Source organism: Mesorhizobium sp. Pch-S (assembly GCF_004136315.1).
Taxonomy (GTDB): Bacteria; Pseudomonadota; Alphaproteobacteria; order Rhizobiales; family Rhizobiaceae; genus Mesorhizobium.
On record NZ_CP029562.1, the window covers coordinates 1818036 to 1875706 of the forward strand.

50 protein-coding genes and 2 pseudogenes (1 of these 52 only partly in view) are annotated in these 57671 nt (G+C 63.5%); 19 read left to right on the plus strand and 33 right to left on the minus strand.

Features of this window, described 5'->3' with window-relative positions; all coding sequences use genetic code 11:
- The 6 genes from C1M53_RS08390 to C1M53_RS08415 form a co-directional block, all read left to right on the plus strand.
- A protein-coding gene (locus C1M53_RS08390) for a hypothetical protein (RefSeq protein ID WP_129411833.1) crosses the window boundary here: on the plus strand, nt 1-3895 show its end. 9599 nt of this gene lie to the left of the window's left edge; the window shows 3895 of its 13494 coding nt (coding positions 9600-13494); its start codon lies off the left edge, out of view; its stop codon occupies nt 3893-3895.
- Between the two features lie 145 nt (nt 3896-4040).
- On the plus strand, nt 4041-4559 hold the full coding sequence (locus C1M53_RS08395) for a tail fiber protein (RefSeq protein ID WP_129411834.1): 519 nt from the start codon (nt 4041-4043) through the stop codon (nt 4557-4559).
- 9 nt (nt 4560-4568) lie between these two features.
- Nucleotides 4569-5072: a tail fiber protein gene (locus tag C1M53_RS08400; RefSeq protein WP_129411835.1), complete on the plus strand. Its 504-nt coding sequence runs from the start codon at nt 4569-4571 to the stop codon at nt 5070-5072.
- Nucleotides 5073-5081: 9 nt separating this feature from the next.
- Nucleotides 5082-5612 carry a tail fiber protein gene (locus C1M53_RS08405; protein ID WP_129411836.1) on the plus strand — a complete coding sequence of 177 codons (531 nt, stop codon included), beginning with the start codon at nt 5082-5084 and terminating at the stop codon, nt 5610-5612.
- 27 nt (nt 5613-5639) lie between these two features.
- Nucleotides 5640-6893, plus strand: a complete 1254-nt coding sequence (locus C1M53_RS08410) for a hypothetical protein (protein WP_129411837.1) — start codon at nt 5640-5642, stop codon at nt 6891-6893.
- A 5-nt stretch (nt 6894-6898) separates the two neighbouring features.
- Nucleotides 6899-7441, plus strand: coding sequence for a GNAT family N-acetyltransferase (locus C1M53_RS08415; protein ID WP_245488486.1), 543 nt, complete (start codon nt 6899-6901; stop codon nt 7439-7441).
- Between the two features lie 50 nt (nt 7442-7491).
- Here C1M53_RS08415 and C1M53_RS08420 read toward each other — a convergent pair whose 3' ends face one another.
- From C1M53_RS08420 to C1M53_RS08460, 9 genes and pseudogenes are all read right to left on the minus strand, one after another.
- Nucleotides 7492-7779, minus strand: a complete 288-nt coding sequence (locus C1M53_RS08420) for a hypothetical protein (protein WP_129411838.1) — start codon at nt 7777-7779, stop codon at nt 7492-7494.
- A 277-nt stretch (nt 7780-8056) separates the two neighbouring features.
- The gene (locus C1M53_RS08425; RefSeq protein WP_245488487.1) at nt 8057-9349 is read right to left on the minus strand and encodes a c-type cytochrome; all 1293 of its coding nucleotides are present in this window, start codon (nt 9347-9349) and stop codon (nt 8057-8059) included.
- A gap of 11 nt (nt 9350-9360) precedes the next feature.
- Nucleotides 9361-9906, minus strand: a complete 546-nt coding sequence (locus C1M53_RS08430) for a (2Fe-2S)-binding protein (RefSeq protein WP_129411840.1) — start codon at nt 9904-9906, stop codon at nt 9361-9363.
- Nucleotides 9903-12734, minus strand: a complete 2832-nt coding sequence (locus tag C1M53_RS08435) for a molybdopterin cofactor-binding domain-containing protein (RefSeq protein WP_207213079.1) — start codon at nt 12732-12734, stop codon at nt 9903-9905. The genes C1M53_RS08430 and C1M53_RS08435 overlap by 4 nt, the downstream gene beginning before the upstream one ends.
- Nucleotides 12735-12953: 219 nt before the next feature.
- Nucleotides 12954-14426 (minus strand): M81 family metallopeptidase, encoded by a 1473-nt coding sequence (locus C1M53_RS08440; RefSeq protein ID WP_129411841.1) that lies wholly within the window; start codon nt 14424-14426, stop codon nt 12954-12956.
- Nucleotides 14427-14490: 64 nt separating this feature from the next.
- Nucleotides 14491-14862 carry a RidA family protein gene (locus tag C1M53_RS08445; protein ID WP_129411842.1) on the minus strand — a complete coding sequence of 124 codons (372 nt, stop codon included), beginning with the start codon at nt 14860-14862 and terminating at the stop codon, nt 14491-14493.
- Between the two features lie 17 nt (nt 14863-14879).
- Entirely contained in the window at nt 14880-15707 is an 828-nt protein-coding gene (locus tag C1M53_RS08450) for a carbohydrate ABC transporter permease (protein WP_129411843.1), read from the minus strand.
- Nucleotides 15704-16572 (minus strand): annotated as a pseudogene (locus C1M53_RS08455) (sugar ABC transporter permease). The gene C1M53_RS08450 and the pseudogene C1M53_RS08455 overlap by 4 nt, the downstream one beginning before the upstream one ends.
- A gap of 99 nt (nt 16573-16671) precedes the next feature.
- Nucleotides 16672-17901: a sugar ABC transporter substrate-binding protein gene (locus C1M53_RS08460; RefSeq protein WP_129411844.1), complete on the minus strand. Its 1230-nt coding sequence runs from the start codon at nt 17899-17901 to the stop codon at nt 16672-16674.
- A 197-nt stretch (nt 17902-18098) separates the two neighbouring features.
- On the opposite strand from C1M53_RS08460, the gene C1M53_RS08465 reads away from it, so the two are divergent.
- From C1M53_RS08465 to C1M53_RS08495, 7 genes are all read left to right on the plus strand, one after another.
- Entirely contained in the window at nt 18099-18866 is a 768-nt protein-coding gene (locus C1M53_RS08465) for an SDR family oxidoreductase (RefSeq protein ID WP_129411845.1), read from the plus strand.
- Nucleotides 18867-18868: 2 nt separating this feature from the next.
- Nucleotides 18869-19930, plus strand: coding sequence for a sn-glycerol-3-phosphate ABC transporter ATP-binding protein UgpC (gene ugpC / locus C1M53_RS08470; protein ID WP_129411846.1), 1062 nt, complete (start codon nt 18869-18871; stop codon nt 19928-19930).
- Nucleotides 19927-20808 (plus strand): MurR/RpiR family transcriptional regulator, encoded by an 882-nt coding sequence (locus C1M53_RS08475; RefSeq protein ID WP_129411847.1) that lies wholly within the window; start codon nt 19927-19929, stop codon nt 20806-20808. Before ugpC ends, C1M53_RS08475 begins: the two co-directional genes overlap by 4 nt.
- 59 nt (nt 20809-20867) lie before the next feature.
- Entirely contained in the window at nt 20868-22244 is a 1377-nt protein-coding gene (locus C1M53_RS08480; RefSeq protein ID WP_129411848.1) for a GH1 family beta-glucosidase, read from the plus strand.
- A 2-nt stretch (nt 22245-22246) separates the two neighbouring features.
- Nucleotides 22247-23317: a D-TA family PLP-dependent enzyme gene (locus C1M53_RS08485; protein ID WP_129411849.1), complete on the plus strand. Its 1071-nt coding sequence runs from the start codon at nt 22247-22249 to the stop codon at nt 23315-23317.
- Nucleotides 23318-23344: 27 nt separating this feature from the next.
- Entirely contained in the window at nt 23345-23818 is a 474-nt protein-coding gene (locus tag C1M53_RS08490; protein ID WP_129411850.1) for a hypothetical protein, read from the plus strand.
- A gap of 294 nt (nt 23819-24112) precedes the next feature.
- Nucleotides 24113-25159 carry a polysaccharide deacetylase family protein gene (locus tag C1M53_RS08495; RefSeq protein ID WP_129411851.1) on the plus strand — a complete coding sequence of 349 codons (1047 nt, stop codon included), beginning with the start codon at nt 24113-24115 and terminating at the stop codon, nt 25157-25159.
- A 22-nt stretch (nt 25160-25181) separates the two neighbouring features.
- Here C1M53_RS08495 and C1M53_RS08500 read toward each other — a convergent pair whose 3' ends face one another.
- The gene (locus C1M53_RS08500; protein WP_129411852.1) at nt 25182-26423 is read right to left on the minus strand and encodes a citrate synthase; all 1242 of its coding nucleotides are present in this window, start codon (nt 26421-26423) and stop codon (nt 25182-25184) included.
- Between the two features lie 93 nt (nt 26424-26516).
- On the opposite strand from C1M53_RS08500, the gene C1M53_RS08505 reads away from it, so the two are divergent.
- Nucleotides 26517-27605, plus strand: coding sequence for a citrate synthase/methylcitrate synthase (locus C1M53_RS08505; RefSeq protein WP_129416078.1), 1089 nt, complete (start codon nt 26517-26519; stop codon nt 27603-27605).
- A gap of 8 nt (nt 27606-27613) precedes the next feature.
- Here the strand turns inward: C1M53_RS08505 and C1M53_RS08510 are convergent, their stop codons facing one another.
- The 8 genes from C1M53_RS08510 to dnaK form a co-directional block, all read right to left on the minus strand.
- Nucleotides 27614-27901: a DUF1330 domain-containing protein gene (locus tag C1M53_RS08510; RefSeq protein ID WP_129411853.1), complete on the minus strand. Its 288-nt coding sequence runs from the start codon at nt 27899-27901 to the stop codon at nt 27614-27616.
- A 23-nt stretch (nt 27902-27924) separates the two neighbouring features.
- Nucleotides 27925-28617, minus strand: a complete 693-nt coding sequence (pyrF, locus tag C1M53_RS08515) for an orotidine-5'-phosphate decarboxylase (RefSeq protein WP_129416079.1) — start codon at nt 28615-28617, stop codon at nt 27925-27927.
- Between the two features lie 5 nt (nt 28618-28622).
- Complete coding sequence (locus C1M53_RS08520) at nt 28623-29207, minus strand: NAD(P)H-dependent oxidoreductase (RefSeq protein WP_129411854.1); 585 nt, start codon at nt 29205-29207, stop codon at nt 28623-28625.
- Between the two features lie 100 nt (nt 29208-29307).
- Entirely contained in the window at nt 29308-30186 is an 879-nt protein-coding gene (locus C1M53_RS08525) for a DMT family transporter (protein ID WP_129411855.1), read from the minus strand.
- Entirely contained in the window at nt 30183-30743 is a 561-nt protein-coding gene (locus C1M53_RS08530; protein ID WP_129411856.1) for a TetR/AcrR family transcriptional regulator, read from the minus strand. The genes C1M53_RS08525 and C1M53_RS08530 overlap by 4 nt, the downstream gene beginning before the upstream one ends.
- A gap of 353 nt (nt 30744-31096) precedes the next feature.
- Nucleotides 31097-31702, minus strand: coding sequence for a phospholipid N-methyltransferase PmtA (gene pmtA, locus C1M53_RS08535; RefSeq protein ID WP_129411857.1), 606 nt, complete (start codon nt 31700-31702; stop codon nt 31097-31099).
- 117 nt (nt 31703-31819) lie between these two features.
- Nucleotides 31820-32950, minus strand: coding sequence for a molecular chaperone DnaJ (dnaJ, locus tag C1M53_RS08540; RefSeq protein WP_129411858.1), 1131 nt, complete (start codon nt 32948-32950; stop codon nt 31820-31822).
- Nucleotides 32951-33169: 219 nt separating this feature from the next.
- The gene (gene dnaK / locus C1M53_RS08545) at nt 33170-35086 is read right to left on the minus strand and encodes a molecular chaperone DnaK (protein ID WP_129411859.1); all 1917 of its coding nucleotides are present in this window, start codon (nt 35084-35086) and stop codon (nt 33170-33172) included.
- 507 nt (nt 35087-35593) lie between these two features.
- On the opposite strand from dnaK, the gene C1M53_RS08550 reads away from it, so the two are divergent.
- The gene (locus tag C1M53_RS08550) at nt 35594-36490 is read left to right on the plus strand and encodes a D-alanyl-D-alanine carboxypeptidase family protein (protein ID WP_129411860.1); all 897 of its coding nucleotides are present in this window, start codon (nt 35594-35596) and stop codon (nt 36488-36490) included.
- 38 nt (nt 36491-36528) lie between these two features.
- On the opposite strand, the gene C1M53_RS08555 is transcribed toward C1M53_RS08550, so the two are convergent.
- Nucleotides 36529-37368, minus strand: coding sequence for an alpha/beta hydrolase (locus tag C1M53_RS08555; protein WP_129411861.1), 840 nt, complete (start codon nt 37366-37368; stop codon nt 36529-36531).
- A gap of 431 nt (nt 37369-37799) precedes the next feature.
- Nucleotides 37800-38765: a helix-turn-helix transcriptional regulator gene (locus C1M53_RS08565; RefSeq protein WP_129411862.1), complete on the minus strand. Its 966-nt coding sequence runs from the start codon at nt 38763-38765 to the stop codon at nt 37800-37802.
- A gap of 198 nt (nt 38766-38963) precedes the next feature.
- On the opposite strand from C1M53_RS08565, the gene C1M53_RS08570 reads away from it, so the two are divergent.
- From C1M53_RS08570 to C1M53_RS08580, 3 genes are read left to right on the plus strand one after another with little or no spacing between them, the layout of a single operon-like run.
- Entirely contained in the window at nt 38964-40061 is a 1098-nt protein-coding gene (locus C1M53_RS08570) for a class II histone deacetylase (protein ID WP_129411863.1), read from the plus strand.
- 53 nt (nt 40062-40114) lie between these two features.
- Nucleotides 40115-40315 (plus strand): hypothetical protein, encoded by a 201-nt coding sequence (locus C1M53_RS08575; RefSeq protein WP_129411864.1) that lies wholly within the window; start codon nt 40115-40117, stop codon nt 40313-40315.
- A 5-nt stretch (nt 40316-40320) separates the two neighbouring features.
- Nucleotides 40321-41832: a sodium:solute symporter family protein gene (locus tag C1M53_RS08580; protein ID WP_165358096.1), complete on the plus strand. Its 1512-nt coding sequence runs from the start codon at nt 40321-40323 to the stop codon at nt 41830-41832.
- Nucleotides 41833-42170: 338 nt separating this feature from the next.
- On the opposite strand, the gene C1M53_RS08585 is transcribed toward C1M53_RS08580, so the two are convergent.
- The 12 genes and pseudogenes from C1M53_RS08585 to C1M53_RS08635 form a co-directional block, all read right to left on the minus strand.
- A complete protein-coding gene (locus tag C1M53_RS08585) occupies nt 42171-42863 on the minus strand; it encodes a class II aldolase/adducin family protein (protein ID WP_129411865.1) in 693 nt (230 codons plus the stop codon).
- A gap of 103 nt (nt 42864-42966) precedes the next feature.
- Complete coding sequence (gene rhaI / locus C1M53_RS08590) at nt 42967-44256, minus strand: L-rhamnose catabolism isomerase (RefSeq protein ID WP_129411866.1); 1290 nt, start codon at nt 44254-44256, stop codon at nt 42967-42969.
- Nucleotides 44257-44266: 10 nt separating this feature from the next.
- Nucleotides 44267-45100, minus strand: a complete 834-nt coding sequence (locus C1M53_RS08595; protein ID WP_129411867.1) for a TIGR01459 family HAD-type hydrolase — start codon at nt 45098-45100, stop codon at nt 44267-44269.
- Nucleotides 45100-46317 carry an FGGY-family carbohydrate kinase gene (locus tag C1M53_RS08600; protein ID WP_245488579.1) on the minus strand — a complete coding sequence of 406 codons (1218 nt, stop codon included), beginning with the start codon at nt 46315-46317 and terminating at the stop codon, nt 45100-45102. Before C1M53_RS08600 ends, C1M53_RS08595 begins: the two co-directional genes overlap by 1 nt.
- A 119-nt stretch (nt 46318-46436) precedes the next feature.
- Nucleotides 46437-47492 carry a class II aldolase/adducin family protein gene (locus tag C1M53_RS08605; protein ID WP_129411869.1) on the minus strand — a complete coding sequence of 352 codons (1056 nt, stop codon included), beginning with the start codon at nt 47490-47492 and terminating at the stop codon, nt 46437-46439.
- Nucleotides 47493-47588: 96 nt separating this feature from the next.
- Nucleotides 47589-48698 carry a substrate-binding domain-containing protein gene (locus C1M53_RS08610; protein WP_129411870.1) on the minus strand — a complete coding sequence of 370 codons (1110 nt, stop codon included), beginning with the start codon at nt 48696-48698 and terminating at the stop codon, nt 47589-47591.
- A gap of 63 nt (nt 48699-48761) precedes the next feature.
- On the minus strand, nt 48762-49265 hold the full coding sequence (locus C1M53_RS32460; protein WP_348630049.1) for an ABC transporter permease: 504 nt from the start codon (nt 49263-49265) through the stop codon (nt 48762-48764).
- Nucleotides 49266-49363: 98 nt separating this feature from the next.
- A pseudogene (locus C1M53_RS32465) lies at nt 49364-49717 on the minus strand (ABC transporter permease); the annotation flags it as partial.
- A 10-nt stretch (nt 49718-49727) separates the two neighbouring features.
- Nucleotides 49728-50684: an ABC transporter permease gene (locus C1M53_RS08620; RefSeq protein WP_129416081.1), complete on the minus strand. Its 957-nt coding sequence runs from the start codon at nt 50682-50684 to the stop codon at nt 49728-49730.
- Nucleotides 50685-50728: 44 nt separating this feature from the next.
- Nucleotides 50729-52240, minus strand: coding sequence for a sugar ABC transporter ATP-binding protein (locus C1M53_RS08625; protein WP_348630033.1), 1512 nt, complete (start codon nt 52238-52240; stop codon nt 50729-50731).
- Nucleotides 52237-53643 carry a carbohydrate kinase gene (locus C1M53_RS08630; protein ID WP_129411871.1) on the minus strand — a complete coding sequence of 469 codons (1407 nt, stop codon included), beginning with the start codon at nt 53641-53643 and terminating at the stop codon, nt 52237-52239. The genes C1M53_RS08625 and C1M53_RS08630 overlap by 4 nt, the downstream gene beginning before the upstream one ends.
- Nucleotides 53640-54434, minus strand: coding sequence for a DeoR/GlpR family DNA-binding transcription regulator (locus C1M53_RS08635; protein ID WP_129411872.1), 795 nt, complete (start codon nt 54432-54434; stop codon nt 53640-53642). Before C1M53_RS08635 ends, C1M53_RS08630 begins: the two co-directional genes overlap by 4 nt.
- Nucleotides 54435-54663: 229 nt before the next feature.
- Between C1M53_RS08635 and C1M53_RS08640 the strand changes: the two genes are divergently transcribed.
- A complete protein-coding gene (locus C1M53_RS08640) occupies nt 54664-56766 on the plus strand; it encodes a bifunctional rhamnulose-1-phosphate aldolase/short-chain dehydrogenase (RefSeq protein WP_129411873.1) in 2103 nt (700 codons plus the stop codon).
- 99 nt (nt 56767-56865) lie between these two features.
- Here the strand turns inward: C1M53_RS08640 and C1M53_RS08645 are convergent, their stop codons facing one another.
- The gene (locus C1M53_RS08645) at nt 56866-57519 is read right to left on the minus strand and encodes a TerC family protein (RefSeq protein ID WP_129411874.1); all 654 of its coding nucleotides are present in this window, start codon (nt 57517-57519) and stop codon (nt 56866-56868) included.
- Between the last annotated feature and the right edge of the window lie 152 nt (nt 57520-57671).

Genomic DNA, 57671 nt, shown 5'->3' on the forward strand with positions numbered 1-57671 from the left:
AGTCGTGCTGAACACGGTAACCGGCGGCAGCATCGATCTGGGCGGCGGCACGCTGAACGGCGGCTCGGGCGCGGTGGTCCGCATCGGCGATGGAGCCGGCGGTGCCAACACCGGCGGCACGGCGGGGTTTGCCTATGGCGGCAACATCATCAGCGGCACCGGCCAGGCGGTCAACATCCAGGACCGCGCGGCCACGGCACAGAACATCACGCTGTCGGGCAACATCACGCACGGCGTCAGCGGCCAGACCGGCATACTGCTGGATGACAACGCAGCCGGAACAATCACCTTCTCTGGTGCATCGAAGTCGATTTCGTCGGGATCGGCAACAGCCGTCAGCCTCACCGACAATGGCGGTGCCACCATCAGTTTCCTGAATGGCGGGCTGAATGTCACCGCCACCGGTACCGGTTTCCTCGCCACGGGCGGCGGCACGATCAACGTGGTCTCCGGAGCCGGAACCGACATCATCACCACAACAACGGCCACCGGGACGGGCGTCGACCTGAATGGAATCGTGATCGGCGCCGGCAACATCGGCTTCACGACGGTCAATGTCGACGGCGCGGCCACCGGCATCCGGGCGACCAACGTGACGGGCGGCAGCCTCTCCATCGGCGGCGGCACGATCCAGAACACCACGACGGCAGCGATCGACATCAGTGGCGGCAGCAGCGGCGTCACCATATCCAACATGACGATCAACAATTCCGCCGGCCGATCCGTGTCGGTCGCGAGCCGCGGCGGCGGCAGCGGCGCGATCAGCTTCAGTGGCATCAATCTCACCGATACCGGCCTGGGCATGCTGTTCCAGAACAACAGCGGCGGTTCGACCACCTTCTCCGGCGGCGGCACCCGCAGCGTCAACGTCGCAGGCGCGAACAACGCGCTGACCGTCATCAACAGCGCCAGCCATACGGTGAGCTTCGGCGGCACGACGACGCTCCAGGCCACAGGCACCGGCAATGCCGTCGACATTTCCAACGGCGCGACGCTTGCCTTCACCGGCACCGCCATCAACGCCAATGGCACCGGCGCGGCGCTGCAGGCCGATGGCGGCGGCACGGTTGTCATCACTGGAACGGGCGCCATCAATGCCGGAGCGACCGCGACGGCGATCAGCCTGGACACCGTGGCTGTTGGCGCGGGCGGCATCACCTTCGCCTCCACCAGCAAGACCGCGGGCGGCACGAACGCCGTTGTGATGAACAACGTCACTGGCACCGGCGTGGTCAATCTCGGCACCGGGACGCTGAACGCCACGACAGGCGCCGTAATCGGCATAACCGGCGGTACGGCCGGCCTCCTCTACAGCGGCAACGTCAACCAGACCAACAACGCCGCCCTGCTCAGCATCGCCAACCACACGACAGGGACCGTCACGTTCCAGACAGGCACGCTCAACGCCACCAACGGCAGCGGTCTGCAGTTCGACAATGCCGACGGCATCTACAATTTCAACGCAACAACGACGCTGAATGGCGGCGATGCCGGCATAGACATCATCAACGGGTCGAATGGCGCCTTTACGTTCGCAGCCGGCACCACGATCACCAATCCGAGCGGGGCCGGTTTCCTGGTCAACGGCGGCAACGGCAACATCAGCTACAGCGGCACCATCTCCAAGAACAACGCCGGCAGGATGATCGACATTCAGTCCCGCAACGGCGGCACCATGACGTTCAGCGGGAACCTGTCGGCGACGGTAAATGCCACCGGCGGCATCTTCGCCTCCAGCAACAGCGGCGGAACCTTCACTTTCAGCGGCACCACCAAGACGCTCTCGCCCAACGGCAGAGGCGTCGACCTGCTGAACAACAGCGGCGCGACATTCAACTTCACCAATGGCGGGCTTGCCATCACGACGACCACCCAGTTCGGGTTCAACGCATCCGGCGGCGGCACGATAACGGTCCAAGGCTCGAACAACACCATCGGTTCGGGTACAGGAGGTGCGCTCAATGTGGTCAACACCACGATCGGGGCGCTCGGCCTGAACTTCCGCTCGATCGCGTCGAATGGGGCGGCAAACGGCATCATCCTCAACAACACCGGGACGTTGGGTGGGCTGACGGTGACCGGCGACGGCGCCGCGGCGAACAATGGCTCCGGCGGCACGATCCAGAATTCAACGGGCGACGGCATCAGCCTGACGAATACCACGGATTTCCACCTTGCCCGGATGAACATCACCAACAATCTCGGCGACGGTATCGGCGGCTCGACCATCAACGGCATGGTGCTGGACCGCCTGAACATTTCCGGCAACGGCGACGATGCCGGAACGGACGAGTCGGGCATCAACATCGTTGACCTTACCGGAACAGCTTCCGGCGGCGCGCATCGGACAGCGATCCTCAATTCGGTCATCAGCAACAATTACGAATTCGAGATCCAGATCACCAATCATTCCGGAACGCTGACCAACCTCCAATTCACCAACAACAATGTGACCGCCAATGATAGCGGCGGCGTCATCGGCAACGTCTTCAATTTCCTCGGAGACGGCACCTCCACCATGGGACTGACCGTCAGCGGCGGAAGCTTCACTGGAAACTACAATCCCGCCAGTCCGCCCGCCAACCCAACAGGGACCGGCCTCCATGCCGATACCAGCGGAACGGCGATGACGGTGAACGTGTCTGGCGCGACGTTCACCGGAAACAATGCCGGCATCAATGTCTCGACGGGACCGGGCAGCAGCGCGCTGATCTTCGACCTCGACAACAACACATTCGTCAACCAGCGCTCGACCGCCATCAATATTTTCAACAACGGCAACGCCCCGTTCACCCGGACGGTCAACGGAACCATCACCAACAACATCATCGGCAATGGTGCCGACTTCTCGGGTTCCACCGTTGGCCGGGGCATCGATGTCGGCAACGAGGGAGCCGTCAATCTCACCGTGCTGATCAGCGGCAATACGATCCAGGACATCGGCACGCCGGGAGGTGCCATAAGCACCGGCAGCGCGGGTATCGGCTCTAACATCGGGCTCGTGGGATCCCCGACAGGCGGCGGTACGACCAACCTGACAATCACGAACAACACCATCAGCGATATACAGGATAGCCGCGCCGTCCTGGTGGACGAAAGCAACGGCGCAACAGGCCCGCAGCCGACAGTGTTCGTCAACATCTCCGGCAACACCTTCAGCGGCTTCATTGGCGGCCAGGCAGGCGACGGCTCGAAGATCCGCCTGGATCAGGACAACGGCACCTTCCGCGTGACGCAGGGCGCACCGGCAAGCGGTGCCGCCTCGCTCGAAGCCGTAAACACCGGCGTCACCGATGTTCAGATCAGCGTTGGAGGAACGGTATCATTTAACCAGGGTACCCCGCCGCTGCCGACAACCAATCCACTGCCGCTGCTTGCTGCACCGGGTGGCGTAGAGGCTCAGGGGGACGACTTGTGGGGCGACGTGCTGACTGGCGAAACGCTGGACACCATCATCGCCGCTGCGATCCAGCGTTGGGCCGCAACGGGTCTTACCGACGAACAACTTGCAGCCCTCAACGCAACGACCTTCCAGATCGCCGACCTTGGCGGCAACTATCTCGGACTTGCCAGTGGCAATGTGATCCGCATCGACGACAATGGTAACGGCCTCGGCTGGTATGTCGATGTCACCCCGCTCAGCGACGAGGAGTTCGCCAACCGTGTCGGCGGCACCCTGCTGTTCGCGGACGGAACAGCAGCACCCGCCGGGCAATACGACCTGCTTACCACTGTCATGCACGAATTCGGCCATGTGCTCGGCCTTGGCGATCTCCACACCATCGATGACAGTTCAGATTTGATGCGCGACGCGCTTACAACGGGAGAACGACGCCTGCCATCCGCGATATACACACCGCGGATGATCTCCTATCAGGCAACATTCAATAGATAGAGTAACTTACGATATATCATACATATATACTATGAATAAAAATTCAGAATTATTTTGATAATTGGCAAAACTATAGGATTAATATTTATTGTACTTTTGTTTTGAATTGCGTACTCTAAACTTGGGGTGAGAAGGGGACATAACCGTGGCGGAACCGTTTCTGTCTGAAATCCGGATCATGTCATTCGTGTTCGCGCCGAGAGGTTGGGCGCTTTGCGACGGCCAATTATTGTCAATCAATCAAAACCAGGGCCTTTTCTCGCTGCTTGGGACGACATTCGGCGGTGACGGCAGAGTGAACTTTGCGCTGCCCGACTATCGCGGCAGGGCACCTATCCATGTCGGCACAGGGCATACCCTTGGCGATCGAGGCGGCGAGCAGGCGCACACATTGTCGATATCGGAAATACCCCAGCATTTTCATGTGCTGTATGCGTCGAATCAAACGGGCAATACGAACAATCCGAATTTCGCGGGCACAGGTAATGTTCTCGCTCAAGATCCCGGGAACGTCTATTCTACGGGGTTTTCTCCCAGCGCCACTTCGCTCAACGCGGGATCCGTCGCCAATGTCGGCGGCAGCCAGGCGCATCTGAACATGCAGCCATTCCTGACCCTGTCTTTCTGCATCGCGCTTCAGGGCATCTTTCCTTCGCCGACCTAGGAGATATCCATGGCACAGCCTTATGTTGGCGAAATCCGTATGTTCGGCGGCAATTTTGCACCCGCAGGGTGGATGTTCTGCGAAGGGCAGCTCCTGCCCATCTCGGAGAACGAGACACTCTTCAATCTGATTGGCACGACCTATGGCGGTGATGGCCAGTCAACCTTCGCGCTGCCGGATATGCGCGGCCGCATTCCCATCCACCAAGGCAACAGTTTCGTCCTTGCGGAGAACGGAGGAGCGGAAGAGATCACGTTGACGACCAACCAGATACCGGCTCATAGCCATCCGCTTCTCGGTTCGACCGGCAACGGCTCGCAGGCAAATCCGCAAAACAATGTGCTGGCGAGTTCGACACTTGTGAAGCCGTATGCGGACGAAAGCGCGACCGCAAGTTTGGCACCTACATCGATCGGCGCGGTTGGTGGAAGTCGTGCGCATAGCAACTTCCAGCCGTACCTCTGCATCAATTTCATCATATCGCTGTTCGGGATATTCCCGTCGCCGTCTTGAGAGGACGATATGGCCGACCCTTTCGTCGCAGAAATCCGCATTTTCCCCTTCAACTTCGCTCCCAGAGGCTGGGCGTGGTGTGATGGCCAATTGCTGCCATTGTCGCAGAATACGGCACTCTTCTCGCTGCTCGGCACGACCTATGGAGGCAACGGCAAATCGAACTTCGCGTTGCCGGATCTGCAAACACGTGCACCGATGCATCCGGGTCAGGGACCAGGTCTTTCGCTGCACGATCTTGGCGAAACCGGTGGCTCAGAAACGGTCACCTTGCTGGAAAGCGAGCTCCCCAATCACTCCCATCCATTTCGAGGAACCGTCGAAGACGGAACGCAGGGAACCCTGGCACAAAATATAACCCTCGCTACATCCGTTAGCGGTACTTTGTACCAAACCGGGACGGCGAGCGCCTCTCTGGTACCCATGTCCCCTCAGGCCCTCGCTCCCGCCGGTGGCGATGCCGCGCACAACAACATGCAGCCCTATCTCACCTGCTATTTCTGCATCGCGCTGCAAGGCGTTTTCCCGCCGCGAGGCTGATCCGAACCGACGCCCGGGAGGGGTATCATGGCCAATACCGAAGCTGCAGCCGTGCCGTCCGCCGAGGCACCCGGTGCCGGACAGCCGCCTTTCTTCGAACTGTCGCGATTGATGGTCGTCGCCGTCGACACCTCGACGTCGTTCCTGTCTTACAAGGCGCAGACCAAGCCGAACGGCCCCTGGGAAGCAAACTGGACGCCGATCGACAAGAAGTACATCTACACGCTCGCCACCAGCGGACTGACCAAGGATGGGCGCGTCGCCGTCGCCGGCCAGATCCAGGGCGGCGGTATTGCCTACATCGATGAATCCACCGACCAGTCCGGCGGCATCGAGCGCTGGAATGCGCCGGTGCTGCTCGGCTCGCCCGGCGGCAACACCAATGTCGTCAGCCTGTCGATGGCACGCGATGTCGATGGCCGAGTCGAGATCTTCGCGGTGGCCGCCAGCACCGGCACGATCTGGTGGATCTACCAGAACCCGGACCAGATCGTCGAAAAGGACGTGACGATCACCCCTCCCGGCACCACCACGCCGATCACGGTGAAGGTGCAGGAACGCGTGCCGCCGGCGACGCCCTGGAGCGGCTGGCAGCAGATCCCCGGTGGCCTGATCAGCATCAAGGCCTGCCGCCAGGGCGATGGCCGCATCGCGCTGTTCGGCATCAATTCGAACAACAACCTCTATCGCTGCGTGCAGGCCAATGCCACCACCCTGAAGGTCGGCGACTGGTCGCAATGGGTACAGATGGACGACGCCCTCACCGGCAAGATCCTGTACATGGCACCCGTCGTCGGCCCCATGGGCGCGCTGCATCTGTTCGCGATCAACACCAACAAGCAGGTGATCCACACGCTGCAGCGACCTGCCGCCACCGACACCTGGACGCCGTGGCTGCGCAACGGCTTTTCGCGTACGGGCTTCAACATGGTTGCGCCCGGCCTGGACGGCAACGGCCATCTGATGCTGGTCGCGGCCGACGCGACGAATGTGATTTCGGCCAACACGCAGACCAATCCGGCTGCGCTTGCCTGGACCGGCTGGCAGGACATCGCCAATTCGTCCTGGCCGGTGCAGCTCGCGCTCGACTACAACGCCGACGGGCGGCTCGCCCTGTTCTCGCATTGGCTCCTGCCGCCGGGTTCCGGTATCGGCGGTCTGTGGACGATCTCCCAGGCGGCGATCGACAGCACCGAATGGGAGTTGGAGTGGACACAACTCGCGGCAAGCAGCATCCAGCAATATTCGGTGGTGCGCGATCTGACGCCGCCGGCCAGCTGAACGCGATGATGCAAGCGCAACCGTCGCCGGCCATATGGCCCAATACCAGATCGGCCAGCCTGTCGTTTCGTCCCATCGGCGACAGCGACATTCCATTCCTGTCGGCGCTCTACGCTTCGACGCGCATGGAAGAGCTGGCGCAAACCGGTTGGCCGGAAACGGCGAAACGCGACTTCCTCAACCAGCAGTTTCTCGCCCAGCACCAGCACTATATGCGCCACTATCCGGGGGCGCAGTGGCTGATCGTCGAGTGCGATGCCGCCGCCGCAGGACGGCTCTACTTTGTCCACTGGCCCCAGGAAATCCGCATCATCGACATCGCGCTGATGCCCGAAGCGCGCGGCAAGGGCTTCGGCACAGCGCTTCTGGAAGACATCATCGAGGACGCAATCTCAGCCGGCAAAGCTGTCTCGATCCACGTCGAGCGCATGAACCCGGCGCTGTCGCTCTACAGGCGGCTGGGATTCCAGGAGATCGAGGACAAGGGCGTCTATCTGCTGATGGAGCATCCGGGCGGCCAGGCCGACCCCACCCACACCATCATCTAGATCCGGCATCTTGTCCGCCGGTTTTTCCTCGCGGCGAAACCACGACCAGATCAGGTGAAGACGGCTTCGTAACGCATGCCGTCGTTCTGGCGCGCGATCGGCACGATGAAGATATCCAGCCTGCCGAGCCTGGGATGAACCAGCGGATAGGTGGCCTGTTGCAAGGGTTCGGTTGGCGGGCCGCGGAAGGTCAGCGCGAAAGCGCCGCCGCTGCGCAGGGCCGTTCCAAGAAGCCGCACCTCGAGCAATTGCAATGCAAGCGGCACAGAGGCTTCCGCCACGTCAAAATCCGTACCGATATGCGGCTCGAAATCCGCGCCCGTCAGTTGCGCAACCATGTCCTCTCCCCATTCGGATATGGTTTTGCAGCGTGTCGCGTTCGCTGTCGAGTCCTGCGAGATCAATCCCGGACCGAAGGTACGCCAAGCAAAAAGGTCAGGACTTTTCTGGCGGCCCGCATCACAGATAACGATGCAAGGGGTTGAAACCTTCACGAGGTTGTCGGTCGCCGGGAACGGGTCAACAATCCGGTGGCGGGCAATCGCTCTCCGATCGCGATGTCAACCTCATCACGCAATGCACTTGGCTCTCGAGCGTATGACGACAAGCCCGAGCTCAACCGCCCTTGCGCAATCTGGCGACGTCATCGGGCTTTACGTCGGGCTGCCGGCCTCCCCAGGTCGCACGCGCCCAGTTGGCGAGATCGGCGATCTGCTGGTCACTCAGCTTGTCATCGAACGCCGGCATCGGCTGCATGCGTTCCAATCCCGGAAACCGCTGCGCGGAAATACCGTGCAACACCGTATGGACGAAATTGCGCGCATCGCTAATGCGCATCGAGGCATTCGTCGCCAGCGGCACCACCACATGCGGAATGCCCTGGCCCTCGACACCATGGCAACCGGAGCAAAGATTGATGTAGGTGGCCCGCGCCGATGCCGTGAGCTCCGCGGGGACACTGACTGGCTCGGGCGCGCGCGGCGGCTCGGACTGACCAGGCACGGCATCGAGATCGAAAAGAAAAGCCGACAGCGACTCAAGATCCTCTTCGGTCATGTATTGCGTCGAGAAATGCACGACGTCGAACATCTGATTGGTCATCGCGCCTTGCGCCGAGATACCCGACTTCATGAAGCTCGCCAGCAACGGCACGTCGAACCCCATGCGCGTCAGGCCGTCTTTGGTGATGTCAGGGGCGTTGATGCCTTCGATGATGGTTCCCTGCAGATATCTCGACGGATCCATGCCTTGCAGCATATTGCGTGGCGTGTGGCATTCGCCGCAATGCGCCAGCGCATTGGCCAGATAGCGGCCGCGGTTCCACAGCTCCGAACGGGCGGGATCGTTTGCCGGCTTTTCACCAGGCAGGTTGACGAGATTCCAGAACGTCAGCGACTGACGAATGTTGAAGGGGAAGGCAAGCTCGTTGTCCCTGTTTGCAACCTTCATCGGCTCTCGCGTCATCAGATAGGCATAGACCGCATCGACGTCCTGCGGCGTCATCTCCCGGTAAGAGGCGTAGGGCATGGCCGGATAGAGATGGCGCCCGCCTTTGCCGACGCCGTCGCGCAGCGCGCGGTGGAAGTCGGCGCGGGTCCAGCTGCCGATGCCGTTGTCCTTGTCGGGCGAGATGTTGCTGGCATAGATGGTCCCGAACGGCGTCTCGAACGGCAGGCCTCCGGCCCAGGCCGCGCCGCCTTTGGCGGTGTGGCAGGCGTAGCAGTCCGCCGCCACCGCGACATAGGCGCCGCGCTCGGCCAGTGTCTTCATCTCATCGGCGCTGAGCGGCTGGTCGATATCCTTTGCCACCACGCTTTTTTCGAACAGGCCGATAAAAATGCTTCCCGCAACGATCGCGGCCAGAATGGCGAGTGCGACCACGCCCCACAGCAGCCTGCGTAAAGTCATGGAATGCTCCCTCAGGCTTTGACGAGGTCAGGCATCTTCAGAACCAGATCGCGCACCGCCTGATGATAGCGGACATAGCCGGTGCAGCGGCAGATATGCTTGTCGAGCGCTTCGGTTATGGCCTTCTCGAGATCGGCCCTGGCGACCGGCTTGCGTTTCAACTGGTCGATGAAGACGGTGGCACCGGTGACGAAGCCCGGCGTGCAGTAGCCGCACTGGAAAGAGAAACTCTCGATGAAAGCCTGCTGCACCGGCGACAGTTCGGTAATCGCGCCGGCGGCATCGCGTCTGGCGTGCCCTTCCACCGTGCGCACCTTCTTGCCTTCGAACCAGTGTGCGCCGGTGATGCAGGTGCGGACCTCGTCCAGCACACCGTCATCCTTTTCCAAAATCACCGTGCAGGCATGGCAGATGCCCTGTCCGCAGCCCATGCGCGAGCCGGTGAGATCGAGATATTCGTGGAGGAAATCCTGCATCATCATGGCTTCGGGCACGTCGACGGGCCCGATCGCCTTGTCGTTGACGGTCAGCGACAGCTTCTTCGTGGGTAGCGTCATGCCAGGGCCCCCCGTATCTTTTCCGGTGTTATCGGCAGATCATAGAACCGCTTGCCGATGGCGTGCGCGATGGCGTTGGCGAGCGCCGGCACCACGGCGATCATCACGACCTCGGCTATGCCCTTGGGTGGATCGGTTTCCGAAAGCGGCGCCAGTATTTCCGACGTCTGCGTCCACACCGCCACGTCCCTGGCGCGCGGCAGTTCATAGCGGTTCCAATTCCAGGTGCCGTCACCGGGCCCGTCCTCGTAGAGCGGCAGAAATTCCTTCAGTGCATGGCCGATGCCCATCGCCAGGCCGCCCTGAAGCTGTCCGGAAACCAGTTCGGGTACCACCTGCGTGCCGCATTCCATGATCGAATGATGCGACAGGATGGTCACCTCGCCCGACGCCGTGTCGACGACGATCTCGGCCAATGTCGCCATCGGCGCGTAGTAGGTGACGCCGGCATTGTTGCGCTGCGCCGGCGGATAATAGACCGCCGCACGGTCGACGAACTGCCAGCCGTCCAGCGTCATCAGCGCCTTGGCCTGTGCCGTCGCCCCATCGCCATATTTGAGCGCAAGCGCATCCACTGGAAGGCGCGTCCTGCCGATGCCGGGAACATCGAAATCGGCCTGCGCCCACTGCCAGCGGTTGAAGGTGTGCACGGTCACCCCGGTGACGAGGCCGAGCCGATGCGCTTCGGCCGCCACCGCCTCGAAGGCTAGCGGTGGCATGCCGCCGGCATTCACCAGGCCATTTTCCGTGCGGATATCCTCGCGCCGTACGAAATAGGGCGCGATCGAACCGCCACCGATGCCTTGCGACCACAGCGACCTTGCCGCCGGCCAGATGGCGAACTCGACAAGCGCGTGCGCCGCCTGCCGCGTGGCGTGGCCGAGATAGTAGACGCTGTTGGTGGCGCTCATCGGCGAGGTGAAACTCGGCGTCCAGCGCGGATTGGCGCTGTTTCTGTCCTCGTCCGCCTGCGCCATCGTATAGGGCTCGTCGGTGGTTTCGAGCGGCATCTGTGGCCAGCGCACCTTGCCGTATTCGGTCACTTCGGGGACGCGGCCCAGTATGTCGCCCACCATGATCGCCTGCGACGTCGTGGTGCCCGTGCCGATCTCATGCGCGACGTGCGCGAAGCTCACCCGCCCGCGGGCGTCGAATTCGAGCGCCGCAAGTGCCGCCTCCGCGCCGGTGCCATAGTCCTTCTGGACGTGGCCGTAGCCGACGCCATAACGCTTGCCGGGGTTGGCTGCATCGAAAGCAGCCTTTTTCTCCTGCCGTTGCGTCCACAGCGGATGGGCCTTGGCCTTGAGCAAAATCTCTTCGTTGCGCAATGCCCCGGCCGGGATTGCCCCTTGCGTGTTCTTCATGCCCGACTTGAAGACATTCTTCAGCCTGAGATCGATCGCATCCATGCCGAGCGCTTCGGCGGCTTCATCGACCATCATCTCGGTGGCGGACATGGATTGCAGCGTTCCGTAGCCACGTGTCGAGCCGGCATCGACGGCACGCGAGGCGATGGCGGCGGCGGAGAAATCGCTCTTCGGCAGGTAGTAGATCGACTGCGCGGCGGTAGCGCCGACGAAGCCGACGGAGAATGAGAAATTGGCACGGCCGCCGCCATCATTCTTGAAATGACCGGTCATGATGCGAAACTGGCCCGTCTTGCGGTCGACCACCAAAATGTTGTCCATCCAGAAAGCGTGCCGCTTCAAGCCCATCTGGAACTGTTCGTAGCGATCGTTGGCGAGGCGAACGGGACGGCCATCGCCGTAAAGGCCCGCCACCACGCAGAAGAACGCGAAGATCGAGTGATCCTTGGTGCCGTAGCCGACGGTATAGCCGACCTTGAGGTCGACTTCCTTGAGAGGAAATTTCGACTTGGAGACCAGCACGGCCGAAACCTCGGCCACTTCGTAAGGCGACTGTGTCGCCACCATGAGATGCAGGACGCCGGTCGCCGCGTCGTACCAGACATTGCCGTTGTCGGCCTCCATCGCCGAAGCATCGACCGACTGCGAGAAATATTCGTTCCTCAGCACCAGGGCATCATCGCCGGCCATGCCGATTTCCTGCTCGATCTCGGCGGCGGCGGCCATGCCGCGGCCCATGGCGTCACCGTCGGCATCCGCCTCCGGCCATTTTGGGTCGTCGCCGGAAAAGCCGCCATAGATGACGGTATCCTTCAACGGCGAGAACCGGTCTGGCGCATCGGGAGTGCCGCCGTCGATGCGCACATAACGCGCCGCGCCATAATGGGCGGGATGGCTGTAGGGCGCTTTTTCACCATAGCGCACGACCGTATCGTCGAAACGGATCAAGCGCTTCGCCGCGTCGTAGCGGGCGAAATCGTGATAGATGAGCAGGGCGACCGGTTGACCGAGCAGCCTCGCCGTCTGCCCTTTCGGCACCAGGAAAACATCACCGTAAAAACCAGGCACCGGAATGGTGATGCCGTCGGCGACGAGATCTTCATGCAGCACGAGCCGGTCCGGCTTCAGCGCATCGCCGAGCACACCGAGATCGATGCCCTCGAAGGTGCGGTCGGCCTTGGTCGCATGGATCATGAAAGCATGCGCCTGCTGCTTTGGCCAGCCGTCGAGGTCGCGGGCGCGATAATCGCGCGAAAAGGTCTTTTCGCCGGTCACCTTGGCGATGGCATCGAGCCGGTATTTCGGCTTGCCGTCGGCCTTGAGCCAATCCGGACCGGGTTGCGGTGGCGTCTCGATCAGCCGCGCTGCTGCTGACGAAGGCAGGAAGGAAACCTTGATGGCGATGCCTGCAGCGGCACTGGCCTTGAGAAAATTACGGCGCGAAAGACTGGATCCCATCATCTCCTCCTGCGTCAGACCAGGATCGTCCAACGTGATCAGAAAGCCGACATATCTTCCACGAACCACAAAGGTCCGGCGCTATTGTTGAAGCGATTATGGGACTGTGCAGGTATTTGTGCAACAAACCCGCTCAGAGATTTGCAGCCGCTGGAAAAGCATTGTTTCCGCGCCCCCTTGCGACACAGGCCTTGCAAATTCTGCAAGCACGGCGGGGGCGCTTCAGCCCCAGGGCTCCGCCACGCGTGGCCAGACCGGACGTTTCAGCTTTTCATAGTCGGTGGCCGCAGGATCGCTCGGATAGGAGCTCGGCGACGAGACATAGATGATCTCGGCCGCGATCGGCTCGAAGCCGGCGTAGAAATGGTTGGTCGACTTGATCAGCAGCACGTCCTTGGACAGTGGATCGACGCCGAGATTGGAGAAGATGTCCGGCTCGAAGGTCTGGGTGCGGTTGGTGTTGAGGATGACGTCGATCTCGGTGCCTTCCAGCCGCACCAGCGCGGAAGCCCCCAGGGTGACGCGGCTCGGGCCGAAACTCTGCCAGCTCTCGGCGACAGCCTTCATCACGCGCACCCTGGCGTCGATCGGTTCGCCGGCCAGCGGGCCGGCCTTGCCGCCGAAGCGCAGGTCGATGACCGCGCCCTCGCCCGCCGCATGGCAGAAGGTGACGGCGAGCGGGTCCCAGATGGTGGCGACGCCGACATTTTTCAGGCCGCGCGCCAGCATCGCGCGCAGCAGCGAGGTGCCGTCGCCGGCGACACCGCCACCAGGATTGTCCCAGACATCGGCGATCACCACCGGCTTCGCCTGGTTGGCCGCGCGTACTTCGAGCGCGCGGTCGATGCCCTGGTCGGCGCCCAGCATCGGCATGGCCAGCTGCCCGCGCAGCGCATAGAGCTCGCGTCCCAGTTGCTCGGCCAGGGCATCGCCCTTGGCCTTGTCGTTGTCGGTGACGACCATGATGCGCGCGCCCATCTCCGGCACGTCGGCGGCCATGAAGCCGTGGATGACGGAAGCCGAAAGCACGCCATCCTTGCCGTGCAACGCCTTGATGCGGTCGACGAAGCCGCGCATCGGCTGGCGACTGGTCGGCATCACCTCGATCATGCGGCAGTCGAAGGTCGAGATCACCGGCTTGATCTCGCCACGCGCTGCGGCAAGGCCGAGCTCGACGACATGCTCGCCGCGCTCGTAGAAATCGGTGTGCGGGAACTCGAGGAAGGCAGCGAGCACATTGGCCGCGGCCACGCGCTTCGGTGTCAGATGGCTGTGCGGGTCGAGCTCGGAAGCGACAACGACATCAGGCCCGACGATCTCGCGGACACGGGCGAGAAGGTCGCCTTCGCAGTCGTCATAGCCTTGTGCCACCATGGCTCCATGCAGGCCGAGGATAACGGCATCGACCGGCAGCGCCGCTCGCAACTGGTCGAGGATCTCGTCACGCAGCGCCTCGAAGGTCTGCCGCTGCACCAGCCCGCCGGGCTCCGCCCAGGTCGCGGTGCCTTCGATGACGGTCAGCCCCTCTGCGGCGGCGCGGCGGCGCAGCGCGACGATCGGCGAGGAACACAGCGTCGGCGTTTCCGGATGCTGGCCGGGTCCGGCATAAAAGGCCATCTCAAAGGAGGCCCGGTCGGTCGGCACCGGTGAGAAGGTGTTGGTCTCGGTCGCCAGCGAGGCGGTAAAGATACGCATGCGCTCTACTCGATTTGATCGTCGGGAGTTCGCCTTCCGCAGCGATGCGGCGGAAGGCAACCGGCTATTTCACCGGTGCGTAGGCGACCGCTTCGATCTCGACCTTGATGTCGATCATCAGCCGCGATTCCACCGTGGTGCGGGCCGGAGGCTCCTTGGCAAAGAAGGATCCATAGACCTTGTTCATGCCGCCGAAGTCGCGCGCGTCCTCGATCCACACCGTGGTCTTGACGACGTCGTCCATGGTGGCTCCGGCCAATGCCAGTGCCGCCTTGACGTTCTCCAGCACCTGCCTTGTCTGCGGCTCGATGCCGCCGTCGACCACCGTGCCGTCGGGGCGCACCGGCACCTGGCCGGAAACGAAGACAAAATCGCCGGCGCGCACCGCTGGCGACAGCGGCACATGCGACGTCCCGAAAACCTGCTTGCGTGACATTCCCTGAAATTCTCCTGTTATTTGACGGCGCCCAGGGCCAACCCCCGGACGAGATAGCGCTGCAGCCAGGCAAACAGCACCGCCACCGGCAAGGTGGCCAAAAGCGCTGCCGCCATGACGTGGTGCCATTCGACGGTGTAGCGGCCGGCAACCAGCGCGAACACCTGGATGGGCAGCGTGTAATTCTCCTGGCTGCGCAGAATGGTCAATGCGATGATGAACTCGTTCCAGGCATTGATGAAGGTAAAGATGGCGGTGACCGCGATCGCCGGCAGGCACAGCGGCAGGAACACCTTGCGCAGGGTGAGCCAGCGACCCGCGCCTTCCATCCAGCTGGCCTCCTCGAGATCGCGCGGGATGGTGTCGAAATAGCTCTGCAGCATCCACACCGTGAAGGCGACGTTGAAGGCCATATAGACGACGCCGACGGCGGTCGTGCTTTCGATCAGCCCCCAGGCGGCGATCAGGCGGAACAGGCCGAGCACCAGCACGATCGACGAGATCATCTGCGAGACGAGCAGGAACTGCCGCATGGCGCCATAGCCGGCAAAGCGGAAGCGCGACATGGCATAGGCTGCCGGGATGGCGATCACGATGGCGCCGACAGTGGCCAGCACCGAGACGTAAAGCGAATTGAGCAAGGCGCGACCGAAGCCGGTCGCCACCCACATCTCGGCGAAGTTCGACCAGCGGAATTCGCTCGGCCACCAGTTCGGCGTCAGCACCTCGGCGCGCGGCTTGACTGCGGTCAGGAACATCACCGCGAAGGGAAACAGCGTCACCACGATCAGCGGCGACAAAAGCAGCCAGGCAATGACGGAACGGACGAGCTTGCTTCTTCTCATGCTTCCCGCTCCCGCATGGCCAGGCGCACATAGATCATGGTGAAGACCAGCAGGATCGCGAACATCACCAGCGAAACGGCCGAGGCCTCACCCAGTTTGCCGACACGGAAAGCCAGCTTGTAGAGGTAGGTGACCAGGATATCGGTGGAGTTGGCCGGCCCGCCCTGCGTCATCACCCAGATGATCGGGAAGGAGTTGAAGACGTAGATCATGTTGAGCACGATGGCGATGTTGATGAACGGCTTCAGCAGCGGCAGCGTGATGGTGCGGAACTGCTGCCAGGTCGAGGCGCCTTCGAGTGCTGCCGCCTCGTAGAGATCATCCGGGATCGATGACAGCCCGCCGAGGAAGATGGTGACGGTGAACGGCACGGTGACCAGGATGCCGATCAGCACCTGCATCGGGAAGGCCGTGCCGGCGCTGGCAAGCCATTGAATGTTCTGGTCGATGATGCCGAGGCCGATCAGCGCCGAATTCAGCATTCCGCTTTCGCCGTTCAGCGCCCAGCGCCAGACCACGGCCGTCATAGTGAGCGAGACGGCCCAGGGCAGAAGGATGATGACGCGGGCAAGGCCACGGCCGTAGAAATCCGAATTGAGGATCAGCGCCACGGGAATGGACAGGATCAGCGCGCCGGCAACGACCGAAAGCGTCCACAGCCCGGTTCGCCACAACGCCGCGATGAAATCCGGATCGTTCGTCAGCGCCGCGAAATTGGCCAGCCCGGCGAAATCGCGCAGCTGGCCGAAGCGGCTGACCTCGGAGTCGAGATCTGCACCAGGTCGTAGACCGGCCAGAAGATCACCACCGCTGCCAGGAAAAGGCTGGGCAGGATGAGCAGGTAAGGCAGCGCGCGATTGTGCATCCGGGACTGTGTCTGAGAGTTTCTTGTCGCCGCGACAGGAATGCCACGGACATGAAAGCCGGCGGCGCGTCCCATTGCGGGGACGCGCCGCAGCCTGAGTTACTTCTTCAGCACTCCGTTTGCCTTGGCGGCGGCTTCCTTCAGGACGGCCTCCGGCTCTCCCTGTCCGAGATAGATCTTCTGGACAGCGTCCGAGGTGATCTGGGCGATCTCCTCCCAACCCGAGATGACCGGTGCGAAACGGGCCTCGGGCAACAGAGCGGTGAAGGCGGCAAGACCGGCATTGTCGACATAATACGGCATCTTCGCCTCTTCCTTGTTCACCGGCAGGAAGCCTTCATTCTGGGTGAACTTGGCACGCTGTTCGGTGGTGAACAGATAGTCGAGCAGCTTCCATGCCTCTTCCTTGTTCTTGGAATTCTTGAACATTATGATGGAATCGGTGACGCCATAGGTGCCGCGTGCGCCGGTCGGTCCGGCCGGGATCGCCGCCACGCCATATTTCAGGTTCGGCACCTCGTCCTTGATCTGGTTCATCAGGAAAGGCGCGGTGATCATCATGCCGACCTTGCCCTGCTTGAAGAGGTTCTGCACGTCTTCGCGGTTCATCGAGGTGACGCCGGGCTGGGTCAGCCCCTCGTCGATCATCGACTTGTAGAGCTTGGCCGCATCGAGCGCGCCCGGCGTGGAAAGGCCGGAAGTGCCATCCTTGTTGAGGATCTCGGTGCCGAACGACCACATGCCGTAATAATAATAGACGTCGGTCTCGATCTCCTTGCCCTGGATGCCGTAGCCGAAGGCGCCGGTCGCCTTGATCTTGCGGGCGTCTTCCTGCAACTCGGCCCAGGTTCCGGGCGGGTTGGCGATGCCGGCCTTCTCGAACAGTTCCTTGTTGTAATACATGGCGCGCGCCGAAGCGGCGATCGGCAGGCCGTAGGTCTTGCCTTCCATGATCGACGGCGACAGGAACGTCTCGATGAAACGGCCCTTGAAATCAGGCGTCATGTAGCCGTCAAGCGGCTCGGCGACGCCCTGCTGCACGAAATCGATCAGCCAGCGCGTGCCGATGATCGAAAGGTCGGCATTGGTGCCGGCGGTGATGTCGGTGGTCAGCTTCTGCAGCAGCACGTCCCACGGCACCACCTCGATCTTCAGGGTCGTGCCGGGATTGGCGGCCTCGAAGCCCTTCTTGACCTCTTCGAAATAGGGGCCGGTCTTCGAGCTGTACTCCGCGACGGTCACGCGTACCTCGCCTGCATCGGCCTGCGCGGTCACCGCCAACATGCTCAAGCCGGCCAGAAGGCCGGCGGTCCATTGTGCCAGTCTCATAAAATCTCTCCCATTGTCATTGCGGGCCATCGTCCTTTCGGACCAATGCCCCGGGCGGTAACATGCGGCTCTTCCCTTCATGTTACTTTCCTACATTATCGCTGAAAATCCACCTTTCAAGCAGATTTTTCTGTTGCTTAATTACATTTTTGCTTACATTTTCGCACCCGGCCAGATTGGAGGAGACAGCGCGGGCAATGTCCAATACCGAATTCCAGGGCAAGACCGTGGTGATCACCGGGGCCGGCGGCGGGCTCGGCTCGGCGCTGGTGACGTTGTTTGCCGAACGTGGCGCACGGGTGGTCGGCTGCGACCAGTCGGCCGAGGCCCTGAGCAGCGAGGCGATCGCCTCGCGCCATGTCTTCGACCTGACCCGGCGTGAAGAGATGGAGGCCGCCGCAAGCGCGCTCGTCGCGCGGGATGGCGTGCCCGATATCCTGATCAACAATGCCGGCTGGACGCGCGCAGAGACGCTGACGGCACTCAACGCCGCGACCATCGAACGCGAGCTCGACCTCAATCTCACCGGCGTCATGACCTTCGCCGACCCGCTGACCAAGGCAATGGCCGGACGTGGCAGCGGCAGTGTCGTCTTCGTCTCGTCGGTCAACGCCATCGCGCATTTCGGCAATCCTGCCTATGCCGCGGCAAAGGCAGGTATCAACGCCTATGCCAAGGCGCTCGCGGTCGAACTCGGCCGCAGCGGCGTGCGCGCCAACGTCGTGTGCCCCGGCTCGATCCGCACCGCCGCCTGGGATCACAGGCTCGAAAAGAACCCGGAAGTTCTCGGCAAGCTGAAGCGGCTCTACCCGCTCGGCCGCATCGTCGAGGCCCGTGAAGTGGCCGAGGCTGTCGCCTTCCTGGCATCGGCGCGCGCTTCGGGCATCACCGGCGTGGTGATGCCCGTGGACGCCGGCTTGACGGCAGGTTTCCTGCCCTTCATCGATGACATATTGGGAGGCTAGCCATGACCGATGTCTCGTTCCGCGGGCTGTCGAAATCCTACGGACAGCACAAGATCCTCGAGGACATCAACCTGGAGATCGCCAGCGGCGAGTTCGTCGTGCTGGTCGGCCCGTCCGGCTGCGGCAAGTCCACGCTGCTGCGCATGCTGGCGGGCCTGGAAACGATCTCCTCCGGCGATCTCCTGGTCGGCGGCGTGCGCTCCAACGATCTGCCGCCGCAGAAGCGCAACATCGCCATGGTGTTCCAGTCCTACGCGCTGTTCCCGCACCTGAAGGCCTCACAGAACATCGGCTTCGGTCCGAAGATCCGTGGCGAAAGCGCGCCGGTGATCGAGGAAAAGGTCAAGAAAGCCTCCGGTATCCTCAACCTGTTCTCCTATCTCGACCGCTATCCGCGCCAGCTCTCCGGCGGCCAGCGCCAACGCGTTGCCATGGGCCGCGCCATCGTGCGCGAGCCTTCCGTGTTCCTGTTCGACGAGCCGCTCTCCAATCTCGACGCCCAGCTGCGCGTGCAGATGCGCACCGAGATCAAGGCGCTGCACCAGCGGCTCAAATCCACCATCGTCTATGTCACGCACGACCAGATCGAAGCGATGACCATGGCCGACCGTATCGTGGTCATGGACAAGGGCCGCATCCAGCAGGTCGGCAAGCCGCTGGACCTTTATGACAAGCCGGCAAACAAGTTCGTCGCCTCCTTCATCGGCTCGCCATCGATGAGCTTCGTTTCCGGGGCGCTGAAATCGGAATCCGATGGGACCTGGTTCGAGCCGGCCGGTGGCGGCAGGCTGAAACTTGCCGGTGCGCAGGCTCTCTCGGGAACCATCGAGGCCGGCATCCGCCCTGAACATTTCGTTGCCGGCGGCGACAGCGCCGTCAGCCTGCGCGTCGATGTGGTCGAGCCGACCGGCTCTGAAACCCACGTCTATGGTGCCATCGGCAACGACGCCATCCGCGCGGTGTTCCGCGACCGCATCGCGGTGAAACCCGGCGACCGGCTGCCGGTCAGCGTCGCACCCGGCAACATCCACCTGTTCGATACGGCGACAGGCCTGCCGCTGTGAAGACACCGGCGGACATCATCACCCGCCTGCAGATGATGGCGCAGGACGGCACCAGATCCGACCGCCGGCTGGCATCCATGGTGCTGTCCGATCCCGACTTCGCCTCCAAGGCCGCAATCTCGGAGATCGCCACGCGCGCCGGCATCAGCGAGCCGACCGTCACACGCTTCTGCCGCAATCTCGGCTGCGACGGCCTGCGCGATTTCAAATTCTACCTTGCCCAGGCAATCGCCGTCGGCGGCCAGTATCTTTCGGCGGAACCACCGGGCAGCGACGTGCGCGACCAGCGCATCGCAGCCGCCATCACCGAAGCGGCGATCGCCGCCATCCAGCGTGCCAGCGCCATGCTGCCGATGCCCAAGCTGATCGAGATCGCCGAACGCATCGCGGTTTCCGGCAACATCCTGTGCATCGGCTCCGGCGGTATCTCCTCGATGATGGCGACCGAGATGCAGAACAGGCTGTTCCGGCTCGGGCTGTCCGCGCTGGCGCAGGTTGATGGCCAGCTGCAGCGCATGTACGCCTCGGTGGCAACGCCGGAAACCACCGTTGTCGCCTTCTCCGTCTCCGGTTATGCGCGTTCGGTGGTCGAGGCCGTGCAGGTCGCCCGCCAGTATGGCGCCACCACCGTTGCCATCACCGCGCCCGATTCCGCGCTGGCCAAGGCAGCGGAGACGCTGATCCCGTTCCAGTCGCTCGAGGACGGCAACATCTACAAGCCAACCTCCTCGCGTTTCGCGCTGCTGGCCATCCTCGACATCATCGCCACGGCAACCGCCGAAGCGCGCGGGCCGAAGGCGCTGGAAAATCTGCGCCGGATCAAGCAGAGCGTGTACACGCTGAAAGTCGCCGACCCGCGCCTGCCGCTGGGGGACTGATGGTGACACGCTTTCCTCCAGCTCGCGAGACGGCTGACACTGCTGCAGGCTTGGGCCGAATGTTTCCGCGCGGATTTCTGTTCGGTGTCGCAACCGCTGCCTATCAGATCGAAGGCGCCCTCACCGAAGACGGGCGTGGCGAGTCGGTCTGGGATCGTTTCCTGCGCCAACCGGGGCTTGTGGTGGATGGCAGTGACGGCGCAGTCGCGGCTGACCACTACCATCGCTGGCGCGAGGATCTCGGCATCATGACCGAGCTCGGTCTCGGCGCCTATCGTTTCTCCATTTCCTGGTCGAGGGTCCAGCCTGACGGTGGCGGCGCAGTCAATGAAGCGGGGCTCGCCTTCTACGACCGGCTCGTCGATGGTCTGCTGGAACGGAACATCGAACCCGTCGCAACGCTTTTCCATTCCGACATGCCTGCCGCGCTCATGGACAACGGGGGCTGGCGCGCACGCGAGACGAGCGCACGGTTCGGCGACTTCGCTGAACATGTGGCCAGGCGAATCGGCGACCGGGTCAGCAACTGGTTCACCATTGCCGAACCCTACACCTTGATGCGCCACAGCTACGTGCTCGGCGAGCATGCGCCCGGCCTGCGCCTGTCGACCGGCGCAGCCCTGCCGGTGATGCACCATCTTCTCCTCGGCCATGGTCTTGCCACCAGGGCCATCCGCTCGCACTCGAAGGCAAGGATCGGCCTGACCAACCACTCTTCGCCTTGCCAGCCTGTTTCTCAGACGGCCGAAGACGGTGCGGCAAACACGATGTTCGAGACGCTGCGCAACCATACCGTCACCGATGCCATCCTGCTCGGCCGCTATCCGGAGGAGTTGGAAGCCCTTCCCGATGCCGATTGGTCGGCAGTGCTGGAAAATGATTTCGAGATCATCCAGACCCCGGTCGACTGGCTTGGTTTGACCTATTTCCACCCGATCGCGGTGAGCTCCGCCGCTCCGTATGGATCCGAGCCATTTGATATCGCAGTGACCGGCGGCGAGCCGGAAACCACCATGGGATGGCCGATCGTGCCGGCTGGCCTCGGCGAAATCCTGACCCGTCTCCAGGACCGCTATGGCGACAGGCTGCCGCCGATCGTCATCACCGAGAATGGCTGCTCCATGCCGGACCGGCTCTCCGACGAAGGTCGCGTCGATGACCCGCGGAGGATCCGCTTCCTTGCAGATCATCTGAAGGTGCTCGCCGGGGCGATACAGTCCGGCATCCGCATCGATGGCTACTTCATCTGGTCGTTCCTGGATCACTTCGAATGGGAACTTGGCTACACCAAGCGGTGGGGCATCGTGTATGTCGATTTCGAGACCCAACGGCGAACGCTCAAATCGAGTGCCCATTGGTACCGAGAATTGATCGAAGGCTGGCGGTCTGCCCAGGTTTTGATGGATCGACCATCGTTTCTGCCGACGAGAGAGTGAAGATGAGCCCACGCCCCAAGACCATTGCCGAAATCGACACGCCTGCCGTGCTGATCGACATCGACCGCGCCGAACGCAACATCGCCAATGCGCAGAAGGCCGCCGAGGCCGCCGGCGTGAAGCTGCGACCGCACATCAAGACGCACAAGCTGCCCTTCTTTGCCAAGAAGCAGGTCGAGGCGGGCGCCATCGGCATCACCTGCCAGAAGATCGGCGAGGCGGAAGTGATGGCCGATGCCGGGCTGACCGACATCTTCCTGCCCTACAACATCATTGGCAAGGCGAAGCTTGCGCGGCTGCTGGCGCTGCACAGGCGCATCACGCTGTCCGTCACCGCCGACAGCGCGACCACGATCGCCGGCCTTGCCGAGACCTTCACCGATCCCGGCCGGCCACTCAAGGTGCTGGTCGAATGCGACACCGGTGCTGCCCGCTGCGGCGTCCAGACCGCCGAGCAGGCGCTGGCGCTGGCCAGACAGATCGATGCGGCACCGGGCCTTGCCTTCGGCGGACTGATGACCTATCCGGCCGCCGGCGCGCCGCAGGGCGCGGAAGCCTGGCTCGCCAGCGCGCGCGACCTGCTCGAAAGGCAAGGGCTGGCCTGCGAGACCGTGACCAGCGGCGGCACGCCCGACATGTGGCGCAAGCAGGATGCCACCATCGTCACCGAATACCGGCCCGGCACCTATATCTACATGGACCGCTACCAGGTGAAGCAGGGCGCCGCCACGGCCGACGATTGCGCACTCACCGTGCTTGCCACCGTGGTCTCGGCGCCGACGCCGACCCGCGCCATCCTCGACAGCGGCTCCAAGGCGCTCACCAGCGACCTGCTCGGCCTGCCGGACCATGGCGAACTGGTTGGCATTCCGGGCGCCCGCGTGACGGCGCTCAGCGAGGAACACGGCAAGGTCGAACTGAGCGACGGCGCGACACTGGCGGTCGGTGACCGCGTGCGCGTGCTGCCCGACCATGCCTGCGTGGTCACCAACCTGTTTGACGAAATCTACCTCGTTTCCGGTGACCGCGTCGTCGACGTGCTGCCGGTCGCCGCGCGCGGCAAACTTTCCTGAACCCTTCTCCAGACGAACGGAGCTTTCATGTCTGAAACCAAGAACCCATTTGCCGGCGACGCGGACCGCGCCTTCATCTGGGAAATGCTGATGCCGCGCGATTTCGAGGCTTTTGCCGCGCAGGACTGGTCGATGGTGGCCGGCGACTTCGACGAGATGCGCTTCCTCGGCATCCATGCCCACAATTCCCCCAACCAGGACGACTGGAACGCTGCCTTCCCGACCCTGCAGGCCTATCGCGACGAATGGCTGCGCCAGGCCGCCGAATCCGCTTCGGTCGCCTATGCCGAGCCATTGCCTTCCGCACTGCTCAAGGCGGTGACGCTCGACCGCATCGACATCAACGGCAATGTCGCGGTGGCACACAAGAAGTTCGACGGCACCGTGCCGCTTGCCGATGGCGGTGTCGACCGGCTGAACTGGCAGACGCTCTATTTCTGCCGCAACGACGGCGACCGCTGGCGCATCACCGGCTTCGTCGGCTACATGAAATACCGCTGATCCGATCCAGGCGATCGCCGCTGGAGCGTTGCCGTTTTTCGCAAAAGCGCGGCAACGCTCCGGCTCCTTGTTTTCACGCAATTCCGGACAGAAGCCTTTACACCCTGCTCCTGGACTTCCGCCTGAAATCGGCCGCGCACGGGCAGTTTATTAACTGGCGCTGCAATAAGCTCCCTTCGGCCGTCGCATCGGCCACCGCCCGTATCCTGCGAGCGCGTATCGGAGCCGAGGAATGTCCGTGCATCGCCATCCCCGATTGGAAGGCCGCCTTGTCGATGGCATCGAGGCGCCGGCATGTCTCTGAAAGGCTCCGCCAAGAGGTTTCTCAAGCACGGCGCGATCCGTGCCGGCCTGGAAGGCGTCGCGCTGACGCGGGCCGGCATGCTGTGGCCGGCGGCCGCGGGGCGCGGCGTGATCTTCACCCTGCATCATGTGCGCCCGGCGCGTCGCGGTGGCTTCGACCCCATCGCAACGCTTTCGGTGACGCCGGAATTCCTTGATGAGGCAATCCGTGTCTGCATCGAGTCGGGCCTGACGCCGGCGGCGCTGGACGACCTGCCGCGCCTGCTTGCCGATCCCAATGAGAAGCGCCGCTTCGCCGCATTCACGCTGGATGACGGCCTGCGCGACAATGCCGAGCACGCCGCACCTGTGTTTCGTCGGCATGGCGTGCCCTACACCATTTTCGTCACCAAGGGTTTCATCGAACGCAGCCGCTCGATGTGGTGGGAAACGGCCAAGGTGCTGACACGCTCCAAGGACCAGTTCGAGTTCGATTTCGGCAAGGGGATGGAGACGGTCATCACGCGAAACCTTGCCCAGAAGCAGGATACCTATGAACGGATCGTCCACTTCGTGCATTCGAACAACGAGGACGCAGCCGTGGCGGAAGTCGACCGGGCTGCCCGCTCGCGCATGATCGACCCGCTCGCCATCGTCGATCAGCTGGTGATGACGGCCGAGGAACTGCGGACCCTGTCCGCCGACCGGCTGGTGCGCTTCGGGGCGCACACGCAGACCCACATCGCCATGGCGAGAGTGGATGAAGCACGGCTTGCCGATGAGGTCACCGGATCGATCGATGCCGTCGAATCCTATGTCGGTTACAGGCCGACCACCTTTGCCTATCCCTATGGTACCAAGGTTGCGGTGTCGCCACGCGAATTCGATGCCGTTGCGAAGGCCGGCATCAAACTTGCCGTCACCACCCGTCCCGGCATGCTGACGGTCGACAGCTTCAACCAGCCGACCGAACTGCCGCGTGTCTCGCTCAATGGCCACTACCAGCGGCGGCGTTACGTGAAGGCGCTGCTGACCGGCATCCCCTTCAAGCTATTCTGAGCGTCCCGCCAAAATGCGTCGTTCAGGCGCCGGCAGGCAGCGGCCCCTCATAGCGGGCGCGCGGGCGGATCAGCTTGCCTGACATGACCTGCTCGATGGCGTGCGCTGTCCAGCCGACGCTGCGGCCCAGCGCGAACAGGCGGATGGGCGCATCGACCGGCAAACGATAGGACCGGGTCAGCGCCACCAGCGCAAAATCGACCGTCGGCTGCGCGCCGGTGGCATCAAAGGCTGCCTGGCGCAGCTCGAGAATATGGTCTTCGAGTTGCATGTCGGCCAGCAATGCTGCCCCGCGCGGGTCGCCGTCGGGATAGAGCGGATGGCCGAAACCCGGCAGCGGCCGGTCATGATCGATCCAGCGTGCCATTGCAGCACGCACGCCGATCCGTGCCGCGTCGTCCACAAGCATGGCGACAGCGTCAGCCGCGGTGCCGTGGCGAGGACCGTAGAGTGTCGACAGGCCGGCCAGCAGACAGGCAACGAGCGGTGCGCCGGTGGAGGCGGCGACGCGGGCTGCAAAGGCCGAAGCGTTGAGTTCGTGGTCGGCCACCAGCACCATGACGCGACGCAACACCTCCGCTGCCTGCTCGACCCGCCAGCCCCTTGCCAGCCTCAGGTGCACCGGCTCCGCACCCGGCGCAGCCCCGAGTGCACCGGCAAGAGCCGCGATGGCGGGCATTGCGTCGGCCTGCAGTACGGCGGCATTGCGCCCCAGCGAGGGCTGACCCCTGGCCGCCAGTCTGGCCAGCACCAAAAAGGCCTGGTCGATGCCCGTCTCTGCAGCGTTTCCGTTTTCGGCGGAAACGCGGAAACACTCCACCTCTTTGTTTTCACGCAATTCCGGACGGAAAACCGCTACGCGGTTTTCCTGGAATTGCTCTGCCGGAGCCCCCGACGTCGCAAAACGTGGGGTGGAAGCGCTGGCCCATAAAAGCCGTGCAGCGTCCTCCAGACTGGCATCGCGCGAGAAGGTCACCGCATCCTCGCCGCGGTAAATCAGCCTGCCGTGGATGACGGTGGAGAGTTGCGTCGCAAACACCGGCTCACCCCAGGCGACCGCACTTTCGGCGATCGCCGCGACACGCCGGCCGCGCGCGCGCCGGGTGGTGAGCGCTTCGACATCCTCCAGCCGGTAAAGGCTGCGGCGTGGATCGGCAGGATCGGGCTGCATGCCGATCTGGTTGCGGCTGACATAGGCGTAGAGCGTCTGCGCCCGCACACCCAGCCTGTCCAGCGCCTCATCACGTGTCAGCCATGCGCTCATGTCGGCTCTTCATATATTGATTCTATTGATCAAGATTGATGACAATCAACAACAGCATTATCTCGGATCGAAATTTGGTCAAGGAGCAAGATGATGACAAGCGGACTGGACGATGTGATTGCCGCCGAAACCGTGCTGTCGGAAGTGGACGGCCAGGGCGGACACCTGACGATCCGAGGGCACGCCCTGCGCGAGCTGGCGGGCCGACGCGACTTCGCCAGCGTGACACATCTGCTTTTCGAAGACTTCTTCGCTGACCTTCCCAACGAGAAGGAACTGGCGGCAAGACTTGGGCACGCACGCGTCGAGGTCTTCGAACGCGTGAAAGCGCTGCTGCCGACGCTGGCCGCGCTCTCTGTCTATGACGGCATGCGCGCCGGCACGGCGCTGATGCCCGATGGCGACACGCTTGACGATGCTCTGCGCCTGATCGCGGCGCCTGCAGTGCTGACACCCGCGCTCTTGCGCCTGCGCAAGGGCCTCGATGCGATTGCTCCCGATGCCAACGCCGGCCATGCCGCCGACATGCTCGCCATGCTGACCGGAACGGGCGCCAACCGGAACCTGAGTGCCGCGCTCGACACCTATCTCGTCACCGTCTGCGATCACGGGCTCAACGCCTCGACCTTCGCCGCGCGTGTGGTGGCCTCGACCCAGGCCGGCCTCACCTCGTCGGCACTCGCCGGCCTCGGCGCCCTGAAGGGGCCGCTGCATGGCGGCGCGCCAGGTCCGGTGATCGCCATGCTGGACGCCATCGCCGCGACAGGAGATGCGACGGGCTGGCTGGACAGGGAACTGGCCGAGGGCCGCCGCATCATGGGCTTCGGCCACCGCATCTACCGCGTGCGTGACCCGCGCGCCGACGTGCTGAAGACCGTGGTACGCCGCATTGGCCCCGACGGCGCGGTCGGCCGCCGCCTGGCTTTCGCCGAAACGGTGGAACAGGCAGCACTCGATGTGCTGGGACGGGCCAAGCCCGGTCGCGTGCTGCAGACCAATGTCGAATTCTACACCGCACTTCTGCTCGAAGCGGCAGGCTTTCCGGAAGAGGCGTTCACCTGCGTCTTCGCTGCCGGGCGCATGGCCGGCTGGATTGCACATGCCCGCGAGCAGCAGGCGACGGGACGGCTGATACGGCCGCAGTCGCGCTACATCGGACCAGTGCCGGACCTCGTCGCCTGAGCGGGCGCCTAGATGCCTTCGACGAGCACGATCTCGCCGTCCGCCACTTTCTGGCGGATGGCGACGGCGCGCTGATATTCCGGTGAATGGTAGCAGTCCTGCGCCGCCTTCAGGCTCTCGAATTCGATGATGACGTTGCGGCCGCGGCCCTGCCCTTCGGCCTTTTCGTGTTCACCGCCGCGCGCCAGGAACCTGGCGCCGAAACGGTCGAAGGCGAGTTTGGCGGCCTCGACATAGGCCTTGTAGCCTTCCGTGTCGCGCACATCGACACGAGCGATCCAGTATCCCTTCGGCATAAGTAGGCTCCCTGCTGGGTGTTTCAGGCCGCGGCCATCTCGTCCAGGATAGCCTGGGCAGCGGCGCGCCTGTCAACCGCGCCGACGATCGGCCGCGCCACCACCAGGTGGCTGGAGCCGTTGCGGATCGCGTCCGCCGGGGTGACGACACGCTTCTGGTCGCCCCGGTCCGCACCCGCCGGCCGGATGCCGGGCGTCACCACCGCCATGTCGCGACCAACTATCCTGCGCACGGCGGATGCCTCTTCCGCCGAGCAGACGATGCCACCCATGCGCGCCGACAGCGCCTGTTCGGCGCGCCGCAGCACCAGCGTGTGCGGGTCGTATTCGTAACCGGCATCGATGACGTCCTGTTCGTCCATCGAGGTGAGCACGGTGACGGCGAGCAGGCAGAGATCGCTGCCTTTTGCCGCTTCCACCGCCGCGCGCATCGTCTTTGGATAGGCGTGCAGGGTGAGCATGGTCATGCCCATCCTGACGATGTTCTCGACACCTTTTGCGACGGTGTTGTCGATGTCGAGCAGCTTCATGTCGAGGAAGATCTTCTTGCCGTCGGCGGCAAGATCGCGCGCGAACTCCAGCCCGCCGGCGAAAGCGAGCTGGTAGCCGATCTTGTAGAAGGAGACGGTGTCGCCAAGCTCCTTCACCGCCTTCTCGGCCTCGGCCACGGTCGGAATGTCGAGGCCGACGATCAGCCTGTCGCGCATGTCATTCATATCGCTCATCCCCTCGTTGATAGTATGCGGGCGCGCTCGACAAGCGCCTGCGCCACCAGGTCCATGGCGTGGCGAAGCCGCTCGTCGACAAGATTGCCATCCGCGTCGAAAGCCGAGGCGCCGTTCGGCACCGAGCATTCCGGCGTGACGATGTCCATGTGGCAGCGCAGCAGGATGGCGCGCAGGTGGTTGATGGCGCGCACGCCGGCAAAATGGCCCTTCGAGGACGAACACAGCGCCACCGCCTTGCCGGCCATCGGCTTCAGCTGCCGGCCGCCGTCATGGCGCACCATGCTCACCCAGTCGATGGCGTTCTTGAGCAGCGGCGAGACGGAGCCATTGTATTCCGGCGTCACCAGCAGCAGCCCGTCATGGGCACCGAGCAGGCGCGCCAGCTTCATGACGTTTTCCGGAATGCCGGTTTCCTTCTCGATATCCTCGTCGAAGATCGGCATCGGATAGTCGGCCAGCGAAATGCGGGTCACATCCGCGCCCTGCATGGCCAGCGCCTTCTGCGCGACATCGGCGGTCCGTCCGCTGAAGGCACCGCTGCGGATCGAGCCCGCGAAGACGAGGATTTTGGGAATCACGGCATGGCGCTCCTTTGCCGTCCGGCAGCTATAGGCGATAGCGCCGCTGAATCAAGAGCGATGCGGCGACCGGGTCACGAATCCAGCCGTTGTGGTCTGGTCAGGCTCTGCGCACCGACGTTGTCGGCCGCGTCAGAAATACGCCAGTCATGCAGATGAAAAAGCCGATCACCGCCGCGATGGTGATCGTTTCTGAAAACATCAGCCAACCCCAAATCATGGTGACGGGAGGGGTCAGGTAGATCAGGCTGCCGACACGGGTTGCCGAGCTTCTACGGAGGCAGAGCCAGTACAGACCGTAGCCGCCGATCGTGGAGAACAGGATAAACCACGCCACGGCTGCGATGAACCGCAGATCGAGAACCGGCGCCATGCCTCCTTCCAGAAGTGCCAGCGGGGCAAACAGGACCGCAGCGACGAGACTCTGTATGGCCAAAGACGGCAGCAGGGGCGTGCTGTCCGGCATGGCCTTGGCAGCGATTGTCGCGACGACAAGGCTGAGTGTGGAGGCCGCCGACAAAATATAGGCCAGCAAGGGTGCTTCTCCCAGCGAACCACCGACAGCGAGCGACACGCCCGCGAGGCCGAGGATCAATCCTGTCCATTGGAGGCGGCTCACCCGCTCATGCAGAATGGAGCCCGCCAGAGCGGCGGTCGCGACAGGTTGCAGAGCGGAGATCAGCGCAGCCGTGCCCGCTGGAACGCCAAGGTCGATCGCCTTGATCCCCAGCGCCAGGTATCCGAACATCGCGAAGATGCCCAGCATCGATTGGAGGATCAGCGATTTCGCCGTCAAGCCCCGGCGCGCCGCACGGATCAACAATGGCAGCAGGACGAGCGAGACAATCACAAAACGCCAGAACAGCACAAGGAACACGGTGCCCGCGTCAGCTGCGAGGCGTGCACCGATGAACCCGGAGCTCCAGGCGACAATCAGGCCGACTTCCAGTGCCGCGAGGGGGAGCGCGGAGCTTTTCATCCCGATTCCGGCATGGCGTTGACCAGTAGATGCGCGGCTGCACTCCTGGCCGTTGCGACGGCAGCATTGTCGCCGAGCGTGAAAGCTGCGGCGACGGCGCCTTCCAGGAGAACGAAGACCGTGAGAGCGAGCTGCGTGGCCTGTGCGTTCGACCAGCCACCTTGCAACAAGCGCTTCTCGATGGCGGCGAGATATTGCTGTTTGTGGCTCCGTGCCACGTTGCCAATGGTTTCATCGGCCGGATAATCAGCCGCCGCCCGCAGGAAGAAGCAACCGTTTCCACCCTGTTCTGTGCTCCATGCTTCAAGCGTGTCGAAAAGTTCAAGAACGCTTTCGACGCCCCTTTCATCTCCCTCTTCCAGCGCATGAAGAAAACCATCATGCCGCCGCTGCAGTGCAGCCGCGATCACGTCGGAGCGGGTTTTGAAATGCCGATAGAACGTCGCCAGCGCGACTCCCGCGTCGCCCACGACGCGATCAATGCCGACTTCGGCGAAGCCATCCCTATAAAAGGCGCGGTTCGCAGCGTCGATGATGTCGTCACGTTTCGTGCTCATGCAAGCCAAGTAGAACGATCGTTCTACTTGCGTCAAGCCTGCCGTCCGTGCCGTGTGTTGGCTTCCGACAACCGATGCTCATCCGAAAGCCGGCCGGCCACGGCAACCGATCATCGAATCCGGAACGACCGACGGCCATAATTTCGCATCTGCCGGCACCGGACCGGCGGGCGATGTGGCCGTTTCTTATAGAGGCTTGCCCCGAAACAAACGGATGGAAGCGCTGCGGTCGTGGCAAGGGACAGATCACAGAGCGCTGCGAGCGAAGGCGCACCGGCGCAGTCAAGCCAACTCAATTGGTGGCGCGCCATGACCATCGACGCCAATACGTTCGAAAGGCTCGGCTGAGTTTGCTAGTTCGCAGGCCGCCGGTAGATCCACAGCCGTGTCGGCGGGATGTTGCGCAGCACGAAATGGAAATGTTCCACCGTGTAGTTGCCGCGTCCTGGCGGGATCGGCGACATCGGGCCGTAGGTCAGCTGCACGACCGGCCGGCCGGCCGGAATGCGGTCGAGCAGGCTTTCGAGATAGCTGATGCGCTGGGCTACCGGGAAATTGAGCAGCGGAACGCCGGTGACAACGGAATCGAAGGTCAGGCCACGGTGTTCGCCCAGCGTTTCGTTGAGGTTGAAGGCATCGCCCTCGATGACATTGACGCCCGGATAGAGGCGGCGCAGATGCTGCACGAAATCGTGGGAATATTCGACGGCATAGAGGTTCTCCGGCTTCACACCGCGTTCCAGTATGGCGCGGGTGATGACGCCGGTGCCGGGGCCGACTTCCAGAACCGGCAGGCCGGAGCCGGTGTCGATGATCGAGGCCATCTTGCGAGCGGTGATCGAACTCGTCGGCACGATGGAGCCGACAGCCTTCGGCTTGTCGATCCATCCCTTGAAGAATTTCAGCTCGTCGTCGAACTTCTCGGCGAGCGACTTCCTCAATCCAGGGCCACGTCCCATCAAGCTCTCCTGACCGGCTCCCCCCGGAACCACTATTGCATGCTACTTAGCAGTTACGCAGGGGTAGGCAAGGCAAACGTCCACCAATGTCGTGGACAAGACAGTTTTTGTCGCCGCTCAGCGTTCGCTGAACGACTCGAAAAAATCCTTCATGCGCGAGAAGAAACCGCTCGACTGCGGGCTGTTCTCCTTCGACGACAACTGTTCGAACTCTTCCAGAAGCTCGCGCTGGCGCCGCGTCAGGTTCTGCGGTGTCTCGACCGCGGTCTGGATGTAGAGATCGCCGATCTGCGGCTGGCGCAGCACCGGCATGCCCTTGCCCTTCATGCGGAACTGGCGGCCGTTCTGCGTGCCTTCCGGCACCTTCACGCGGGTCTGGCTGCCATCCAGCGTCGTCACCTCGAACGAGCCGCCGAGCGCGGCTGTCGTCATCGAGATCGGCACCTTGCAATAGAGGTCGGCGCCGTCGCGCTGGAAGAATTCGTGCGGCTTGATGGCCAGGAAGATGTAGAGATCGCCCGAGGGGCCGCCGCGCAGCCCGGCCTCGCCTTCACCGGCCAGCCGGATACGGGTGCCGTCCTCGATGCCGGCCGGAATGTTGACCGAAAGCGAACGCTCCTCGGTGACGCGGCCCTGGCCGGCGCATTTCGGGCACGGGTCCTTGATGGTCTGGCCGCGACCCTGACACTGCGGGCAGGTCCGCTCGATCGAGAAGAAGCCCTGGCTGGCGCGCACCTTGCCGTGGCCATGGCACATCGAGCAGGTCACCGGCTGCGTGCCCGGCTTGGCGCCCGAGCCCGAGCATTCGTCGCAGGACAGCGAAGCCGGCACGTGGATCTGCGCGGTCTTGCCGGCATAGGCCTCCTCGAGGCTGATTTCCATGTTGTAGCGCAGGTCGGCGCCACGCTCGCGACCGCCGGAGCTGCGGCGACGGCCGCCGCCCATCATCTCGCCGAAGATGTCTTCGAAGATGTCGGCGAAACCGCCGGCGGCAAAACCGGCGCCACCGCCATTCATGCCGCCATTCTCGAAGGCGGCGTGGCCGAAACGGTCATAGGCCGCGCGCTTCTGCGGGTCCTTCAGCGTCTCGTAGGCTTCGTTGATTTCCTTGAACTTGTGCTCGCAGGAGGCATCGCCGGGATTGCGGTCGGGATGGAACTGCATCGCCAGCTTGCGGAAGGCGCTTTTGAGCTCCTTCTCGTCGGCGCCCTTCTGCACGCCAAGCGTTTCGTAGAAATCAGCTTTCATCGAGAGCCTGTTCCAATCCCGCCGACCGATGGCTCAAGCAGAGGCCAACGTCTTTAGCGCATTGTTTCGACCAGTCGTCCAAAAGACTGGTCTCCGATTTAGTAACGATGCGGCGCGAATGCCAGTACCGGCAAGGAGACGCTGCACTTTTCTGGTGTACGGTTGCAAAAAAGCCCGGCTTGGCGCCGGGCTTTTCTGGATTTTCGGCCCTCAGGCCACTTAAGCCGACTTCTTCTTGTCGTCCTTGTCGTCGATTTCCTCGAAATCGGCGTCAACCACGTCAGAATCCTTGGCGGCGTCCGCCTTGGCGTCGGCCTCGGCGGCTTCCTTCTGCGAAGCCTCGTACATGGCCTGGCCGAGCTTCATCGAAGCTTCAGTCAGCGCCTGGCTCTTGGCCTCGATGTCGGCAGCGTCGTCGCCTTCGTTGGCCGTCTTCAGCGCGGCAATCGCATCAGCAATCGCGGTGCGATCGGCTTCCGAGACCTTTTCGCCATAATCCTTCAGCGACTTCTCGGCCGAATGCACCAGAGCCTCGGCCTGGTTGCGGGCCTCGACCAGCGCGCGGCGCTGCTTGTCGGCCTCGGCATTGGCTTCGGCGTCCTTCACCATCTTCTCGATATCGGCGTCGGACAGACCACCGGACGCCTGGATGCGGATCTGGTGCTCCTTGCCGGTGCCCTTGTCCTTGGCCGAGACGTTGACGATGCCGTTGGCGTCGATGTCGAAGGTGACCTCGATCTGCGGCACGCCACGCGGAGCCGGCGGAATACCGACCAGGTCGAACTGGCCCAGTATCTTGTTGTCGGCCGCCATTTCACGCTCGCCCTGGAAGACGCGGATGGTCACCGCGCTCTGCGAATCCTCGGCGGTCGAGAACACCTGGCTCTTCTTGGTCGGGATCGTGGTGTTGCGCTCGATCAGGCGGGTGAACACGCCACCCAGCGTCTCGATGCCCAGCGAAAGCGGGGTCACGTCGAGCAGCAGCACGTCCTTGACGTCGCCCTGCAGCACGCCGGCCTGGATGGCGGCGCCGAGTGCAACCACTTCGTCAGGGTTCACGCCCTTGTGCGGCTCCTTGCCGAAGAACTGCTTCACGACTTCCTGGACCTTCGGCATGCGGGTCATGCCGCCGACCAGAACGACTTCGTCGATCTCGCCAGCCTTGAGGCCGGCATCCTTGAGCGCAGCCTTGCACGGCTCGATGGTGCGCTGGATCAGGTCGTCGACCAGCGATTCGAACTTGGCGCGGGTGAGCTTCAGCGTCAGGTGCTTCGGACCGGAAGCATCGGCTGTGATGAAGGGCAGGTTGATTTCGGTCTGCGCCGAGGACGACAGCTCGATCTTGGCCTTTTCAGCAGCTTCCTTGAGGCGCTGCAGGGCAAGCTTGTCGTTCTTCAGGTCGATGCCCTGTTCCTTCTTGAACTCGGCCGCCAGGTACTCGACCAGGCGCATGTCGAAGTCTTCACCGCCGAGGAAGGTGTCGCCATTGGTCGACTTCACCTCGAACACGCCGTCGCCGATCTCGAGAACCGAGATATCGAAGGTACCGCCGCCAAGGTCATAGACGGCAATGGTCTTGCCATCCTTCTTGTCGAGGCCGTAGGCGAGCGCGGCAGCTGTCGGCTCGTTGATGATGCGCAGCACTTCGAGACCGGCGATCTTGCCGGCGTCCTTGGTGGCCTGGCGCTGCGCGTCGTTGAAATAGGCCGGAACGGTGATGACCGCTTTCTCGACCTTCTCGCCGAGATAGGCTTCCGCCGTTTCCTTCATCTTCTGCAGGATCATGGCCGAGATCTGGGAAGGCGACTGCTTCTTGCCGCCGGCTTCCACCCAGGCGTCGCCATTGTCGCCGTTGACGATCTCGTAGGGGACGAGCTTCTTGTCCTTTTCCGTCACCGGATCGTCGTAGCGGCGGCCGATGAGGCGCTTGACCGCGAAGACGGTGTTTTCAGGATTGGTGACCGCCTGGCGCTTGGCCGGCTGGCCGACGAGGCGCTCGCCGTCGCCGCTGAAGGCGACGATCGAAGGCGTGGTGCGTGCGCCTTCCGCGTTTTCAATGACCTTCGCGTCCTTGCCGTCCATGACGGCGACGCAGGAATTGGTCGTCCCGAGGTCGATACCGATTACTTTTGCCATCTAGTCTCTCCACTAAGCAGGCTTTCAAGGACCCTGTCAGGCGTTCCGGCGAAAGCCCCTGTTCACAGAAATTCCGCGCCAGGCTGCCTTTCGGGCGGCCCGCACGGTTGCGGCGTATATAAGAACAGGCCGCCTTGCACGCAAGCATTCTGCGCCTGAGCTTTTCCACTGCCAATCATCCTTTTCGCTGTCGGGGCGCCACGGGTTCTTCCGCGGGCACAAACACGGCCTAACGCCTTGAATCCACACATCGCGCCCGTTGAACCAGACCTCGATTTCAACGCGCCCTCGGTCCGTCGATCACATATGGAAACGGCATGTTAGAAAGCGCCAGAACGCGACGGATGCACCAAAGTCCCATGCCTTTCGCGCTTTTCTGCACAAAATGGTGTGAAACCAGCGTCAAAGGCGCATTCAAACGGCGAGAATCAGCCAAGGCGAATGGACGCCGTGTGCCGGCTCGGCTAGGGTCCGCCATCTCAGCGCATCGTCTCAAGCCTTCCCGGAATGCCCACCCTGCCAGCCTCTTCCCTGTTCGCCTTCGCCCGCAGACTTCTCGTTGCCCTTGTCACGGCGACCTTCGTGGCCGGCTGTACGGCCGCGACGCCGCCGGAGCAGGTGCTTTCCGTGCCAGCTCCGGCACAGAAATATGCGGCCATCGTCGTTGACGCCAGGACGGGCGCAACGGTGTTCGAAGTCAACTCGACCTCGGCGCGCTATCCGGCCTCGCTCACCAAGATGATGACGCTCTATCTTTTGTTCGAGGCACTGCAGAGCGGCCGCATCACCAAGGAAACCCAGATCCCGGTCTCGGCCAACGCGGCCTCGCAGCCGCCGACCAAGCTGCGCTTCCGCCCCGGCGAGACGATCGATGTCGACTCCGCCATCCGTGCGCTGGTGGTGAAATCGGCGAATGACGTCGCCGTGGCGGTCGGCGAATATCTCGGCGGTTCGGAGGATGGTTTCGCTGCCGCGATGACGGCCAAGGCGCGCCAGATCGGCATGCGTTCGACCACCTTCCGCAACGCATCGGGCCTGCCCGACGACGGCCAGCAGACGACGGCGCGTGACATGGCGGTGCTCGGGCTGGCGCTGAGAGCGCATTTCCCGCAGCACTACCACTACTTCTCGGAAGCCGATTTCATGTTCCGCGGCAAGCTGGTGCGCGGTCACAACGACATGCTGGGCCGCGTCTATGGCGTCGACGGCATCAAGACCGGCTACATCCGTGCCTCCGGTTTCAACATCGTCACCTCCTACGACGCCGACGGTAAACGCTTCGTGGTCGTGGTGATGGGCGCCGACACGGCCCGCCAGCGCAATGCCCATGCCGAGGCCCTGCTGCAACGGGCGCTGAACCCCACCGGCTCGACCACCCGCCTGCTCTACACGGCAGCGCAATAACCGCAAGACCACGCTCCGGAGGTCGCAGCTCCTGACGACTAAATGAAAAACCGCCGCAGCTCGCTGGCGACCAACCCCGGCTTGCCGACATTGTCGGCGGCGATGTGGCCGACGCCCCTGATCTCGACCCGCCCTGCCTGCGGCAACTCCTGCTGCAGCGCGTCGAGCGCCATCGGCAGGTAGGGGTTGGACCGGTCACCGCCGATGAGCAGGACCGGGATGCGGATGGCAGCGAAGCTCCGCACATGGCCGGCCGTGGCGGCGATCAATTGCGCATCGTAGCGGAAGGTGGGCACCAGTTCGCGGATGGCCGCGGCCTCTTCGTCCCGGCCGCGCAGCGCCATACCCATGATCGCGGTGAGCAGCGGCCGGGGCAGCCCGGTGAACCAGTCGCGCCGGTCGCTGGTCCCTTTCATGATCGTGCTCATGGCGGCCGCCAGATTGCCGGCGGCAAGCTCGCGCTCGTAGCGCGGCACGAAGTCCAGCGGCGATGGCGTGCCGACGGGCACCGGCGGCTCGTACAGCGCCATTCTGCCCAGCAGCGGCGGCCGGCGCAGCGCCGTCCACAGCGTGGCAATGGCGCCGGAGCTCAGGGCGAACACGTCACGCGCGCCTGTCTGCGCCAGCACCGCCGACAGATCATCCACTTCGGTGTCGATGCCATAGTCCGGTCCCGCCGGCCCGCTGAGGCCACGCCCGCGCCGGTCAGGCAGATGCAGCGTGAAACGATCGGCCAGCAGTTCCGCCAACTGGGTGAAGTTGCGGCTGCTCTGCATGCCGCCTGCCAGCAGCACGAGGCTCGGACCGGCGCCGACCTGCCGGTAGCCAATGATCGTGCCATCCCGCGAGACGGCATGATCGACGGTCCATTCGGTCATGGCGTTTCTCCGAACCCGCCGCCGATCCTATCGAGGCGCAGGTGCTGGACGCAGGACTTGCATGGTGAAGTTCGTGCAACCACAGCACTGAACTGGTTTCATCGTTATTCGAGCGCTATCACACATCAGGCACCGGGGAACATACTCCCCTACTGCCCTATTCCCTTACTGCCCCTTTTCCCTTACTGCCCCTTTCGCGGGATACCCTACCGCCGGTGCGCGTTGCCGCCTTTGCTTTCCTCGTTGGGCGCGAGACCGTCGCTCATGCGGCGCATCTGCTCGATGACGCGCTCCATCTGTCCTCAGGCAGGATCGGCGGCTCGCCGAGCGCTTCTGGCTTGGCACCCCAGTGCCTGGTCCTGGCAAGGGCCTGCTCAATTGGGTTGAGACCAGGGGAGCAGGGCGGCAAATACCTAGAGCCTGGCGGCGGCTCAGCCTTCTTTCGACAGCAAGGTCGCAAGTTGCGCCCGCGAGGCAATGCCGAGCTTGGTGTAGATGGCCTGTGTCTGGTTTCGGATGGTTGCCGGCGCCGAACCGAGGGCAGCAGCCGCCTGCTTGTAGGTTGCCCCAGCCGCAAGCGCCCGGGCCACCTGTGCCTCGCGCGGCGACAGCCGGTCAGATTTTGCCGTCTCCCTGAGACGCAATGCGACGAGATGCGAATTCTCGAGGGTGACCCGCGAGGACGACAATACGACGCCTCGCCCCTTGATGTAGAACGTACCGGGCTCACGGACATAGCGCAGCAGCGATTTCGGCAATTGTTCGCCGCGCCAACCCGGCCAGACGCCACGCAGAAATGCCTGCGATTCGCTGTTTGCGATATGCAAGCCGCCCTCTGCGTCGACAATCAGCATCTGTTCACCCAGCGTCCCGCAAGCATGACGTGTCGACACTTCCATTGCCAGCGAGATATGGTCGACCGCACATTGCAAAAGATCGAGCTCATCCGGCTGCCAGTCGCGGCTGCGCGCGTCGCCGCGATAGATCGAGACGAAAAAAGCGGTTCGACTGCGCCGGTTGTGGTGCATGGCGCTGGCCCATTTGCGCAGATGATAGCGCTCGCACAGGGCGATCATGCCATCGGTCTGCGCAGGCTGGGTCCGATCATAGGTGCCGATCAGCGTCCGTTTCTCCCGAAACGCCCGCGCCACCAGATCCTGGCTCTCGATTGTCGACCAGAATTTGGCAAACCCACCCGGCAGATTGACCGTCGCCGAGGCCGGCACGACGGTTCGGCCCGGCTCGAAACGTGACCAGCCGTACCAGGCGCTTTCGAAGCCCAGCACCGGTTTCAGCTTCTGCACCCCGAAGGCCGCAATCGCCTGAATATCCCGTTCACCGGCCAGCTTCTGGAGATCGGCGGCAAAGAGCGAAAATGCCTTGAGCTTCGAAATCACCACAAGTCCCGTCAGTTGTACTGGCGCAGTAGGTGTCTTGGGCAGTGTTGATCACACTACCGACGGCTTGCCGCAACGGCAAGGCGCATGGCCGAGCACAGGCTGTTTGCCATTCTTCACCGATTCCGTAGTTCATTTGCACCATTCGCAAGTTCGCCGAACCGGCTAACGTTTCTCCATCGCCGCAGGAGGATCGTAATGACGACAGGTTGGTTGTGGCATGAGCGCTTTGGCTGGCACGATACGGGCACAGCGGCGGGATTTCTGAAAGGCGAATTTCTGCAGCCGATGCAGCATGTTGAATCGCCGGAATCCAAGGCAAGATTTGCATCTCTCATCGAAGTTTCCGAATTGGCCAAATCGTTGCGCCGTCTCGACTGCGTGGCAGCCGAGGAAGAAGACATCCTGCGCGTCCACACACCCGACCATCTCACGAAGATGAAGCTGCTGGGTGACGATGCCCGCGGCGGCGATATGGGTGACAATGTCTCGCCCTTCGGCCTGGGCGGCTATAAACTTGCCCTGCTGGCTGCCGGCGGCACCATCTCGGCCACCCGGGCTGTTGTCTCAGGCGATGTAAACAATGCCTATGCGCTTGTGCGTCCGCCGGGACACCATGCGCGTCCGGAAAAAGGCATGGGTTTTTGCATGTTTGCCAATGTCGCCGTGGCCATCGCCCACGCCCGGGCAAAGCTTGGCGTCGAACGCTTTGCCGTCGTGGATTGGGATGTGCACCATGGCAACGGTACCGAAGCCTGCTTCGAATCCGACCCCGATGTGTTGACGATCTCCCTGCATCAGGACGGCAATTTTCCGCCGGACACCGGCAAGGTCACCGATCGCGGCGTCGGTAAGGGTGCCGGTTCGGCCATCAATCTGCCACTGCCGGCGGGGTCAGGCGAAGGCGCATATCTCTATGCGTTCGACCGGGTCGTCCTGCCGGCGCTGCAGCGTTTCAGACCGGAGCTGATCCTGGTCGCCAGCGGGTTCGACGCAAGCAATGCCGACCCGCTGGGGCGCATGATGCTGACCTCGCGCGCCTATATCGAAATGACGCGCAGGCTGATGGAGGCGGCCGAGACGCTGTGTGGTGGCCGGCTGGTGATGAGCCATGAGGGCGGCTACTCACCCTTCTACGTGCCATTCTGCGGACTGGCGGTGGTGGAAACGCTGAGCGGCGTGCGCACCGGCGTCGAGGACCCCTATTTGCCGTTCTGGCAGGATCTGCCGGGGCAGAAATTACAGCAGAACCAGAAAATACTGGTCGACGACGTGGCGAAGGCCTGTGGCCTTTAGCGGATGATGGCCGGCGCGGAGAACCGCCGTCCGAAAACAGGGGAACAGGGACAATGCGAACCACCCACGAACGCGCCCCGCACGGGCGGGCGGTACTGATCTTCAACCTGGTGTTGATGCTCTTTCCGCCGATCCATCTCTATTTCGCAAGCGGTAGCATCGACATGGCGCTGCTCTTCTTTCTGGGCAGCGGTGCGATGCTCGTCCTGACCATGCTGCATCTGCAGTCGAAGATGCAGGCATCGGAGGAGTAGCGGCGATGAACATGCTGATCGGCTATGGAATGCTGGCCGCATTTTTCGCAATTGTCGTCTTCGTTCTGGAACGCAACCAGCGCGAAAGCAAAAACTTCACCGACTATGCCGTGGCCGGCCGATCCTTCGGATCCTGGTTCCAGACCATGGCCTTCCTCAACACCTGGTTGCCTGGCACCATCTTCATCGCGTTCGCCGGCCTTGCCGCCTCGGCCGGCGTCATCGGCTATTATGTCATCTCCTATTCGCTGCTGGCCGTGCTGTTCATGTTTTTCATGGCGCAGAAAGTGTTCGACTGGGGCCGCTCGTTCAATCTGCGCACACAGGCTGATTTTGTCGGCATGCGCTACAATTCCACCAATGTCCGCAAAGTCGCCGCGGTCATCGGCGTCATCTCGGCGTTTCCATGGCTGGTGCTCGGCTTTCAGTCGCTCGGCCTGGTGTTTTCCTATCTGTCCTTCGGGGTCGTCTCACCCACCGTCGCGGTTTTCATCGGCATTGTGGTGCTGGGAATCCGTCAGATCTGGACTGTTCGCATGGGCATGCACGGCATCGTCATTTCGGACATGGTGCAAGGCATCTTTGCCTATGGCGTCGGCGGCCTTGTCGCCATAGGCCTGATCGTCTGGCTTCTGGTGCAGGGCCATGGCTTCGACAGCCTTCCGCCAAGCTTTGCAACGCTTCCCGGTGTCGGCAGCGATCTTGGGCCGCTCTATTATTTCTCGATCGTCGCAACCGGCGCGCTTGGTTCCTGGTGCTGGCCGGACATCTTCGTGCGGCTGTTCACTGCCCGTAGCGCCCAAGCGGTGCGCAACTCATCGGTGAAGGCCGCGCCATTGATGTTTCTCTTTCTGGCGATATTGCTGACCATGAGCCTTCTGGCCTCGCAATTGCCTGAGGTCGCGGCGGCACCCGACAATGTCTGGTTTCTCACAGCCGCCCATGGCGGACCGTTCGTCCTCGCATTGGCAGGCATTGCGGTCTTTGCAGCCACCGTCGGCAATGTGAACGCCATCACCGCCGCAATCGGCACCCACACCGCCCAGGACATTCTCCACATCGGCGCCGACGAGGCGACGACCACGCGCGCCGCCCGCGCCACCATCGTCGTCGTCACCGTTCTTGCAATCATCGGCGCGGTCCTCACGGTCAATGTCACCTCCGGTCTACTGACGCTGGCGCTCGCCTCGTATCAGGGCATCGTCCAGCTGGCGCCGGCGCTCTATCTCGGCATCTTCTGGAAACGCGGCAATGCGTCGGCCGCCGTTGCCGGTATGCTGGTCGGCTTCGCCACGGCGGTGGTGCTGCAATATCTCTATCCGGTGTCAATCCCGGCGCTTGGCGGCATCACCTCCGGCATCGTCGGGCTGATCGTCAACACCACGATCTATGTCGTGTTGTCCTATGCGATTCCGCACAGGCGCTCCGAAAGCGAACGCATCGAGGCGTTGTTCAGCGACATTCAAGATGGGCCGGCCGACGCTGCGGGCCGCACCCTATCAACTCGGACGGTGTAGAAAAACGGTGCTTTGCGGCATGGGTGAAATCGCGATCTTGCGAGGCTTCAGCTCTTCCTGAACATTCGCTTCAACTGGCCGTCAGATTGCCGCTGAAGTTCCTCGATCGTGTGACTTGCGACGCCAGAGGGTGGCGGCTCTGGCGCCGTGACTATGCCGAGCAGACGCCGCCAAACTCCGCCAGAGCCTTTTGGACCGCGACATTTGGATCGAGTGCATATGCCAATCCACCTGGAGCATTTTGTAGCCAAGTGGAATCACTTGGCGTTACAAAAATGCGACGAAAACAAAAACTTGGAGCGTTTCCGCGTTTCCGTGAAAAACGGAACCGCTCTGGTCTAGCGCCGGTGCGCGTTGCCGCCTTTGCTTTCCTCGTTGGGCGCGAGGCCGTAGCTCATGCGGCGCATCTGCTCGATGACACGCTCCATCTCGTCCTCGGGCAGGATCGGCGGTTCGCCGAGCGTCAGCGCCTGGACATACATGTGCGACAGCGTCTCCACCTCGATCGCCAGCCACAGTGCTGCTTCGAGCGTGGTGCCCAGCGAAATCTGGCCGTGCTGGCCGAGCAGGCAGGCGAGCCGGCCTTCCAGCGCAACCAAGGCATGATCGGACAGCGCCTGCGTGCCGAAGGTGGCGTATTTCGCGCAGCGTATGGTCGAGCCGCCGGCGACACCGGTCATGTAATGGAAGGCCGGGATCGTCTTGTGGTGGCAGGCTAGCGTGGTGGCATGCACCGAATGGCAGTGCAGCACGACATTGACGTCCTGGCGGTTGGTGAGGATGTCGCGGTGGAAGCGCCATTCCGATGACGGCATGCGGCCGGCATAGCTGCCGTCGAAATCCATCGACACGATATCGTCGGCCTCCATGATTTCGTAAGGCATGCCCGATGGGGTGACCAGGAAGCCGTTGCCCGAGCGCACCGAGAGATTTCCGGCGGTGCCCTGGTTTATGCCGCTGGAGTTCATGCGCCGGCAGATCGAGACCATCTCCTCGCGCAGGGCCCTGTCGCTGCTGGTTGCTTCACTCATTGTCCACTCCACATGAAAAGCTGCTGCACCGGCACCCGGCGGCCTGGCCAGGATTGAGCACCGGTCGAAAGGCGATGCACTCGGGCATGGCGACCGCTCCGGCTCAGACGATGCCGCCGCCGGCGGCTGCAATGGCGGGCCGCTCGGCCGCGACCTTGCCGCGATAGCCACTGGCGCGATAGGCGGCGACCGGATCGATGGCACCGCCCCGCTTCAGGCGCGCCATGGCCAGGATCGGCTCGACGTCGGTGCGGTAGGCCGCCTTCAGGGTCTGTGTCGCCATCAGCGCATCGTTCGTTTCCTGGAAACCTTCCAGCGCCTTGCGGTCGACCAACAGCGCCGCCGCATAGGCGCGCTGCACCTCGATCGCCGACAGCATCAGGCTCTCGATCGGGTCGGTGACGTTGTGGCTCTGGTCGAGCATGTGCGCCGGCTGGAAATCGCTTGCGCCGTTGGTCTCGGCATCGACCAGTTCATTGAAGACGAGGAACAGCCGGTAGGGATCGATCGAACCGGCATCGAGATCGTCGTCGCCATATTTGGAATCGTTGAAGTGGAAGCCGCCCAGCTTGCCGAACTGGATCAGCCGCGACACGATCATCTCGATGTTCACATTGGGCGCATGATGGCCGAGATCGACCAGGCAATAGGCCTTGTCGCCCAGTTCCCTGGCGATGATGTAGTTGGTGCCCCAGTCCTGCACGACCGTCGAATAGAAGGCCGGCTCGTACATCTTGTGTTCGGTGAACAGCCGCCAGTCCTGTGGCAGCCCGGCATAGATCGCCTTCATCGCCTCGAGATAACGTTCGAAAGCGCGTGCGAAATTGACCTGGCCCGGAAAGTTCGAGCCGTCGCCGATCCACACCGTCAGCGCCCTGGAGCCGATCGTCCGGCCGATCTCGATGCATTCGAGATTGTGCTCGATCGCCTGGCGGCGCGCGCCGGCATCGGCATGCGACAGCGATCCGAACTTGTAGGAATGCTGCTGGCCTTGCGCATCCGAGAAGGTGTTGGAATTCATCGCGTCGAAGCCGAGGCCGAAGCGTGACGCCGCCTGCTTGAGCCGGTTCGGATCGGCCTTGTCCCAGGGGATGTGCAGCGAGACGGTTGGCGTCGCCCGGGTCAGCTGGCTGATGACGGCGCAGTCCTCGATCTTGTCGAAGACATCGCGCGGCTCGCCGGGTCCCGGGAAACGGGCGAAGCGCGTGCCGCCGGTGCCGACGCCCCAGGACGGGATCGCCACGCCGAAGACCTCGACCTTGTCCAGGATCGCGTCGACCGAAATGCCGCGCCGGTCGAGTTGCTCGCCGAGCACCGCATAGTCAGCCCTGAGCGCTTTCTCCCGCGCGGCATTGCTCTCCTCGACAACGTCCGCCGCGATCACTGTTTCCATATCGTCCTCCTCACCATAGAAAAGCGCGCAGCAGGAAATCCGGCGTCGCGCCGTGCTCGGCATAAAGCTGCTGTCTTTCGACAGCGGTTGCGGTCTCGAGGATGCCGGTCGTCACCAGAGCGGTGCTCAACCCGGCCCCTCGCCCGCCGGCGATGTCGTGCTCGATGCTGTCGCCAACGCAGACGACACGGGCACGATCGGGATTACCCAGCAGCTTCAGCGCGGCCGCATAGATCTCGGCAAACGGCTTGCCGATCCATGTCAACGGCCCGCCGAGTTCGACATAAAGCTCGGCGATGCGACCGGCGCCGAAACGCGGACCGACCGACGTCAGCATGATCTTGTCGGGATTGGTGCAGAGGCAGACCACGCCGCGCGCCGCCGCGGGTTCGAGCAGGCGGCGGTAATGGTCGAGATCGAAGCGATCGCCCTCGCTGGCCGCAAGCAGCACGATGTCGGCGTCCGCTCCATTGTCGACCAGCGTCAGCGGCAATCCTTCGACCGCGGAACGATCGCCGTCGCGCGCGACAAGCAGGCAGCGCACGGTCCTGCCGTCGCCGAGTGATCTGTGCAGGCTTTGCCAGGCGACCTCGCCGGAAGAGAGGAAATGATTCCAGCTTCCGGGAACAAAACCCAGCTTTTCGAGCCGCACCTCATTGGGCGCCGAACGCTTGCCCGAATTGGACAGGAGCAGGGTCTGCTTGCCGGCCTGTTTCAGCTGCACCAGCGTCTCGACCGCGCCGGGATAGGGTGCGGTGCCGTCATGCAGCACGCCGAACTGGTCGAGGATGAAGACATCGAAGCGGTCGGCAAGATCGCGGATGCCGGAGAGTTCGCGCGTCATCACAGGTCCCCCACCGCCTGCAGGCCGCCCAAGGCAAGCCGCGCCGCACCGGCTGCCGCCTCGGTGGACCGGGCCGGCAGCAACGGAACCTGCAGTTCGCGCTGCCGTATCGCGCTCCATTGCGCATTGGCAGCGCCACCGCCAACGCTGCGCACGGAACGAAGCGGATCGGCGCCAAGCTCGGCAAGGCGGACAAAGCCCTGCCTTTCGATCGCCGCCATGCCTTCGAACATGGCCTTCAGGAAATCGGCATCACTGGCCGGGCGCGGTTCCAGCCGCGGTGGAAAGGTGGGATCGAAGACGGGGAAGCGTTCGCCCGGCTCCAGCAGCGGATAGAAGTCCAGGCCGGTCGAAACCGCCGGATCGATCGCCGCCGAGAGCCGGACGATCTCATCGCCGGGGAAAAAGTGCGAAAGCACCTTGCCGCCGCTGTTGGAGGCGCCGCCCGCAAGCCACATGCCGTTGATGCGGTGGCTGTAGACGCCATAATCCGGCGCGAAGATCGGCCGGTCGCACAGCAGCTTCAGCGTCAGCGTGGACCCCAGCGCGGTGACGCCGTCGCCCGGCCGGTCGGCGCCCGTCGCCAGGAAGGAGGCACAGCCGTCGGTGGTGCCGGCAACGATCACCACCTCGTCGCCAAGCCCGAAGGCCCTGGCCATCTCGGGTGCGATAGCCTCCACCGGCGCACCGGGTGCGACGACGCGCGGCAGCAGGTTCATGTCGAGCCCGGTCGCAGCGATCCATTCCGGCCATAGCCGCTCGACCGGATCATAGCCCGTCTTCAGCGCGTTGTTCTCGTCGGAGGTGCCGAAATGGCCGGCGAGCCGCCCGGTGATCCAGTCAGCCTGGTGCAGGACCTTCGCGATGCCCGGCACCGACTGGAACCGCAGTGCCTTGGCAAGCCCGGAGGTAGCACCATGCGCGCCGCTCTCGGCCGGGATGACGGCGCGAATGCGTGCCAGCAATGCATCGTCCTCGACCCTGTCATTGTACATCAGCGGTGTAGCAAGCGGCTCGCCACCGGCAGTGACAGGCAGCAGTGTCCCGGAGGTGGCATCGACCGCGATGGCATGCACGCTCGCCCGATCGATCCCGGCAAGCGCCTGCATCAGCGCACGCTCCACCGCCTTCCACCAGATCGCCGGATCGCGCGGATCAGATCCGAATTCCGCGAGCCGGGCGGCACCCTGCGCCACGATATCGAAGGACGGCGTCATCGCCACCGCGCGGGCGCCGGACGTGCCGAGATCGATGCCAATGGCCAGAGCGTTTTCGCTTTCTTCGGAAACGCGGAGCTGCCCCGTTTTTTGCCGGAATTGCTTGAATGCGGTACCCATCAGGCAATCTTCTTCTGGGCCTTGCGGGCAAGCTCCTGCCGGTACTTCTCCGCGTCCCAGTCGGTCAGTTGCCGATGCTCCTCCTCGGTCAGCACGCGGACCGGCGCATCGGCAGGAATGCGCGCCGTCACGTCGGCCAGGCAACGTACCATGGCGTCGGCGCCGGGGACTGCGTCGCCGCGCATCAACACGCCGATCCCCGGCCATAGGATCGCGACGGGTGCCGTGCCGAGCCGCGCGACGACGGCGGCGGCATTTTCATCGTCCCCTGCGATGACCGAACCGGCACCGAGGAAAATCACATGATCCGGATAGAGGCTGCCCTGGGCTGCAAGAGCCATGCTTTGCGGATCGGTCGCGACCGAATGCGCGACCTCGGACAAGGGCAACCGGTAGTCGGAACCAGCCATCAGTCGGGCCAGCCTGTCCATGTCCGGGCCGGGGGCAGCACGGGGGGCGATATGCAACCGCGCCTTGACGTCGTCCAGCAGCGCCTTGGCCTGCTCGACCGTTTCTGCGCCAACGACCAGACCGTGATTGGCGAGGATCAGCACATCCGGCCGGTTGCCGCTGCTTTCGGCAATGGCGAGCGCCAGCGGCAGGCCGGGCCGCGCATAGGGCACATAGGCCCAGTCGAGACCGGCCAGGCGGGAGGCGACCTGCTCGACGCAGTCGCCGCGCACCGCAAAGGCAATCGTGTCGACGCAATGGACGTGCAGCACGACACGATGCGGCATCAGTGCATGCACGGTGGTTTCTATCGATGGGCGCAGGCCCGAGCCATTGAGTTCGGTGACGACGAATTGCTGCGCCTGTTCGGCGGCGGGGTCGACAGCCTCGACCGCAGCGATCAGCGGCGCCATCTCGACGGGCACCATGATGTCGCGCTCGGCAGCATGGGCGAGCCAGGTGCCGGAGGCCTTGATCCACAGCGTGCCACCAACCTTGAGCGAGGTGTTGCCGCCGGCTCCCTGCGTCAGCAGAGGGTCGTTGCCGATATCGGCCGACAGGGTTTTCAGCGCGGCAAGCTCGGCTTGCCAATCGACCGCAGGCATGGCGCGATCCTTTCCCGTGTGTTCCCGAAGCCGGCCGGCAGGCGGACCGGCCGGCCTCGAAAAGGGGGGCGCGATCGATCGCGCCCCCATTCAATCCTAGAAGTCGAAGTTGTTGATGTTGTCCTTGGTGAAGACGGTCGGCGCGCCGAGCAGGATCTCCGAGCCGTTGATGACGGAGAGATCGCCCAGCTTGCCGGCCTTCACCGAGGTTGCGCCAGGCGCCAGCGTGCCGTCGGCGACGGCACGCAGCACATGGGCGGCTGCGTAACCGAGATCGACCGGATTCCACAGCACCACCGACTTCACGCAGTCCGCCGCGACATAGGGCTTCATGGCGTTCGGCGTGGCGAGGCCGACGACCGCGACCTTGCCGCACTTCTTGGCCTGGGTGACGGCATCCGCCGCGGCCGGCGTGGCAACGCTGGTCATGCCGAAGACGCCCTTCAGCTCGTCGCCATATTTGTTGAGCAGCGTGTTGGTCTGGTTGAAGGAGAGGATGTTGTCCTCCTGCGCTTCCACCGTCTCCAGCCACTTCATCTTCGGATGGCACTTGGCCTGGTAGGCCGTCATTTCGGCGATCCAGCGCGCCTGGTTCGGCGTCGTGAAGGTCGAAGTGACGATGGCGAAAGCGCCATCCTCGCCGGCTTCCTTGGCCATGGAATCGACCATCGCCTTGGCGATGCCGTTGAACTCGGCCTGGTTGACGAACCACTGGCGCGCATCCGGCGTCGAGTTGGCGTCATAGCCGACGACGTTGATGCCGGCGGCCAGCGCCTTCTTCAGCACCGGCGCGATCGCCACCGGATCGTTGGCGGCGAACAGGATGCCGTCGACGCCGCTGGTGATGTAGTTGTCGATCAGCGTGATCTGGTCATCGATGTTGGCCTTGCTCGGACCGTCGGTCTTGGCATCCATCGTGCCGATTTCCTTGGCCGCGTCGGCGATGCCCTTGGACGTGGCATTGAAGTAGCCGATGCCGACCAGCTTCGGCACGTCGACGACCTTCAGCGTCTTGCCCTTGCGGTCAGGCGCGTTGGTCGGCGAGCCGCCATCATAAGGCTTGGCCGCAACCGTTGCCGGCGTCGCATCGCAGGCGAGCGGGTTGGTCGGCAGGTCGTCACCACCGGTCCAGGCGGCGGACTGGGCATGGCTGAGGCTTGTCGAGAACGACAAGGCCAGCAGTGCGCTAAGCACTCTATTACGCATTTTCATCCTCCAATTTTTCGTCCGGACACTGATGAGCGGCAGTGAAGGACGCTTCTCCCGTTGTTATCGAGTGCCGCTCCTCTCGAAGAGGTTGCTGGCGAGGATCGCCAGGATCAGTACCGCGCCGATGAGCATGATGGTGCCGTCGCCCTTCACTCCGGCGAGCGACAGGCCGTTCTTCAGCGCCTGAATGAGGCAAAGGCCGATCATGGTGCCGGCTATGGTGCCGCGGCCGCCGAAGATCGAGGTGCCGCCGAGCACCACCGCGGTGATGGCGTCGAGCTCAATGCCGGTGCCCATGTCGGAGCGCGTGGTCGAAACACGCGAGACGAAGATCACGCCGGCCACCGCCGCCGCGAAACCCGATGCGGTGTAGAGGGCAAGCTTGGTCTTCTCCACCGAAAGGCCGGAAAAGCGGCTGGCGACCTCGTTGGAGCCGATGGCATAGACCGTGCGGCCCCAGCGCGTGTAGGCCAGGATGATCGAGGCGATGACCGCCGCCGCCGCCAGGATCCAGAGCTGCGTCGGCAGCCGAGCACCTCGCCCTGGCCGAGCACATAGAACCAGTCCGGATAACCGCGTACCGAACGCGCCTGGCTAATGCCTTCCGCCAGCCCGCGATAAAGCGCCAGTGTGGCCAATGTCGCGATCAGCGGCGGCACGCTGAAACGGGTGATGATCAGGCCGTTGCCGAAACCCGCCAGCGTGCCGACGGCGATCGCCGCCAGCGCTGCCAGGGGCAAGGGCAGGCCGATGTTCTGCCAGAACACCCCGGTCAGGATCGCGGTGAGCCCAAGGATGGAACCGACCGAAAGATCGATGCCGCCGGTGGCGATGACAAAGGTCATGGCGATGGCGATGAGGCCGATCTCGGTCATCAGCCGGCCCTGGTTGAGCAGGTTGGAGACGGTGAAGAAACGATCGGACTGGAACGACAGCACGATCAGCACAACGACCAGCAGCAAGGCCAGGAAGGTTTCGTGACGGAGCAGGGATTTCCAGTGAATGCGGTGGATCATCGGGGCGCCCTCAAATCCTGCCGCGCCGACGCAGCATGTCGGCAAGTACCGTCGCCAGGATCAGCAGGCCGATGACCGCGCGCAGCCAGTAGGCCGAGACGTTGACGAAGATCAGCGCCGAGCCGATCGTGGCAAACAGGATGGTCGCCAGCGTCGAGCCGATGACCGTGCCGGAACCGCCGAGGATCGACACGCCGCCGATGACCGCGGCGGTGATGACGGTGAGCTCCAGATTGGGTGGCACCGTCGACTGGATCACCTGCAGCTGCGTGGCGAACAGGATGGTCGCCAGACCGGCGAAGGCGCCGTGGATGATGAACACGGCGACGGTGCGGCGCTCGACCGGAATACCGGTGGCGAGTGCCGCCTCGGCATTGCCGCCGATGGCATAGAGCGAGCGGCCGAAGGCCGAGTAGCGCATCCAGAGCGCCGCAAGCACGGTCAGCACCACCATGAAGACCAGCGGCACCGGCAGGCCGAACACGCTCTTCTGGGCGATCAGGAAATCGGGCGGCAGGTTGGTGATCCAGGTGCCCCCGGTGACGCTGATCAGCCCGCCACGCATGATCGACAAGGCACCGAGTGTCACCACGATCGAAGGGATGCGCGCATAGGCGACCAGGATGCCGATACCGGCGTTGACCAGCATGCCGACCAGCACCGGCGCCAGCCAGGCGACCCAGACAGGATAGCCGGCAACCGCCAGCGTGCCCGAGATCGTCGCCAGCACGCCGATCAGCGCACCGACGGAGACGTCGATATGGCCGGTGATGATGACCATGGCCATGCCGATGGCGGCGACGGCGATATAGGCGTTGCCGGAGAAGATCGTGGTCAGGTTATTGGCGCTGATGAAGCGCGGATTGACCATCGTCACCACGACGAACAGGGCGACGATCGCGGCCAGCACGACCAGCTCCTGGCCGTAGTCGGCAAACAGCCGCCGTAGGAAGCCCGGCCGTTGCATGGTCGCCGCCGGACGGGTCGGCGGCAGATCGACGATTGCACTCATCACGCCGCCTCCCCGCTCTGGTGTGCCGTCATTGCCATGCCGACGCGTTCCGGCGTGGCATCGGCCCGATCGATCTCGCCGGTGAGGCGGCCGCCGCTGATCACCAGCACGCGGTCGCTCATGCCGAGCACCTCCGGCAGTTCGCTGGAGATCATCAGAATGGCTACGCCCTGCTTCACCAGTTCACCCATGATGGTGTGGATCTCGGCCTTGGCGCCGACGTCGACGCCGCGTGTCGGCTCATCGAGGATCAGCACCTTGGGATTGGTCTCCAGCCATTTGGCGATCACCACCTTCTGCTGGTTGCCGCCCGACAGTTCGCCGACCGGCTGGCCGATATTGCGGCAGCGCACGCTGAGCCGCTTGACGGCGTCGAGGGCGCGCTGCGTCTCTTCACCGGCCTTGATGAAGATGCCGGCCGAGAAGCGCTCGATCGAGGCCATCGATACGTTCTTGCGGATCGCCATCTGCTTCACCAGGCCCTGCTGGCCGCGATCCTCCGGCACATAGGCGATGCCGAGGTCGCGCGCCTGGCGTGGCGAGGTGATGGCGACAGTCCTGCCCTCGAGCACGATCTCGCCCGAGGTCGCCGGCGTCATGCCGAACAAGGTGAGCGCGAGTTCGGTGCGGCCACTGCCGACAAGGCCGGCAACGCCGAGGATCTCACCGCGCCGCAGGGAAAAGGAAATGTCCTGCACATGACGGCCGTGGTTGAGGTTCTTCACCTCCAGCACCGTGTCGCCGATCTTGGCATCGGCTTTGGGGAACAGGCTGTCGATCGGCCGGCCGACCATCATGGCAACGAGAGCGGCCTCGTCGACCTCGCCAATGTCGCGGGTGGCGACATAGCCGCCGTCGCGCAGCACGGTGACGCGGTCGGCCAGCGCGAAGATCTCCGGCATGCGGTGGCTGACATAGACGATGCCGACGCCGCGCTCGCGCAGCTGCCGCACCACCGCCATCAGGCGCTGCACGTCCGCCTCGACCAGCGAGGCGGTCGGCTCGTCCATGATCAGGATGCGCGCATTCTTGGAAAGCGCCTTGGCGATCTCGACACGCTGGCGCTGCGCCACCGAGAGCGTCAGCACCTTGGCGTCGACATCGAGGTCGAAGGTGTCGAGCTGGTCGAGCAAGGCGCGCGTGCGTGCCCGCACCTCGGCCCAGTCGATCCAGCCGCCGGGCCGGCAGGGATAGTTGCCGAGAAAGACATTCTCCGCCACGGTCAGCTCGGGAAACAGCAGCAGTTCCTGGTAGACGGTGGCGATGCCGGCGGCGGAAGCATCGCGCGTGGAAGCAAACCTGACCTCCCTGCCATCGACCGTGATGGTGCCGGCATCCGGCGAATAGAGGCCGGACATCATCTTGATCAGCGTCGACTTGCCGGCGCCGTTCTCGCCAAGCAATGCGTGCACCTCACCCGGGCGCACGTCGAAACTGACATCCTTCAGCGCCTTCACGCCAACGAAGGACTTGGACATGCCGGCGAGGCTGACATAGGGGGCGGCGGTCACAGGCTTGCCTCCCTTGCGGTCTTGTCCGCGCGCGCGGCATCCCGAGCATTGCCGGCCAGTTCGCGCCAGCGGTCGCGATAGGCTTCGAGCCCTGGCACGCTGCTCGCGGCGACCGGCACCGTCTCATCGCGGAACGGCATCGCTCCGAGCGCCTTGAAGGCAAGAGCGGCGGCACCGGTGGCCGAGCCTTCGCTCATCTCGGAATGGATCACCGTCTGGCCCGGGCGCAGTTGCGCCAGCATCGCCGTCAAAAGGTTGATCTTGGCGAGGCCGCCATCGACGACGAGAAGATTGTCGGAGCGGATCAGGTCGAGCGACAGGTCGGTCATCATCAGCACGTAGAGGGCGGCTACCGCGGCGCGCTCCTCGCCCGCGACATCGCCGCCGACGATCCTGCCGCTGGTTTCCGGAAACGGTCCGCCGGCCGCCCATGACGGCAGGGCGAAGATGCCGCGCGCCATTACTTGCTCGACCGCCTGCTGCGAGATCGGCTGGTTCCAGCTGTCGCTGATCAGGTCATATTCGCGCCCGCCCATGAAGCGCAATGAAGGCGCCGGCTCGCCATCGACCGTGACGTTGGCGATCATGTCGCGCTCGCGGTCGAGCGCATCGAGCGGACAATCGAGGTTGATGATGATGACCCAAGTGCCGGTCGACACCAGCGTGAAGCCGGACAGGCCGGTCATGCGGTAATAGGCAAGCGCAGCGTTGGAATCGTGCACGCCGTTGTGGACGCTGATGGTGCGGCTGGACCCGTCCGCCAGCGTGACACGCGTCTCGCCGATGACCGCACCGGCCGGCGCTATTTCCGGGAACTTGCCGCGCCAGCCCAGCCGGTCGACCAGCGAGGAGAAATCCCGCTTCAACGGCGCCCAGAGCTGGCTGTGCGCGCCGAGATAGGACCATTCCGCGAGCGGGCGGCCGGAGAACCGCCAGCCCCAGTATTGCGGATAACACAGGATCGCCTGCGCATCGGCAAAGGCACGTGGTTCTTCCTCTTTCAGCCAGTAGATGTGGCGGGCGATCGAGAAGCCGAGCGGCAGCCAGGGCGTGTAGCTTTCCGAAAAATCCGGCAGCATCGGATCGATCACCCGCGCGATCGACGGCGGGATTTCCTGCTCGTAATCGAGGACCGGGTGCAGAAGCTCGGCGCCGCGCACCAGGGCGAAGGCACAGCCATGGGCGGAGACCAACAGGCCGCCGACATCATGCGTGGCGACGACATCGGCGAGTTCGCGGCTCATCCAGGCGAAGAGGCGCTCGTCGTCGAGCACGTGCCGGCCTCGGTACTCCTTCCAGACCGGCCGGGTGCGGCGCTCGTCGAGCAGGGCGCCGTCGGGTGCGAACACAAACAGCTTCGAATTGGTCTTGCCGAGATCGAAAACTGCGAGTGGGCCGCTCATCCCGCGCCTCCATTGGCCGTCAATCCCCCACTGGGCGCGATGCGCAGGGCGATACCGGCCGCCTCAAGCATCTTGGCATGCTGGTCCGACAGCCCGTCATCGGTGATCAGGACGCCGATGCGGGTCAGCGGCAGGGCCGCGTGACGGGCATGGATGGAGAATTTGCGGCTGTCGGCCAGGACGATGACCTGGTCGGCATTGCGGCTGAGATCCTGGATGGCGCGCACCATCAACGGATGCGATTCCAGCAACCCGTCGGCGCTGATGCCCTGCGCCCCCAGGAAGAACTTCGAGGCAAAGAAAGCCGGTTGCGACGGTGAATAGATGACGCGCGGCTCACGGTACAGTTCGCCGCCGGCAATCGTCAGGCTGCACTTGCCGTGCTCGCCGAGATAGGCGGCGAGCGGCATGGAGTTGGTGAACAGGCGGACGTTGCGCTCGGCCAGCTTGACGCCGAGGTGATAGCAGGTCGAGCCGCCATTGACGATGACGGCATCGCCATCCATCACCATGGTCGACGCCAGCTCGGCGATCTGGCGCTTGGCATCGACGGCGAGGTCGCGGTTTTCATCGTAGGGTCGGGCAAAGGCCGTCGTCTGGGAGGCTGCGCCGTCCAGCGCAGAGATGCCGCCATAGACCTTCCGCGCGCCGCCGGACTGGTCGATCTTGTCGATGTCGCGCCGGATCGTGGCAGCCGACACGCCAAGCTGTTCTTGCAGCTCGCGCACCGACGCAAAGGGCCGGTCGCGCAGCAGATCGATGATCTGCCGATGGCGGACCAAGTCGTTCAAGCCAAAATCCTCCCATGACGACCCGAGAACCGACCGTCATGATCCAAGTTACGCAAAATCGATGATGGCGCAAGTCATTTTTGAAAAACTTCGCTCATATTGCGATGCACATAAATCAGTTAGCAGCCGCGATATGATTGAGTTTAATCTTTCATGATTGACAAACCGCATGGCTTGGACTGATTTTAGCGCTCATGCCGTGCCTGGGAGGCCGGCGGGAGGATCAGACATGCTCGACACACAGCCGGCGCGGCTCGCCAATCTCTGGAACGATGACAAGGCGGCAGCGATGAGCGAGCCGGAACGGCTCGTCTACCGCTCCAACCTGCTGGGCTCGGACAAGCGCATCACCAACTACGGCGGCGGCAACACGTCATCGAAGGTCTGGCAGAAGGATCCGCTGACCGGCGAAGACGTCGAGGTGTTGTGGGTGAAAGGCTCCGGCGGCGACAGCGCCTCGATCAAGCTCGACGGCTTCGCCACCCTTTACATGGACAGGCTGCGTGCGCTGAAGAACCTCTATCGCGGCCTCGCGCATGAAGACGAGATGGTCGGCTACCTGCCGCACTGCACCTTCAACCTCAACCCGCGCGCCGCCTCCATCGACACGCCCTTGCACGCCTATGTGCCGAAGCCTTTCGTCGACCACATGCATCCGGATGCGATCATCGCGATCGCCGCTGCCAGGAACTCCAGGACGCTGACGCAAAAGATCTTCGGCGATGCGATCGGCTGGCTGCCGTGGAAACGGCCCGGCTTCGAGCTCGGCCTGTGGCTGGCGAAGTTCTGCGCGGAGAACCCAGAAGCGCGCGGCGTCATCCTGGAGAGCCACGGCCTGTTCACCTGGGGCGATACGCCAAAGGAATGCTACACGACCACCGTCGAAATCATCAACCAGGCCATCGACTGGTTCGAGCGTGAGACAAAAGGCAAGCCGGCCTTCGGCGGCGCGATCACGCAGGCCTTGCCTGCTGCCGAGCGCCGCGCCATTGCGGCACGGCTGATGCCGATCGTGCGCGGCATGATCTCAAGGCACGGCGCTATGAAGATCGGTCATTTCGACGATTCCGACGCAGTGCTCGAATTCGTCAATTCGGCCGAACTGCAGGCGCTCGCCCCGCTCGGCACCTCCTGCCCCGATCACTTCCTGCGCACCAAGATCAGGCCGCTGGTGATTGGTTTCGATCCGGCCAGGCCGGACATCGACGCGGTCGCGGCAGCCTTGCCTGCCGCGCTCGAGGCCTACCGCGCCGACTACCAGGCCTATTACGAACGCTGCAGATATGACGACTCGCCCGCCATCCGTGATCCCAATGCGGTGGTCTACCTGATGCCGGGCGTCGGCATGTTCACTTTCGCCGGCGACAAGGCCACCGCACGCATCTCGGCCGAGTTCTACGTCAACGCCATCAATGTCATGCGCGGTGCGGCGGCCGTCTCCGCCTATGCCGGGCTGCCGGAACAGGACGCTTTCGACATCGAATACTGGCTGCTCGAGGAAGCCAAGCTGCAGCGCCTGCCGAAACCGAAATCGCTGGCCGGCCAGGTCGCTTTCGTCACCGGCGGCGCCGGCGGCATCGGCAAGGCGACGGCGATCCGACTGCTGCGCGAAGGTGCCTGCGTGGTGCTGGCCGACATTGACGAGGCAGCACTCGGCGCGGCGCAGGACGAACTGGCCAAGGTCTTCGGCACGGATTTCGTGCGCAGCGTCAGGCTCGACGTCACCGACGAGGCAGGCGTGGCGGCCGCCTATGCCGACAGCGCCGTCCAATTCGGTGGCGTCGACATCCTGGTTTCCAATGCCGGCATTTCTTCATCGGCACCGATCGAGGACACGGAACTGTCGATGTGGAACCGCAACATGGACATCCTGGCCAAGGGCTATTTCCTCGTCTCGCGCGAAGCCTTCCGTACCTTCAAGCAGCAGAAGCTCGGTGGCAACATCGTCTTCATCGCTTCCAAGAACGGGCTTGCCGCCTCGCCCAACGCAGCCGCTTACTGCACCGCCAAGGCGGCCGAAATCCATCTCGCCCGCTGCCTGGCGCTGGAGGGCGCGGACCATCAGATCCGCGTCAACACGGTGAACCCGGACGCCGTGCTGCGCGGCTCCAAGATCTGGACCGGCGAATGGCGCGAGCAGCGCGCGGCCGCCTATTCGATGCAGCCGGACGAGCTGGAAGAACACTACCGCAAGCGCTCGATGCTGAAACGCTCGGTGTTCCCGGAAGACATCGCCGAAGCGGTGTATTTCCTGGCATCCGACATGTCGGCGAAATCGACCGGCAACATCCTCAATGTCGATGCCGGCAACGCCCAGAGCTTTACGCGCTGAACAAGTTTCACGCCCTGTCGGCAGGCAATCGCACGCGGTGGGGGCACCGCGTGTGGGGCGACTGGCATCGCCAGATGCCAGTCGCCTGACTTCAGAGGATTATGCCCCTCTCACGTATGGCAGCAGCTCAAGTCCACCGCGGTAGATCATGTCGCCGGCCACATAGAGGATGACGGCAAGGCCGACATAGGCGATCCAGCGGTATTTCTGCAGCAGATTGGCGATGAAGCTGGCGGCGATGCCCATCAGCGCAATCGACAGGACGAGGCCGAACACCAGCACCCACGGATGCTCGCGCGCCGCACCGGCGACGGCCAGCACATTGTCGAGCGACATGGTGATGTCTGCGATCACGATCTGCCAGGCGGCCTGCGCGAAGGTCTTCCTCGGCGCGGCCGTGCCATGGGCAGTTTCGCCATCGGCGCCTACGCCTGCCAGCGCTTCCTGGCCATGTCCATGCTGCAGTTCCTTCCACATCTTCCAGCAGACCCACAGAAGCAGCAGTCCACCGGCGAAGAGCAGGCCGACGATCTGGAGAAGCTGGGTGGTGGCGGCGGCAAAGCCGATGCGCAGGACGGTGGCGGCGATGATGCCGAGCAGGATCGCCTTGGCGCGCTGGTCCTTGGGAAGACCGGCGGCGGCAAGGCCGATGACGACGGCGTTGTCGCCGGCGAGCACCAGGTCGATCATGATGACCTGGAACAGCGCGGTCATCGCTTCGGGAGTGAAAAAGGAATTGATAATTTCTGTCATACGGCACCCTTGATATCTGAAGGGCGGCGTAGCTTTCAGAGCTGCTCTGGCGCGATCGCGCTAGCGTATCGACACTTGTTGCCAGAAATCAGGGACGTCTCAGCCAGGCCACCGGATTGAAATCCCAGTCCGACATCACAGCCATGGTGGCT

Bases quoted from the DNA above. Each gene is read 5' to 3' on its own strand.
- C1M53_RS08400 (WP_129411835.1), top strand. From the start codon at position 4,569: ATGGCACAGCCTTATGTTGGCGAAATCCGTATGTTCGGCGGCAATTTT.
- C1M53_RS08405 (WP_129411836.1), top strand. From the start codon at position 5,082: ATGGCCGACCCTTTCGTCGCAGAAATCCGCATTTTCCCCTTCAACTTC.
- C1M53_RS08410 (WP_129411837.1), top strand. From the start codon at position 5,640: ATGGCCAATACCGAAGCTGCAGCCGTGCCGTCCGCCGAGGCACCCGGT.
- C1M53_RS08415 (WP_245488486.1), top strand. From the start codon at position 6,899: ATGATGCAAGCGCAACCGTCGCCGGCCATATGGCCCAATACCAGATCG.
- C1M53_RS08420 (WP_129411838.1), bottom strand. From the start codon at position 7,779: ATGGTTGCGCAACTGACGGGCGCGGATTTCGAGCCGCATATCGGTACG.
- C1M53_RS08425 (WP_245488487.1), bottom strand. From the start codon at position 9,349: ATGACTTTACGCAGGCTGCTGTGGGGCGTGGTCGCACTCGCCATTCTG.
- C1M53_RS08430 (WP_129411840.1), bottom strand. From the start codon at position 9,906: ATGACGCTACCCACGAAGAAGCTGTCGCTGACCGTCAACGACAAGGCG.
- C1M53_RS08435 (WP_207213079.1), bottom strand. From the start codon at position 12,734: ATGATGGGATCCAGTCTTTCGCGCCGTAATTTTCTCAAGGCCAGTGCC.
- C1M53_RS08440 (WP_129411841.1), bottom strand. From the start codon at position 14,426: ATGCGTATCTTTACCGCCTCGCTGGCGACCGAGACCAACACCTTCTCA.
- C1M53_RS08445 (WP_129411842.1), bottom strand. From the start codon at position 14,862: ATGTCACGCAAGCAGGTTTTCGGGACGTCGCATGTGCCGCTGTCGCCA.
- C1M53_RS08450 (WP_129411843.1), bottom strand. From the start codon at position 15,707: ATGAGAAGAAGCAAGCTCGTCCGTTCCGTCATTGCCTGGCTGCTTTTG.
- C1M53_RS08460 (WP_129411844.1), bottom strand. From the start codon at position 17,901: ATGAGACTGGCACAATGGACCGCCGGCCTTCTGGCCGGCTTGAGCATG.
- C1M53_RS08465 (WP_129411845.1), top strand. From the start codon at position 18,099: ATGTCCAATACCGAATTCCAGGGCAAGACCGTGGTGATCACCGGGGCC.
- ugpC (WP_129411846.1), top strand. From the start codon at position 18,869: ATGACCGATGTCTCGTTCCGCGGGCTGTCGAAATCCTACGGACAGCAC.
- C1M53_RS08480 (WP_129411848.1), top strand. From the start codon at position 20,868: ATGTTTCCGCGCGGATTTCTGTTCGGTGTCGCAACCGCTGCCTATCAG.
- C1M53_RS08485 (WP_129411849.1), top strand. From the start codon at position 22,247: ATGAGCCCACGCCCCAAGACCATTGCCGAAATCGACACGCCTGCCGTG.
- C1M53_RS08490 (WP_129411850.1), top strand. From the start codon at position 23,345: ATGTCTGAAACCAAGAACCCATTTGCCGGCGACGCGGACCGCGCCTTC.
- C1M53_RS08495 (WP_129411851.1), top strand. From the start codon at position 24,113: ATGTCTCTGAAAGGCTCCGCCAAGAGGTTTCTCAAGCACGGCGCGATC.
- C1M53_RS08500 (WP_129411852.1), bottom strand. From the start codon at position 26,423: ATGAGCGCATGGCTGACACGTGATGAGGCGCTGGACAGGCTGGGTGTG.
- C1M53_RS08505 (WP_129416078.1), top strand. From the start codon at position 26,517: ATGACAAGCGGACTGGACGATGTGATTGCCGCCGAAACCGTGCTGTCG.
- C1M53_RS08510 (WP_129411853.1), bottom strand. From the start codon at position 27,901: ATGCCGAAGGGATACTGGATCGCTCGTGTCGATGTGCGCGACACGGAA.
- pyrF (WP_129416079.1), bottom strand. From the start codon at position 28,617: ATGAATGACATGCGCGACAGGCTGATCGTCGGCCTCGACATTCCGACC.
- C1M53_RS08525 (WP_129411855.1), bottom strand. From the start codon at position 30,186: ATGAAAAGCTCCGCGCTCCCCCTCGCGGCACTGGAAGTCGGCCTGATT.
- C1M53_RS08530 (WP_129411856.1), bottom strand. From the start codon at position 30,743: ATGAGCACGAAACGTGACGACATCATCGACGCTGCGAACCGCGCCTTT.
- pmtA (WP_129411857.1), bottom strand. From the start codon at position 31,702: ATGGGACGTGGCCCTGGATTGAGGAAGTCGCTCGCCGAGAAGTTCGAC.
- dnaJ (WP_129411858.1), bottom strand. From the start codon at position 32,950: ATGAAAGCTGATTTCTACGAAACGCTTGGCGTGCAGAAGGGCGCCGAC.
- dnaK (WP_129411859.1), bottom strand. From the start codon at position 35,086: ATGGCAAAAGTAATCGGTATCGACCTCGGGACGACCAATTCCTGCGTC.
- C1M53_RS08550 (WP_129411860.1), top strand. From the start codon at position 35,594: ATGCCCACCCTGCCAGCCTCTTCCCTGTTCGCCTTCGCCCGCAGACTT.
- C1M53_RS08555 (WP_129411861.1), bottom strand. From the start codon at position 37,368: ATGACCGAATGGACCGTCGATCATGCCGTCTCGCGGGATGGCACGATC.
- C1M53_RS08570 (WP_129411863.1), top strand. From the start codon at position 38,964: ATGACGACAGGTTGGTTGTGGCATGAGCGCTTTGGCTGGCACGATACG.
- C1M53_RS08575 (WP_129411864.1), top strand. From the start codon at position 40,115: ATGCGAACCACCCACGAACGCGCCCCGCACGGGCGGGCGGTACTGATC.
- C1M53_RS08580 (WP_165358096.1), top strand. From the start codon at position 40,321: ATGAACATGCTGATCGGCTATGGAATGCTGGCCGCATTTTTCGCAATT.
- C1M53_RS08585 (WP_129411865.1), bottom strand. From the start codon at position 42,863: ATGAGTGAAGCAACCAGCAGCGACAGGGCCCTGCGCGAGGAGATGGTC.
- rhaI (WP_129411866.1), bottom strand. From the start codon at position 44,256: ATGGAAACAGTGATCGCGGCGGACGTTGTCGAGGAGAGCAATGCCGCG.
- C1M53_RS08595 (WP_129411867.1), bottom strand. From the start codon at position 45,100: ATGACGCGCGAACTCTCCGGCATCCGCGATCTTGCCGACCGCTTCGAT.
- C1M53_RS08600 (WP_245488579.1), bottom strand. From the start codon at position 46,317: ATGACGCCGTCCTTCGATATCGTGGCGCAGGGTGCCGCCCGGCTCGCG.
- C1M53_RS08605 (WP_129411869.1), bottom strand. From the start codon at position 47,492: ATGCCTGCGGTCGATTGGCAAGCCGAGCTTGCCGCGCTGAAAACCCTG.
- C1M53_RS08610 (WP_129411870.1), bottom strand. From the start codon at position 48,698: ATGCGTAATAGAGTGCTTAGCGCACTGCTGGCCTTGTCGTTCTCGACA.
- C1M53_RS08620 (WP_129416081.1), bottom strand. From the start codon at position 50,684: ATGCAACGGCCGGGCTTCCTACGGCGGCTGTTTGCCGACTACGGCCAG.
- C1M53_RS08630 (WP_129411871.1), bottom strand. From the start codon at position 53,643: ATGAGCGGCCCACTCGCAGTTTTCGATCTCGGCAAGACCAATTCGAAG.
- C1M53_RS08640 (WP_129411873.1), top strand. From the start codon at position 54,664: ATGCTCGACACACAGCCGGCGCGGCTCGCCAATCTCTGGAACGATGAC.
- C1M53_RS08645 (WP_129411874.1), bottom strand. From the start codon at position 57,519: ATGACAGAAATTATCAATTCCTTTTTCACTCCCGAAGCGATGACCGCG.